The 47,885-nt window shown below is 69.5% G+C and carries 30 protein-coding genes; 17 read left to right on the top strand and 13 right to left on the bottom strand.

Going from position 1 to position 47,885, the window contains the following annotated elements:
- A partial coding sequence (locus NBY69_RS09650) for a hypothetical protein (RefSeq protein WP_250299885.1) occupies positions 1–304 on the top strand: 304 nt, incomplete at its 5' end.
- A 76-nt stretch (positions 305–380) separates the two neighbouring features.
- Here the strand turns inward: NBY69_RS09650 and NBY69_RS09645 are convergent.
- Together NBY69_RS09645 and NBY69_RS09640 are read right to left on the bottom strand one after the other, a co-directional pair.
- A complete protein-coding gene (locus tag NBY69_RS09645) occupies positions 381–1,088 on the bottom strand; it encodes a hypothetical protein (protein WP_250299883.1) in 708 nt (235 codons plus the stop codon).
- Positions 1,085–2,458: a putative T7SS-secreted protein gene (locus NBY69_RS09640; RefSeq protein WP_250299882.1), complete on the bottom strand. Its 1,374-nt coding sequence runs from the start codon at positions 2,456–2,458 to the stop codon at positions 1,085–1,087. Before NBY69_RS09640 ends, NBY69_RS09645 begins: the two co-directional genes overlap by 4 nt.
- 227 nt (positions 2,459–2,685) lie before the next feature.
- On the opposite strand from NBY69_RS09640, the gene NBY69_RS09635 reads away from it, so the two are divergent.
- The 3 genes from NBY69_RS09635 to NBY69_RS09625 all read left to right on the top strand — a co-directional run bounded on the left by NBY69_RS09635 (position 2,686) and on the right by NBY69_RS09625 (position 4,688).
- The gene (locus NBY69_RS09635) at positions 2,686–3,288 is read left to right on the top strand and encodes a hypothetical protein (protein WP_250299880.1); all 603 of its coding nucleotides are present in this window, start codon (positions 2,686–2,688) and stop codon (positions 3,286–3,288) included.
- Between the two features lie 299 nt (positions 3,289–3,587).
- On the top strand, positions 3,588–4,142 hold the full coding sequence (locus NBY69_RS09630; protein ID WP_250299878.1) for a peroxiredoxin: 555 nt from the start codon (positions 3,588–3,590) through the stop codon (positions 4,140–4,142).
- A 12-nt stretch (positions 4,143–4,154) separates the two neighbouring features.
- Positions 4,155–4,688, top strand: coding sequence for an alkyl hydroperoxide reductase (locus NBY69_RS09625; RefSeq protein WP_250299876.1), 534 nt, complete (start codon positions 4,155–4,157; stop codon positions 4,686–4,688).
- A gap of 56 nt (positions 4,689–4,744) precedes the next feature.
- Here NBY69_RS09625 and NBY69_RS09620 read toward each other — a convergent pair whose 3' ends face one another.
- The 5 genes from NBY69_RS09620 to NBY69_RS09600 all read right to left on the bottom strand — a co-directional run bounded on the left by NBY69_RS09620 (position 4,745) and on the right by NBY69_RS09600 (position 10,649).
- Positions 4,745–5,509, bottom strand: a complete 765-nt coding sequence (locus NBY69_RS09620; protein ID WP_250299875.1) for a hypothetical protein — start codon at positions 5,507–5,509, stop codon at positions 4,745–4,747.
- Complete coding sequence (locus tag NBY69_RS09615) at positions 5,506–6,870, bottom strand: AI-2E family transporter (protein WP_250299872.1); 1,365 nt, start codon at positions 6,868–6,870, stop codon at positions 5,506–5,508. Before NBY69_RS09615 ends, NBY69_RS09620 begins: the two co-directional genes overlap by 4 nt.
- 109 nt (positions 6,871–6,979) lie before the next feature.
- Positions 6,980–7,681, bottom strand: a complete 702-nt coding sequence (locus NBY69_RS09610) for a transglycosylase SLT domain-containing protein (protein WP_250299870.1) — start codon at positions 7,679–7,681, stop codon at positions 6,980–6,982.
- A 383-nt stretch (positions 7,682–8,064) separates the two neighbouring features.
- Entirely contained in the window at positions 8,065–9,387 is a 1,323-nt protein-coding gene (locus tag NBY69_RS09605; protein WP_284347915.1) for a PhoH family protein, read from the bottom strand.
- 500 nt (positions 9,388–9,887) lie between these two features.
- Entirely contained in the window at positions 9,888–10,649 is a 762-nt protein-coding gene (locus NBY69_RS09600; protein ID WP_250299868.1) for an isoprenyl transferase, read from the bottom strand.
- 108 nt (positions 10,650–10,757) lie between these two features.
- On the opposite strand from NBY69_RS09600, the gene mgrA reads away from it, so the two are divergent.
- Positions 10,758–11,795: an L-glyceraldehyde 3-phosphate reductase gene (gene mgrA, locus NBY69_RS09595; RefSeq protein ID WP_266641050.1), complete on the top strand. Its 1,038-nt coding sequence runs from the start codon at positions 10,758–10,760 to the stop codon at positions 11,793–11,795.
- Positions 11,796–11,918: 123 nt separating this feature from the next.
- Here the strand turns inward: mgrA and NBY69_RS09590 are convergent, their stop codons facing one another.
- From NBY69_RS09590 to leuA, 3 genes are all read right to left on the bottom strand, one after another.
- Entirely contained in the window at positions 11,919–12,641 is a 723-nt protein-coding gene (locus NBY69_RS09590) for an A24 family peptidase (protein WP_250299867.1), read from the bottom strand.
- 82 nt (positions 12,642–12,723) lie between these two features.
- Complete coding sequence (locus tag NBY69_RS09585) at positions 12,724–13,485, bottom strand: class I SAM-dependent methyltransferase (protein ID WP_250299865.1); 762 nt, start codon at positions 13,483–13,485, stop codon at positions 12,724–12,726.
- Positions 13,486–13,550: 65 nt separating this feature from the next.
- Positions 13,551–15,293: a 2-isopropylmalate synthase gene (gene leuA / locus NBY69_RS09580; protein WP_250299863.1), complete on the bottom strand. Its 1,743-nt coding sequence runs from the start codon at positions 15,291–15,293 to the stop codon at positions 13,551–13,553.
- Positions 15,294–15,462: 169 nt separating this feature from the next.
- On the opposite strand from leuA, the gene NBY69_RS09575 reads away from it, so the two are divergent.
- On the top strand, positions 15,463–16,161 hold the full coding sequence (locus tag NBY69_RS09575; protein WP_250299861.1) for a FadR/GntR family transcriptional regulator: 699 nt from the start codon (positions 15,463–15,465) through the stop codon (positions 16,159–16,161).
- Here NBY69_RS09575 and NBY69_RS09570 read toward each other — a convergent pair.
- Entirely contained in the window at positions 16,119–16,487 is a 369-nt protein-coding gene (locus NBY69_RS09570; protein WP_250299859.1) for an STAS domain-containing protein, read from the bottom strand. The genes NBY69_RS09575 and NBY69_RS09570 overlap by 43 nt on opposite strands.
- A 279-nt stretch (positions 16,488–16,766) precedes the next feature.
- Between NBY69_RS09570 and NBY69_RS09565 the strand changes: the two genes are divergently transcribed.
- Together NBY69_RS09565 and NBY69_RS09560 are read left to right on the top strand one after the other, a co-directional pair.
- Positions 16,767–20,072, top strand: a complete 3,306-nt coding sequence (locus NBY69_RS09565; RefSeq protein WP_250299857.1) for a right-handed parallel beta-helix repeat-containing protein — start codon at positions 16,767–16,769, stop codon at positions 20,070–20,072.
- Between the two features lie 46 nt (positions 20,073–20,118).
- Positions 20,119–21,306 (top strand): S8 family serine peptidase, encoded by a 1,188-nt coding sequence (locus tag NBY69_RS09560; RefSeq protein ID WP_250299855.1) that lies wholly within the window; start codon positions 20,119–20,121, stop codon positions 21,304–21,306.
- Between the two features lie 90 nt (positions 21,307–21,396).
- Here NBY69_RS09560 and NBY69_RS09555 read toward each other — a convergent pair whose 3' ends face one another.
- Together NBY69_RS09555 and eccCa are read right to left on the bottom strand one after the other, a co-directional pair.
- A complete protein-coding gene (locus NBY69_RS09555) occupies positions 21,397–22,128 on the bottom strand; it encodes a TetR-like C-terminal domain-containing protein (RefSeq protein ID WP_250299852.1) in 732 nt (243 codons plus the stop codon).
- Between the two features lie 259 nt (positions 22,129–22,387).
- The gene (gene eccCa / locus NBY69_RS09550) at positions 22,388–26,419 is read right to left on the bottom strand and encodes a type VII secretion protein EccCa (RefSeq protein WP_250299850.1); all 4,032 of its coding nucleotides are present in this window, start codon (positions 26,417–26,419) and stop codon (positions 22,388–22,390) included.
- A gap of 218 nt (positions 26,420–26,637) precedes the next feature.
- Here eccCa and eccD point away from each other — a divergent pair, with 218 nt between their 5' ends.
- From eccD to NBY69_RS09505, 9 genes are all read left to right on the top strand, one after another.
- The gene (eccD, locus tag NBY69_RS09545; protein WP_250299849.1) at positions 26,638–28,026 is read left to right on the top strand and encodes a type VII secretion integral membrane protein EccD; all 1,389 of its coding nucleotides are present in this window, start codon (positions 26,638–26,640) and stop codon (positions 28,024–28,026) included.
- Between the two features lie 56 nt (positions 28,027–28,082).
- Complete coding sequence (eccB, locus tag NBY69_RS09540) at positions 28,083–29,588, top strand: type VII secretion protein EccB (protein WP_250299846.1); 1,506 nt, start codon at positions 28,083–28,085, stop codon at positions 29,586–29,588.
- Positions 29,589–29,699: 111 nt separating this feature from the next.
- Positions 29,700–30,047: a hypothetical protein gene (locus NBY69_RS09535; RefSeq protein WP_250299844.1), complete on the top strand. Its 348-nt coding sequence runs from the start codon at positions 29,700–29,702 to the stop codon at positions 30,045–30,047.
- Positions 30,048–30,117: 70 nt separating this feature from the next.
- Positions 30,118–30,402, top strand: a complete 285-nt coding sequence (locus NBY69_RS09530) for a WXG100 family type VII secretion target (protein WP_250299842.1) — start codon at positions 30,118–30,120, stop codon at positions 30,400–30,402.
- Between the two features lie 2 nt (positions 30,403–30,404).
- Complete coding sequence (locus tag NBY69_RS09525; protein ID WP_250299840.1) at positions 30,405–30,833, top strand: hypothetical protein; 429 nt, start codon at positions 30,405–30,407, stop codon at positions 30,831–30,833.
- A 123-nt stretch (positions 30,834–30,956) separates the two neighbouring features.
- Positions 30,957–33,041, top strand: coding sequence for a hypothetical protein (locus NBY69_RS09520; protein WP_250299838.1), 2,085 nt, complete (start codon positions 30,957–30,959; stop codon positions 33,039–33,041).
- A complete protein-coding gene (locus NBY69_RS09515) occupies positions 33,041–33,547 on the top strand; it encodes a YbaB/EbfC family nucleoid-associated protein (RefSeq protein ID WP_250299836.1) in 507 nt (168 codons plus the stop codon). Before NBY69_RS09520 ends, NBY69_RS09515 begins: the two co-directional genes overlap by 1 nt.
- Positions 33,540–33,866: a hypothetical protein gene (locus tag NBY69_RS09510; protein ID WP_250299835.1), complete on the top strand. Its 327-nt coding sequence runs from the start codon at positions 33,540–33,542 to the stop codon at positions 33,864–33,866. Before NBY69_RS09515 ends, NBY69_RS09510 begins: the two co-directional genes overlap by 8 nt.
- A 13-nt stretch (positions 33,867–33,879) precedes the next feature.
- A partial coding sequence (locus NBY69_RS09505; RefSeq protein ID WP_250299833.1) for an EndoU domain-containing protein occupies positions 33,880–47,885 on the top strand: 14,006 nt, incomplete at its 3' end.

Raw genomic sequence — 47,885 nt, 5'->3', positions numbered from 1 at the left:
AGTGTCCTTCTTGAGGTTCTTTGGCGACCAAGTCAAGGAGATGGCCCACACCCTGGAGAACAGCGGCGGCCAGATGAAGAGTGCGTCCAGGGAAATGGCCCGCACAGACTCGACGCAATTAGGCCACGAGGGACTAGAATCCGCGTGCAATGATTTCGCGGGCTCATGGGACTACGGCTTCGGCCAACTGGCTAAGCTGACAAAGGGTGTGTCTAAGTTCGCGAACAAAGCTTCCGAGGAATTCACGAGGCTCGACCAGAAGCTGTACGACGAGCTCAAGAAGTCCCGCGAGGGCAAGGGGTAGAAAATAGTCGAGGCCCCTCATCTTCCAGTGAACGGCGAGACGAGGGAACTCTCCGAACTAGAGAAGAGCTCGTCTCCTACTCCGCCTCTGGGGAATCGAACGACAGAGTTCGGCCGATGTGTGCCAACCTCTCGCCGTAGGAGTCCAACAAAAAGACTGATGGCGTGGCAATCGTGACATAAACGATGTAATTCCTTGGCGCTGGGATAACAAGTTGCAGTGATGCCACCGGAAGCACCATCCCCGGCAAGGTCTCATCGCTGGTTGGCAGTTTGAGAGACCGCAAAGAGGTAGACATGACCCCCGGCCCAGAGGGCAGCTTGGCGGCGAGAAGCATGTCTTGTGGCCCCTGCGTACCTTTCCCCAACTCATAGTCGACTTCTTGCAGCGGAGCCCCGCCTTCACCGAAGAACTTCTGTTCCTTCGCCCGGTAGATACCTTCAGCAGTCATGAGCTGATCACTGTGATCGCTGGATCGCACGGACACCGCCAGCAGACCCATGGACAGCCGGCCTTCGTCACCCACCTCTTCAATGCCCAAGCACATCGCAGTGAGGATCACTGACTGTTCAGCCTCGCCTGAAAGCTGCGGCAGCTGGCCACGCAACTGCTGGCTGGCAGCATTTCGTTGCTCGTCGTCCGCTGCCGGCAATAGCTCCCTCATCACCTCATCCCACCCGTCGGATGCAGTGGGGTCAGGAAGGCAGGTGAACTCCTCCGGGATCTCATAGCGGAACGCATAAGGAATTCGGCGCGGTTGCATTTCTGCCACTTGCTGGATCATGCGACAGGCACCGCCTGAGTAGGCTGGATACCTTGGGCGAAGCTGTTTCCCGTGGCACTGAGTGTTGAGTTGGAGTCTGGTTGCGGCCCCATGAGCCCGGGGGCCTCAACTCTTTTCCCAGGCTGGTCCTGAAATACACCTAGGAACGGTCCAATGACTGGGATATCATTTCCCTTGAATTTCCCATCGGACCATCTGGTATCGGTCATATTCGAGCCGAATGCAAAAGCCGCTCCCGATACCGTGGCCGTAAAGTCAGTCGCCTCACCAACGGCGTTTTGCGCAAATCCCTTACTGTATTGCACCCACCCTCTGGCGGCCTGAGCGTATCCGCGCCCTGAGGCTTGGATGCCTGACTTGATCGTCTTCAGTCCGCCCTTGGCCATGAAGCCTTCACCTGCACGCAGCGCTCGACCACCGGACACGGCTTCACTACCGGCTTGCATTGCTTTGCTTCCGACCCTCGCCAGCTTGGCCCCGCCGAGGCTGGCGCCGCCAGCGACGACTCCCAGCGTGTCCCAAGCCAAGGTCTTCCATGTGACGTCCTTGCTTCCCAGCGCCATGGCGAGGCCATGCGCACCCAAGGCGCCCGCACCGACGAGGAAGCTCACCATTGCCAACCCAGCGATCTCTCCAACACCAGGAAGAAGGCAAATCAGGGCGACAACGGCAAGCACCATCGCGACATCCGCAAGGACGTCGCCTATGAGTGCCCAGAACTTTGGGTCGGTGAGCAGATCGGCGACGTTGTCCAATACCTCGCCGATGTCGTGAACGAGCCTGTCGAACCAACCAGGCTTGGGAGGCGCGTCATCCGCGGCCCCCTTGATCAATCGACTGGTGTCGTCGCCAGCAGACGAGTACTCCGCGTACAGGGCATGGGCCCGATTACGCACATCGTCCAAGTCAAAGCTGGCCGAGTCGTACGCCGACTGCTTGCCCTTCTTGTCTTTCTCGTGCTCCTCCTTCTCCTTGGCCGACATATGAGACACGTCAACCGGCATCTGGTCCAGTTCGCCCCTCGCTGAACTCGCCTTCTGGGCAGCTGTGGCACCCTCCTCCTCGAGCCTGCGAGCACGCGTCTGGAATCCACTCAGGCTGCTTTCCCAAGTCGACAGCGCCCTATGAGCAGTGCTCAACGAGTCAAGGGCCTTCTCAAGGTAGGGAGGAATATTTGCAACTGAGTCAGAGAACGCATCGGCGGACTTGCCAACCCAAATTGCGTCAGACGTACCCAGCTTGTTCAGATGGGTCTGAGCCTCGCCCCCATGATGAGTAACTTTGCCCACTACGGCCACCAGCAGACGTACAGTCTCCAGGTCTCCTGGTGCCGGGTCGAATCCCAGGTTCGGGTACTTCTCGGAACCCATTATCGAGCTCACTCCCCCCGCTCGCTGCCTGTGGGCGCTTCACGAACAAGTCCCCACCGCAGTAGTCCACTTCAATGCTTCCGCCGTCGCCCACTCCCCTCCCAGGCATCGCCGTGATGCACTGCCACATCGCCTGGGCGGTTGAGGTACGAGCTGCGGTGCAATCGCTACCTTCGCCATGAAACCATGGCGACAGCCGGGAGTTCAGGGAATGAAGGGAACTGATAATGATACTGCGGAAGTACTTCAGTGAGCTCCTCGAAGACGGCTCTCAGAACGTGCAGATGCACACGTTGATCAACCCCTGGCGCACCAAGTCCCAGTTGGCGGCCTACGCCTACATTGCCGAGCAGTACGGCTACCGCTACATGGGGCTGGCCCCCTACTCCTCGTCCGGACGAAGTTTCCCCATCTTCGGTTTCCGTCGCCTGCCCGACGCCGAGGAACGCGCCAGGCGCACGCAAGAGCAGTACCCGCACCCGCTTCCGAACGGCCCGTTCCCGGGAATGCTGGAGGGGGGCGACGGCCTCACTCCTCGCCCTGACGTCCGGCCGGAGGTGGACCTCTTGCACGCGAGGATCCAGGTGGACCTCCTCGGCGGAATCGGCAAGAAGCGCCTCTGGCGCCTGGCTCTCGCCGTACCCCTCGGCCTCTTCCTTGCCCTCCTGATCAGAGGGATTACTCCGACCTCGGCGCTGGTCGCAGGTTGCATCTCGCTGGCCTACATCCTCTACCTGTGCGCGGTACGAATTCCCATGCGCCGCAAGCTGGCCAAGTACCAGCGGATGCTTCAGGCGGCAGGCATCGCCTGGCCGCCAACCGATAGCTGACACCCTGCACCCACCGGACAGCGAGGCGACCGGCGAGCACCGATCATCGAAGTCTGCCCATCGACCCGACCAGGGCGCCCGCGTTCGCCCGCCGCCGCGGCCACTCCTGGCAACGGGGTCGTCCGCGCGCCTGCCTTACTGATCTTTCCCGGCTCTCGTCAACGCCACCCAATAAGCACATCCGATCAATCAGTGCGGCATGTGCTATTTCTGTGATCAATGGATGCTGTGTCACTCTGTAATCCGTCCAACCCTCAGGAACGCCCCAAAAGGGAATTCCTCCGCTGCAAGGAGAGTTCGTGCTCACTGTCGGTGACCAGTTTCCCCAGTTCGACCTGACTGCTTGTGTTTCGCTGGAGAGCGGCAAGGAGTTCGCGCAGATCGACCACAAGACCTACGAGGGCAAGTGGAAGATCGTCTTCGCGTGGCCGAAGGACTTCACCTTCGTGTGCCCGACCGAGATCGCCGCTTTCGGCAAGCTGAACGACGAGTTCGCCGACCGTGACGCCCAGGTCCTCGGCTTCTCCGGTGACTCCGAGTTCGTGCACCACGCCTGGCGCAAGGACCACCCGGACCTCACCGACCTGCCGTTCCCGATGCTGGCCGACTCGAAGCACGAGCTCATGCGTGACCTCGGCATCGAGGGTGCTGACGGCTTCGCGCAGCGCGCCGTCTTCATCGTCGACCAGAACAACGAGATCCAGTTCACGATGGTGACCGCCGGTTCCGTGGGCCGTAACCCCAAGGAGGTCCTGCGGGTCCTCGACGCCCTGCAGACCGACGAGCTGTGCCCCTGCAACTGGACCAAGGGCGAGAACACCCTGGACCCGGTCGCGCTCCTCTCGGGCGAGTGAGCTGATCTCCGGATGTCACTCGACGAACTGAAGTCCGCCGTACCGGACTACGCCAAGGACCTGAAGCTGAACCTCGGTTCGGTGATCGGCAACAGCGACCTGCCGAAGCAGCAGCTGTGGGGCACCGTCCTCGCCTGCGCCATCGCGTCGCGGTCGCCGAAGGTGCTGCGCGAGCTGGAGCCCGAGGCCAAGGCGAACCTCTCCCCCGAGGCGTACACGGCGGCCAGGTCCGCCGCGGCCGTCATGGCGATGAACAACGTCTTCTACCGGACCCGGCACCTGCTGTCGGACCCCGAGTACGGGACGCTCCGTGCGGGTCTGCGGATGAACGTGATCGGCAACCCGGGCGTGGAGAAGGTCGACTTCGAGCTCTGGTCGCTCGCCGTCTCCGCGATCAACGGCTGCGGCCAGTGCCTCGACTCGCACGAGCAGGTGCTCCGCAAGGCGGGCGTGGACCGCGAGACCATCCAGGAGGCCTTCAAGATCGCGGCCGTCCTGCAGGCGGTCGGCGTGACGCTCGACTCCGAGGCCGTGCTGGCCGAGTAGGCAGTACGTGTGTGTGGCGAGGGGCCCCGTCGGCAGCGTCCGGCGGGGCCCCTCGCTCATTCGGTCCGTCGGTGTTTGAGCCGGTCCATCAGGGCGCGCATGTCGGCGATCATCTGCGGCTGGAACGCTTCCATGTCGGGGGCCACCGGCTCGGCCAGCTTTGCCGGGTCGTCTTCCTGGTCGTAGTTGTAGGTGACGGACAGCATCAGGGTGAGCTCGACGGACCCGTCGCGCACCTCCAGCTTGGGCAGGGCGTCGGTCCCGTCGTCGAAGGTGGCCAGATACGCCTCGTCACCCAGCCCCGGCACCTCCTCCACCTTGCTGGGACCGGCATCCGCGAACCACTCCCGGCTCCGGCTCTGCGCCTCGAACTCGGGCGCGGGATCGACTTTCCGGTGCAGGGAGACGGTGACCTCGGCCTCGTAACTCACCCTCGGTGTGCCCCGTTTCCGCTGCGACCCGTCGCTCGCGGGGGTCAGGCGCACATGGCAGCTGGCCAGGTCGAGGGCGCGGTTCCGGCTCCCCCAGTGGGAGTCGTCCGACCGCTTGCCCAGTTCGCCGGAGAGTGCGGTGAGCCGCACGTCCTGGCAGAGGTCCAGGCCCATCGAGTAGCCGCGGGTGTCGGGCTGTTCGTCGTGCTGGAGGCGGTACGCGTACAGCGCCCCCGCCCACACCACCGAGGCCATCAGTACCCCGCCCAGCGCCCAGCGCCAGGGCCGGGGCGGACGCGGTTCCCGGGGCTCCCTCGCTGCGGAGCCCGTCAGGACGTCCGTGCCGGGGCTCGACCCGAAGTCCCCCACTATCTCCGGCTCGGATATCACGCCGGGTCCTCCAGCGCGGACCCCGTCCCGGCGTCCGGCCGTGGTTCGCTCTCCGGCCGGGGCGGGGCGGTCCCCGCCGGTGCGTGCGCCGTGGGCGCCGTTCCGATGGCCTGGTCCCTGCCGTACGCCCGGAGGTAGCCGACCACCGTGTTGGTGACCGCCACCAGTGGAACCGCCACCACCGCGCCGCCGATGCCGGCGATCATGCCGCCCGCCGCGACGGAGAGGACCACGGCCAGCGGGTGGACCCGGACCGCGCGGCCCAGGATGAGCGGCTGGAGCACGTGCCCCTCGATCTGCTGCACGGCGAGGACGACCACCAGCACCATCAGCCCGGTGAACACGCCCTGCGTCACCAGCGCGACGACCACCGCGAGAGCTCCGGACATCACCGCACCGACCAGCGGGATGAACGCGAAGAGGAAGATGAAGACGGCCAGCGGCACGGCCAGCGGGACATCCAGGAAGAAGAGCCCGAGGCCGATGAAGATCGCGTCGATCAGCGCGACTATCACCGTGCCGCGCACGTACGCGGTCAGTGTCCGCCAGGCGCGCGGCCCCGCGCCCGCGACTCCGGGACGGGCCTGGGCGGGGACGAGCTTCAGCGCCCACTGCCAGATGCGCGCCCCGTCGTACAGCAGGAAGAGCGTCGAGAACATCGCCAGGAGCATCCCGGTGAGTATCTCCATGATGACGGTGACGCCCTGGAGTCCGGCCGAGGTGATCTCGTTGGTGTTGTGGCCGATGCTGTCGCTCAGGCTCTTGGCGACTTCGTTGATCTGCTGTTCGGTCACGTGGAACGGGCTGTGCAGGAGCCAGCGTTTGAGCTCCTGGATGCCGTCCTGGACGCGGCTGGAGAGCGAGTCGAGGTTCTCCATCACCTGCCAGACCACGAACCAGCCGACCAGGCCCATGACGACGAACCCGAGGATCGCGGTCAGCGCGGTGGCGAGCCCGCGTGGCAGCCCGGCCCGGCGGAGCCTGGCAACGGTCGGCTGGAGCAGTGCGGTGACGAGCAGTGCGCCGACAAAGGCGAGGACCACGAGCTGGATGGCGCTGATGACCCGCATCAACACCCAGAGCGTGCCTGCCAGAACGAGCAGCCGCCAGCCGGCCTCCGCCGCGACGCGTACGCCCCACGGAACGGCGGCGACGGGGTCGGGCCGGGCCGCGACGGCCGGGGCGTAGTCCGGGGGCGGCGGGACCTGACCGGGGGCGGCGTGATGGTCCTCGGCTTCGCCTGCCTCCACGGCTCGCACCCCGTGGGGTTCGTCGGCCTCGGCCTTGCGCTCCTCCAACCGCTCGCCCAGGTGGGTCAGTTCGGACCCCACCCGCTCCAGCCAGTCCGGCAGCTTCGACATCCTGGTCCTCTCCCCCGCCCGCTTGCCTCCGGAGCCCGACCGTACACGCACGGAGCCCCTCACCGAAGGACGGCGAGGGGCTCCGTGAAGTTGAGCGTAGAAAACGCTTTTAATACCAGGTGTTTGCCTGCCAGAACGTCCAGGCGCCACACGGGCTGTGGTACCTGCCGTTCATGTAGTTCAGGCCCCACTTGAGCTGCGTGGCCGGGTTGGTCTGCCAGTCGGCTCCGGCGGACACCATCTTGGAGCCGGGCAGAGCCTGGACAAGACCGTAGGCCCCGGTGCTGGGGTTGACAGCCTTGTAGTTCCAGCCGGATTCGTGGGTCACGATGTTGCTGAAGCACTGGAACTGGTCGGCCGGCATCATCTGCCGCGCCATCGACTGGATCTGCGAGATCGAGTAGGAGCTCTGCGGCGCGAAGCTGCTCGCGTCACGCGTGGCGGAACGGCTGGCTGCCAGTTCCTTCGCCTTCTCGCGCTCCTTCTTGGCCTTCGCCACTGCCTCGTCGGCAGCGTCCTTCTTCGTCTTGGCGTCCTTGGCGGCCTGGATGCGGGCCGATTCCTCCGCGGACTTCTTGGCTGCCGCGTCGGCCTGCACCGCCTGGGTGTCTGCCTGCTGCGTCAGCGATGCGACCTGGGCCTGCTGGCCGTCAGGGATCTCCGCGAGGGTCGTCGTGTCCGCGGCGGAGGCGGCGTCGATGTTGTCGCCCGCGGGCATCGTGCTGCCCGATGCGACGCCGACAACTGCTCCTACGGTGGTGACCGCAGTGGCTGACGCCACCGCGAATCCCCGGACCGAAATCCGGCTCACACGGTTTCCTTCCAGCAGCGACCGCTCGTGACCTCGCGGACGCAATCGTGCCCCTGGCGCTGTCCTCCCCAACAACCGGTCACGGGAGGCACGGACCCGGTGGGCAACTCCCTTGCGGAAGTGCCGCGTGGTGCTCGGGCGGCATGCGGCGGCAAGTGTTGAGTTGTGTGGTGCTGCACCCCTGAGGGTGTACGTGTGCCGCATGCGGGGCCTGACGGAAGCAAGACTCTGCCCGACTCGGACGCCACAAGGCAAACGTCCACCGAGTGGGAAAGCTCACACCCCGTTTGGCGCACGAGAATCCTGGAGATTGCTGCGCAACGGAGAGCCGCCCGGCTAGGCTCCTGCGCCTTGCCGGGCGGCTCCAACTGGTCAATACCTGGCTAGAGCTGACCATCCTCCAGCATTTCGGTCACCAGTGCGGCGATCTGCGACCGCTCGGACCGGGTCAGGGTGACGTGCGCGAAGAGCGGATGTCCCTTCAGTTTCTCGACCACCGCGACCACTCCGTCGTACCGGCCGACCCTGAGGTTGTCGCGCTGGGCGACGTCATGGGTCAGCACGACCCGCGAGTTGGACCCGATACGGGACAACACGGTCAGCAGGACGTTCCGCTCCAGGGACTGGGCCTCGTCCACGATGACGAACGCGTCGTGCAGTGAGCGGCCCCGGATGTGAGTGAGCGGCAGGACTTCGAGCATGCCCCGGCCGACCACTTCCTCGATCACCTCCCGGCTGGTCACCGAGGAGAGCGTGTCGAAGACCGCCTGCGCCCAGGGCCCCATCTTCTCGGACTCGGAACCCGGCAGATAGCCGAGCTCCTGGCCGCCGACCGCGTACAACGGCCGGAAGACCATCACCTTCTGGTGCTGCCCGCGTTCCAGTACGGCCTCCAGGCCGGCGCAGAGCGCCAGCGCGGACTTGCCGGTGCCCGCCCTGCCTCCCATCGAGATGATGCCGATGTCCGGATCCAGCAGCAGATCGAGTGCGATGCGCTGCTCGGCGCTGCGGCCGTGCAGCCCGAAGGCCTCCCGGTCGCCCCGGACGAGCCGCACATTGCCCTCGGCCGTGATCCGGCCCAGTGCCTTGCCGCGCTCCGACTGGAGCACCAGTCCGGTGTGTACGGGCAGCTCCGCCGCCTCCGGCACGTACAGGGTGTCCTCGGTGAAGAGGAGATCCACCTGGTCGGGTGAGAGCGTCAGCTCGCTCATCCCCGTGTAGCCGGAGTCCGTGATCGCCAGTTCGGCGCGGTACTCCTCGGCGAGTAGCCCCACCGAGGACGCCTTGATGCGCAGCGGCAGGTCCTTGGAGACGACCGTGACGTCGAATCCCTCGGCCTGCAGATTGCGCGCGACCGCGAGGATCCGGGAGTCGTTGTCCCCCAGCCGGTATCCGGCCGGGAGCACGCTGGGATCGGAGTGGTTGAGTTCGACGCGCAGGGTCCCGCCCAGTTCGCCCATGGGGAGCGGGGCGTCGAGGCGTCCGTATCTCACCCGGAAGTCGTCGAGCAGGCGGAGTGCCTGCCGGGCGAAGTATCCGAGTTCCGGATGGTGCCTCTTGGCCTCCAGCTCCGTGACCACGACGATCGGGAGCACCACTTCGTGCTCGTCGAACCGGGTCATGGCGTTCGGATCGGCCAGCAGGACGCTGGTGTCGAGAACATAAGTGCGCCTGTCGGGCATGCGGCGCTTAGTGCTGGTCACCACGGAAGGACGTACCCCCTCTGAGAACGCGCTGAGGTCGGGGAGCGACGGCGTCGCGGGCTGCTGGGACCGGGGCGGGGCCTCCACCAGTACGGAGGCCGGGTCCCGGCCCTCCGCGTCGCCCGCGCTCACCGCACGGTCGTCCTGGTGCAAAGGGCCTCCCGGGCGAGCGGAACTGGGCCGCTCACTGAGATACGACATCCGTGGACCGGACGTCGACCTGCAAGGGGTATTCCCGCGAACGCACACCGTCATGCCAGGGGCGGCCGTCCGGCCGGTGGGTTCATCCGCCGGACACCGGGCAGCCGGGTGCCGGACGTCATGTGCCAGGCGTCATGTGCCGGGCGTCACGTGCCAGGCGTCACGTGCCGGACGTCACATGCCGGGCAACGCGGCCCGGTCCCGGCCTCGTCGGGAGACGGACCGGGGATACGGACACGAAGAGGGGCGGAAGAAGAGGCCGGAGGGAAGGGGCCTGGGAGAAGGGGCCGGGAGTGGGTTCGTCAGGCGCCGTAGCGCCGGTGGCGGGCCGCGTAGTCGCGCAGCGCCCGCAGGAAGTCCACCTTGCGGAAGGCGGGCCAGAAGACTTCGCAGAAGTAGTACTCGGAGTGGGCGCTCTGCCAGAGCATGAATCCGGACAGCCGCTGCTCGCCGCTCGTACGGATCACCAGGTCCGGGTCGGGCTGGCCGCGGGTGTAGAGGTGCTCGGAGATCCGCTCGACATCCACGATCTCCGCGAGTTCCTCGAAGGAGGTCCCCTTCTTCGCGTGCTCGTGGAGCAGCGAGCGGACCGCGTCGGCGATCTCCTGCCGGCCGCCGTAGCCGACGGCGACGTTGACCAGTATTCCGGTGGTGTTCGCGGTGGCCTCTTCGGCCTCCTTGAGAACTGTCTGGATTCCGCCCGGCAGCATGTCCGGCGTACCCACGTGATGGACCCGCCACCGGCCGTCCGCGGCCAGGTTCCGGACGGTGTCCTCGATGATGCCGAGGAGCGGGACGAGCTCCTCCTCGGGGCGGTCGAGATTGTCCGTGGAGAGCATCCAGAGGGTGACGACCTCGACGTCGGTCTCGGCGCACCAGCCGAGGAACTCGGAGATCTTGTCGGCGCCTGCGCGGTGGCCCTGAGCTGCGGTGCCGCCCGATGCCTTGGCCCAGCGGCGGTTGCCGTCCAGGATGACGCCGATGTGCTTGGGGACCTGGTCGTGGTCGAGGCGGCCTTCCACCCGACGTGCGTAGAGCCCGTACACCAGGTCGCGCAAGTTCACTGAGTTCAACCCTCCGTGCAATGGCAATCGCCCGAGTCGCCACAGTACTGCGCAGCGGTCACGGCGGCCCAACCCGGCCTGTCACAAGTACGTGATAGGGAAGGGCCTGTGACTGAATCTCTTCGTTATTTCGCCGCTGATGACCGGTACGACTCCATGGAGTACCGGCGCAGCGGTCGCAGTGGGCTGAAGCTCCCCGCTGTCTCTCTCGGCCTCTGGCACAACTTCGGTGACGACCGCACCCTCGACTCGCAGCGCGAGATCCTGCGCCGCGCGTTCGACCTCGGTATCACCCATTTCGACCTGGCGAACAACTACGGCCCGCCGGCCGGTTCCGCCGAGCTCAATTTCGGCAAGCTCTTCGCCCAGGATTTCGCACCGTACCGGGACGAGTTGGTCATTTCGACCAAGGCCGGTTACCTGATGCACCCCGGTCCGTACGGTGAGTGGGGATCGCGCAAGTACCTGCTGTCCTCGCTGGACGCCTCGCTCACGCGGATGGGTCTCGACCACGTCGACATCTTCTACTCCCACCGCTTCGACCCGGAGACTCCGCTGGAGGAGACGATGGGGGCACTGGCCTCCGCCGTGCAGCAGGGCAAGGCGCTCTACGTCGGTGTCTCCTCGTACAACAGCGAGCAGACCGCCGAGGCCGCTCGCATCCTCAAGGAGATGGGCGTCCCCGCCCTGATCCACCAGCCCTCGTACTCGATGATCAACCGCTGGACCGAGGACGACAACCTGCTCGACACGCTGGAGACGGCCGGAATGGGCTGCATCTCGTTCGTGCCGCTCGCCCAGGGGCTGCTCACCGGCAAGTACCTGAAGGGCATCCCGGAGGGCTCGCGGGCCACTCAGGGCAAGTCGCTCGACCCGGACCTGCTCTCGGACGAGGTGGTGCGCCGGCTCAACGGTCTCAACGAGATCGCCGGGCGCCGCGGGCAGTCCCTCGCCCAGCTGGCGCTCAACTGGGTGCTGCGTGACCCGCGCATGACCTCCGCGCTCATCGGCGCCTCCAGCGTGAAGCAGCTGGACGAGAACGTGGCGGCCCTGTCGGCGGCCCCGCTCAGCGCCGAGGAGCTCGCGGAGATCGACTCCTTCGCCGTGGACACCGCGGGCACCAACATCTGGGCCGGACGCGGCTGAGACCCGGGCCCGGAAACAGGGCACAAAAAAACGGGCCGGTCCGTGGGGGGGGATACGGACCGGCCCGAGGGGGGGTTTCCACCATAACCCTTCGTAAGTCGTGTTCGCTGCCACGGCGTGCCGTCATGACGCTCCGAATCCGCCCAGCAACAGACCGGTGAACGCCCCGGCCACCATGAAGGGGCCGAACGGCATCGAGGTCTTACGGCCCGCCCGCCCCCGCACCATCAGCGCGGCGCCGTAGAGCGCGCCGTAGAGGAACCCGGCGAAGGCGCCGAGCAGCAGCACTCCCCAGCCGTACCAGCCGAGGGCCACGCCGAGTCCGGCCGCGAGCTTCACATCACCGAAGCCCATCCCGTTCGGGTTGATGACGAAGAGCACGAAGTACCCGCCGCCCAGGGCGAGTCCGCCGAGCAGGGCCGCCGTCCAGGACCCCTTCGCGCCGGGCACCAGGGCCGCGGCGCCCAGCAGCGCGGCGGTCGCCGCGAGGATCGGCAGGGTGAGGACGTCGGGCAGCCGCTGCACCGCGCGGTCGACCATCCCCAGCAGGACGAGCGCGGGCGCGAGCAGCACCCAGACGGCCAGTTCGGGCACGGGCCCCGCCGCCGCGGCGAGCGCGGCGCAGCACAGGGCCGTGACGGTGGCGGTGACCGGGGTGCCGGGTCCGTACCATCCGTCACCGGCGCGGGCCGGGCCGAGCCAGCCCGCGATGGGCTGCCCGGAGGGGGTGGTGTCCTGCCACGGGGTCCCGGGCTCGACGGCCAGCCGGTAGGCGGGGCGGGGCAGCAGCACCCCCGCGGCGGCGCCGAAGCAGGCGGCGATGACGACGATCAGCACGGCGGACACCCGGCGAGTGTACGGACGCGGTGGGGTTTCGGTGAGGGCGGGCGGCCTGACAGGTCCTACCGGACGGGCTGCCGGACAGGTCCTACCGGGCGGGCTGCCGGGCCTCGATCAGGAACCGCGTGGTGTGCGCGACGAACGGCCCGTCCGCCTCGATCCGCTCATGGAGCGCCCTGAGCTGCGGCAGATACGCCTCGACGGTGAAGCCCGGCACCATCCAGATCACCTTGCGCAGGAAATAGACGACAGCCCCGATGTCGAAGAACTCGGTCCGCAGGGACTCCAGCCGCAGATCGACCACGTCGAGACCCGCCGCCTCCGCCTCGGCGCGCGCCTGCTGCGGATCGCGGCCCTTGCGTGCCTCGGGCTGCGGGCCGAGGAAGTACTCGACGAGCTCGAAGACGCTGGCCGGGCCGACTTCCTGGGAGAAGTACGTGCCGCCGGGGGCGAGTACCCGGGCGATCTCCGTCCAGTACGCCTTCACCGGGTGGCGGCTGACCACCAGGTCGAACGCCCCGTCGGCGAACGGCAGCGGCGGCTCCTCGGCATCGGCCACCACCACGGCCCCCAGCGGGTGGAGCAGCGCGGTGGCCCTGGCGACGTTCGGCGGCCAGGCCTCGGTGGCGACGGCCACCGGCGGCAGCTTCTCCACACCGGCCAGCACCTCGCCCCCGCCGGTCTGGATGTCGAGGGCGGCCGAGGCCCGGCCCATCCGCTCCCCCATCGCGCGGGCGTACCCCCAGGAGGGGCGCTGCTCGGTGGCGCGCCCCTCCAGCCAGGAGAAGTCCCAGCCGTCGACGGACACGGACGCGGCCTCGGCCACCAGCTCTTCGAAGGTCCTGGACATGGTCACCGAGTCTGGCAGGGCCGGGGGCGGCCCTGCCAGCGGGTTTCCCGGCGGGTCGCCCCGGGTCAGTGTCCGGGGGTCTCCGCCGCCCGGCCCGCCGCGGCGAGTACCGCCCGTACCGAGGCGGTCAGTACGGAGGTGTCCCGGCCCGCGCCCCAGTACGTCCGCCCGCCGATCCGGCACTCGGCGTACGCGACGGCCTGGCTGTCCGGTCCGGCGCCGGTGGCGTGTTCGGCGTAGTGCAGGATGTCGGTCCCGACGCCCGCCGAGGCGAGCGCCGCGGTGAAGGCGGAGAGCGGGCCGTTGCCGGTGCCCCGGTACGGCCGCCCGGCCAGGGTGCAGCTGAACTCGTGCTCGCCCTCGGCCACTTCGGCCGTACGCCAGTCGCCGAGTGGCAGTGGCCCGTCCTCGCCGGGTGCGATGTACGTCGTACGGAACAGCTCCCACAGTTGCTTGCCGGTGATCTCCTCGCCGCTGTCGTCGGTCGCCCGCTGGACCACGCCGGAGAAGTCGATCTGGAGGCGGCGCGGCAGATCGAGTCCGTATCCCGTCTGGAGCAGGTAGGCGATGCCGCCCTTGCCCGACTGGCTGTTGACCCGGATGACGGCCTCGTAGTCGCGGCCCACGTCGGCCGGGTCGATCGGCAGGTACGGCACGGTCCACAGCTCGCGCCCCGCCTGGTGGGCCATCCCCTTCTTGATGGCGTCCTGGTGCGTGCCGGAGAACGCGGTGTGGACGAGGTCGCCGCCGTACGGGTGCCGCGGGTGCACGGGCAGCCGGTTGCAGTACTCGACCGTGCGCCGGATCTCGTCGATGTCCGAGAAGTCGACCATCGGGTCGATGCCCTGGGCGTGCAGATTGAGCGCGAGGGTCACCAGGTCGACGTTGCCGGTGCGTTCGCCGTTGCCGAAGAGGCAGCCCTCGACGCGCTGCGCCCCGGCGAGTACGGCGAGTTCGGCGCAGGCGACGCCCGTACCGCGGTCGTTGTGCGGGTGGACGGAGAGGATGACCGAGTCGCGCCGGGCCAGGTGGCGGTGCATGTACTCGATCTGGTCGGCGTAGACGTTGGGGGTGGCGATCTCCACCGTGGCGGGCAGGTTGTGGATCACCGGCCGGTCCGGGGAGGCGTCCCACAGCTCGGTCAGCCCGTCGCAGATCTCCAGGACGAAGTCGGGCTCGGTGAGGTTGAAGACCTCCGGGGAGAACTCGAACCGTACGGAACCCGCGGCGGCGTCCGCCAGCCGGGCCATCTGCCCGGCCGACTCCCTTACGAGAGCGACCAGTTCGTCCCTGGTGCGCCTCAGGACGACCTCGCGCCAGGTGGGCGCGGTCGCGGTGTAGAGGTGGACGACGGTACGCGGCAGCCCCTCGACCGAGGCGAAGGTGCGCTCGATGAGGTCGGGGCGGGCGGCGGTGAAGACGACGACGGTGACGTCGTCGGGCACGGCGCCCGGCTCGGCCAGCTGCCGTACGAAGTCGAAGTCCGTCCGGCTGGCCGACGGGTAGCCGACCTCGATCTCCTTGAACCCCATGGCCACGAGCAGGTCGAACATCCGGCGCTTGCGGGCCGGGTCCATCGGTTCGGCGAGCGCCTGGTTCCCGTCGCGCAGATCGACCGGTACCCAGAGCGGGGCCTGCTCGAACTGCCGTGAGGGCCAGGTGCGTTCGGCTGCGGTCAGCGGGACGGAGACCCGCTCGTAGGCGGACCGGTAGCGCTGGGACGGCATGGAGCCGGCGCGCTGGGGATTCCATCCGGGAGCGCCGGCGGGGACCGGTCCGGACGGCGTGCGGATCGTCGGGAACTGCATGAGCGGACTTCTTTCTCGTCGGCCTTCGCAGACCGGCAGCACCGAGCCCCGCGGCGGGGTGCCGGTCGCGTCAGGCCCCGCCGCGGCGGCCGAGAAGGAGACCACGCAGCTTCATGCCGGGTACAGTAACCACGAATCAACTCCTCAGACAACCTGAGAGGTAGGGCCGGTGTCGTCACCTCCTCCCCTGGGCGCCCTCCGCGCCAGCCCGCTGGTCGAGCAGGCCGCCGAGCGCCTGCGTGCACAGATCACGGCGGGCAACTGGCCGGTGGGCACCAAGCTGCCCGGCGAAACCACCCTCGCCAAGGAGTTGGGCGTGGGCCGCTCCACCGTCCGGGAGGCGGTGCGCGCGCTGGCGGGCCAGGGGCTGCTCCGGCCCCGGCAGGGCGCCGGGGTCTTCGTCGTCGCCACCGAGGCCGCCGAGGACTGGCCGACGCGGCTGCGCCGGGCGGCGGTCACCGATGTCTACGAGGTACGGGCCATGGTCGAGGTCCAGGCCGCCCGGCTGGCGGCGGCCCGGCGCACCGACGCCGATCTGGCCGCGCTGGACACGGCCCTGGCCGGGCGCACGGCCGCAGCGGAGGCGGACGACGCGGCCTTCGTCGACGCGGACATCGCGCTGCACAGCGCGGTGGTCGCCGCCGCCCACAACCCGGTACTGACGGACCTCTACGAGCGGTTCGTCCCCGCACTGCGCGAAGGGCTCGTGGAGCTGGTGTCGCTGCTGGGCCTGCGCGACCACACGCCGGACCACGGCGCCGAACGGCACACCGCGCTGGTGGCGGCGGTCCGGGCGGGCGACGCGGACCTGGCGGCCGGCGTCCTTCAGGCGGAGATCTCGGCGACGGTGGCGCTGCTGCGGAAGTAACTGTCCAGACCGGTCACCCGCAGCATCCGCAGATGCAGCGGCCGGGTGCAGACCAGGTCGATGGACCCGCCGCGGTCCAGCGCCCGCCGCCTGGCCCGGCAGAGCAGTCCCAGTGCCGCGCAGTCGATGAAGGTCGCGGGGCGGAGGTCGGCGATCACCCGTGCGCCCCGGTGCGCGGTGGCGGCGTCGGTGTGCACCCTGATGCAGTCGGCCGAGACCAGATCGACCTCGCCCCGGAACTCCACCACGGTGAACGGCCCCACCGTGTAACTGCGGGCGCAGGGGCCGGGTTCGGGCAGCGCCCCCGACATGTCCATCACGTCCATGGCAGCTCCCCGGTCGTATCCGCGCCGACGATCGGTCGGCATCAACGGTCAGTCGGCAGGGGCCAGGGCGACGTCACACACCTTAGAAAGCGCTGTGGCGCAGAAACGTGCATGCTTGCCGGGATTCACCTGGCTGGGTGAACGGGCCCCGGGCGGGACGTCGCAGGTCCGACGCCCCGGGCCGGGAGCCGCCCCACCCCGTGCCTTGGCATGATGGTGCCCGGTCGGTCGGCCGTCGGCCCACCGGAGTACCGGAGTACCGAGCACGAGGGAGCCGCTGTGGCGCGCCATCTGATCGTCGTTGACCCGGCAGGGTCGGGCGACCACCGCACCATCGGCGAGGCGCTGAACGCGGCGCGCGGCGGCTCGGTGATCAGTGTCAGGGCCGGGCGGTACGACGAGAACCTCGTGGTGACGAAGCTGGTCACGGTCGTCGCCCACGAGCCGGGTTCGGCGGTCGAGATCGCCCCGCGCAGCGGCAGCGCGGTGCAGGTGCTCGCGGAGGCCGTCAAGCTCTCCGGGCTGCGGCTGGTGGCGGGCGGCGGCGGGGACGAGGACGAGCCGGTGGTGGACGTGCCGCGCGGTCAGGCCGCCCTGGAGGACTGCGAGGTGTACGGCAACTCCTGGACCGCGCTGCTCTCGCGCGACGAGGGGTCGCTCGCCATCCGGGACACCACCGTCAGCAATCCGGCGGGCGCCGGGATCGTGGACCTGTCGTCGCGGACGAGTGTCGTCGAGCACTGCGTGCTGGAGCGGCTGGGCAGTTCGGGGATCGTGGTCGGCGAGGACGCGTCCACCGAGGTGCGCGGCTGCACGGTGCGGGACGCCGGGGGCAACGGTGTGCTCGCCAACGGGCGGGCGCGCGGCAGCTTCACGGATGTCACGGTGGAGCGGACCGTGAAGCCCGGGATCGCCGTGGAGGAGAACGCCACGACGCGGTTCACCGACGTACGGGTCGAGGACTGTGTGATCGGCTTCCACATATCGACGGCCGCGCAGACCGTACTGGCCGACTGCTCGGCCACCGGCTGCACGACCCACGGCGTCACCCTCTCCGGCGGGACCGACCCCGAGCTGAACCGGATCCGGATCGACCGTCCGGGCGGCCACGGCATCGCGGTCACCGGGCGCTCCCGGGGCACGGTCGCCGACGCCCGGATCAGCGGGGCCCGTTCGGCCGGGCTGCTCGTGCAGGACGGGTCGTCGACGACCGTGCTCCGTACGGAGGTCACCGGGGGCGCGGCCGACGGCATCATCCTCACCGGGGGCTGCACCGCCCGCCTCGACCGGGTCACCGTGACCGGCGTCGTGGGGCACGGCATCGTCGTCGCGGAGGGCGCCGACCCGGTGCTGCGACGGGTCGAGGTGACGGACACCGGTGGCCACGGCATCGAGCTGCGCGGCAAGGCACACGGGAAGATCGAGGCGTCCACGGTGACCTCGGCGGGCGGCTGCGGGGTCCACGTCGACGGCGCCCGCCCGGCTCTGCAGGGCACGGCCGTACGGTCCTCCGCGCGGGCCGGGGTGTCGGTCGTGGCGGGCGGCGTCCTCACCCTGGTCGACTGCGAGGTCGACGGAACGGGCGGCGACGGGTTGGAAGTGGACGGCGCCGAGGCCGGGTTGACGGCGATACGGGTCCGGGTGCGGGGCGCCGGACGGCACGGGGCGAGTATCGGGGCGGAGGCGACGGCCGAGCTGACCGAGTGCATCCTGACCGCGGGCGGCGGGGACGGGCTGCGGACCGTGAGTCGGCTGCGGGTGCGCGCCGCGGGGTGCACGATCACCGGCAACAAGGGTGCGGGGGTGCGCCGTACACCCACCGAGGGCGAGCTGGTGCTCGACCGGCTGACCAGCGAGGAGAACGGCGAGCCCGATATCACGGGCGACGCCGACGCCCCGGACGGCGCTCCCGGCGACCCGCGCGGGCCACTCGCCCGGCTGGACGAACTGGTGGGGCTGCGGGCCGTCAAGGAGCAGGTCGCCACCCTGGTCAATCTCAACCGGCTGGCCCGGCGCCGCCGCGAGGCGGGCCTGCCGGTCCCGGCCACCGCACGCCACCTGGTGTTCGCGGGCCCGCCCGGCACCGGCAAGACCAGCGTCGCGCGGCTGTACGGGAGCATCCTCGCCGCCCTGGGCGTACTGCGCTCCGGGCATCTGGTGGAGGTGGCCCGCGCCGATCTGGTCGCGAAGGTGGTCGGCGGCACCGCCATGAAGACCACCGAGGTCTTCGAACAGGCCATGGGCGGCGTGCTGTTCATCGACGAGGCGTACGCGCTCACCCAGGGCGGCGGGTCCTCCGGCGCCGACTTCGGGCGGGAGGCGGTCGACACGCTGGTGAAGCTGATGGAGGACCACCGCGACGACGTCGTCGTGATCGCGGCGGGCTACTCGTCCGAGATGCACACCTTCCTGGCGTCCAACCCCGGGCTGGCCTCGCGCTTCAACCGTACCGTCGAGTTCGAGAACTACACGGTCCCCGAGCTGATCACCATCGTGCGCAAGCAGTGCGAGCAGAACCGCTACACGCTGGGTGAGGACACCGAGCGGGCGCTGGCCGTGCACTTCGGGCGGATGCACAAGGACGCGTCGTTCGGCAACGCGCGCGCCGCCCGCAAGGTCTTCGAGGAGCTGATCGACCGGCAGGCGCTGCGGCTCGCCGAGATGCCGGAGGTCTCCGAGGAGGACCTGACGACGCTGCTCCCCTCGGACGTCGGCGAGCAGGCGGCGGCAGCCATCGGCGCGGCCGAGAGCGAGCCCGCGGACACCACCCGGCTCGACGCGATCATGGCCGAACTGGGCGCACTGGTCGGCCTGGAGGACGCCAAGTCGCAGGTGCAGGACCTGGTCAACCTGCTGGCGACGGCCCGCAGGCGCCGGGCGGCCGGGCTGCCCGCTCCGTCGGTCGGCCACCACCTGGTCTTCGCGGGCCCGCCGGGCACCGGCAAGACGTCGGTGGCCCGGCTGTACGGCGAACTGCTCGGCGCCATGGGGGTGTTGCCCCGGGGGCAGCTGGTGGAGGTGGCACGGGCCGACCTGGTGGGCCGCTACGTCGGGCACACGGCGCAGCTCACCCAGGAGGTCTTCGCGCGGGCGCGGGGCGGGGTGCTGTTCGTCGACGAGGCGTACGCGCTGACCCCGGCGGGAGGTTCGGGTTCGGACTTCGGGCAGGAGGCGGTAGACACCCTGGTGAAGCTGATGGAGGACCACCGCGACGACACGGCGGTGGTGGTGGCGGGCTACGAACGGGAGATGGACCGTTTCCTCGCGTCGAACCCCGGTCTTGGCTCGCGCTTCTCGCGCCGGGTCACGTTCGAGTCGTACTCGGCGGAACATCTGGTGGAGATCGTCCGGCGGCAGTGCGAACGCGACGGGTACGACTGTGCCCCGGAGACGGTGGAGTTGCTCTCCCGGTACTTCGAAGAGGTGCCGCGGGACGAGAACTTCGGCAACGCGAGGTTCGCGCGGCGGGTGCTGGAGTCGATGATGACCCGGCAGGCGGGGCGCCTGAGCACGATGCCGGACGCGGGGCCGCGGGAGCTGCGGCTGCTGTTGCCGGAGGATCTGGTGGTCTCGTCGGTCCGGTGAAGTACGGGGCTGGGGCGGCGCTTCGACAGGTCATAGGATCATGACCATGCCGCCCCGCACCGCACTGCTCCCGGCCGCCGCCCTCGCCCTCCTCGTGAGCGTCTCGGCAGCCTCCCCGGCCGAGGCCGCGGACAGCCCGAGCCTCCCCTCCGTCAGCGCCGGTCCGCCTTCCGACGGCGGCTGCGTCAAGCCGTCCAAGAAGCACTCCGACCTCACCCCGTGGCCCCAGCGGCTCATCGCGCCCTCCCGGGCCTGGCCGTCGTCCCGGGGCGCCGGTGTCACCGTCGCCGTGGTCGACACCGGGGTCGACGAGGCACCGGCACTCGCCGGGCGGGTGAAGGCCGGGCCCGATGTCGTGTCGGGCGGAACCGCCGGGAAGGACTGCATCGGACACGGCACCTTCGTGGCGGGCGTCGTCGCGGCCGGGCAGAAGTCCGGTGTCGGGTTCGCCGGGGTCGCGCCCGACGCGCGGATCCTGGCGATCGGGGTGACCGGCAAGGACGGTTCGGCGACCGCCGACAAGGTGGCCGCCGGGATCCGGGCCGCGGTGTCCGGCGGGGCGCGGGTGGTGGACGTACCGATCGCGCTGAACCGCGGCAGTGCCTCGCTCACCTCGGCCGTACAGGAAGCGGTCCGGAAGAACGTGCTCGTGGTGGCCCCCGCGTACGGGATCACCGACTCGTCCGGGTCCCCGGCCCCGGCCGCCTACCCGGCGGCGCTGCCCGGCGTACTGGCTGTCGCCGGGCTCGCTCCCGGGGGGGGCCCCGACCAGAAGGCCGCGCCCGCGACGGCCCCCGACATCGCGGCCCCGGGCACCAGTCTCATGAGCATCGGGCCCGGCGGTACCGGGCACTTCAGCGGCAGCGGGGCGGACCTGGCGACCGGGTTCGTGGCCGGTACGGCCGCGCTGGTGGACGGCTACCGTCCCGGCCTGACCGTCCAGCAGCTCACGGACCGGCTGACGTCGACGGCGTACCCGAGCCCCGGGCTCCGCGCGCTGACGGGCGCCGGGACGGTCGACCCGGCGGGCGCGGTGACGGCCGTACTGCCCTCGTCGGCGCCCCGCCCCGCGAAGCCCGCGCCCGCCCCGCAGCTCGCGGCCAGTACCGGCGACAGCGCCCATGCGGGCGCCGTCGCGGTGGCCGGGGGCGCGGCGGGCATCGTCGCGCTGACGGCCTTCTTCGCGGTGGTGCTGCCGCGCGCCCGCCGCCGGGGCTGGCGCGCCGGGGTCTGACGGGAGCTCCCGGGACGACGGGACGGGGAGCCACGCCGGTGGCGGGGCGGGGAGCCATACCGGCGCTCCGTACCGCCACCGCTGTCGGGCTCACCCCCGCGGCAGCCCCATGAACACCCCCATGGACTCCGCGGTGTGGGCGAAGAACGCCTCCGGGTCGGCGGCGACACCGGCGATGTGCCCGTTGACCTCGAAGCCGACCATGCCGTGCAGTTGGGTCCAGGCAGTCAGCAAGCGGGCGATGGTCTGGTCCGGGAGGCCGCTGAGCAGACCCTCGGCGAGGGGTGCGATGTTGCGCCGCATGCCCTCCGACGGTTCCGGGTCGCCCGCGTAGGTGTCGAGCACCCCTGTCTCCTGGGCCTCCCGCAGCGTGCCCAGGAGCGCGAGGACGGTGCGGGCTCCGGCCACCATGGTCTCCGGGGGCGCGACGTATCCCGGCACCGGTGACCCCCAGATGAGGGTGTACTCGTCGGGGTGGTCCAGTGCCCACCGCCGTACCCCCAGGCAGATGGCCGTCCAGCGCCCGAGCAGCCCGACGCCCTCGGCCCTCGCCCGCTCGGCCCCGGCCTCGGCGGCATCACTCATCGCGTTGTAGGCGCCCAGGACCAGATCGCTCAGCAGGTCCCACTCGCCGGGGAACTCCTCGTGCGCGAGGCCCTGTTCGACGCCCGCTTCCTGGGCCAGCCCGTCGAGACCGAGAGCGACCCGGCGCCGCTCGGGCAGCCGGCCCAGCGCGGCCCGGCGCAGCGCGCCCCTCGCGTCCTCTCCGATCGGGGATCCGGCCGATCCGGCTGCCGTGTCCGGTCCTTCGGTGACGCCCATCCGGCGCATCCTCTCTTCGCGGTGTCCGCGTGTTCGTTCTTCGGTTTCCCGGCCGGTCGTGCGCCGGGGACGTGCCAGGGCGCCCGCCGCCGTACGAACCGGCGGCGGGCGCACCTGGCAACAGGAGATCACGCCCCGCTGACACGGCGCTGACATCACACGGGATCGCGCACCTCTCCGGGCGCCGGATCCGTACGCAGCGGAGTCCGGATCCCAAGTCGGCTTCCTGCTGCGCCTGTTGCTCCGCCCACGTCCCTGCCTACTGCTCGGCGGGCCCCGTCGCTTCCTCCGCCTCCTCGCCGCGCAGCGCCGTCTGCACCTGCACCGTGTTGCGGCGCGTGATGTACAGACCGCGTCCGGGCGGGAGCAGACGGGGCTTCGTACCGGTGACGATCTGCCCCTCGGCGGGCGGGCAGGACAGCTGTACGACCGGGGTGTTGGCCTCGACGAGCCGGCGCAGCAGCTGATCCGACATCATCGAGCGGGACGCGCCGTTGGCGCTGCGGGCCACGATCAGGTGCAGTCCCACCTCGGCGCCCTGGGCGAGATACGGCAGCAGCGGCGCGAACGGGTCGGGACCGCCGCTCCCGATCAGTTCGTAGTCGTCCACGACCACGAACAGCCTCGGCCCCTTCCACCAGTCGCGCAGCTTCAGCCGCTCCGGTGCGATGTCCGGTCCCGGCACCCGGTCCGCCATGGCGCGGGCCGAACCGGAGACCATCTCCTGGAGCTGGGCCGGGCCGACGGCGTACCCGAGGCGGTAGGGCTCGGGTACGGCCCCGGCCAGGCGGCGCCGGTAGTCGGTGACCATGACCCGGGCCTCGGCGGGCCCGTACCGCTTGGTGACGGCTTCGCAGACCAGCGCGAGCAGGTTGGTCTTGCCCGACTCCGCGTCGCCGACCACGACCAGGTGCGGGTTCTCCTCGAAGTCGTGGTGGAAGATGTCCAGTTGGACGTCCCGGATACCGATGGGGACGCGCAGGTCGCCGTCCGGCTCGGGCAGTTCGGACGCGGGCAACGTGAGCGGCAGCATCCGGACGGGGGGCGCCTTGGGCCCGTCCCACCCGGCGGCCGTCTCGCGGACCAGCGCGTCGACGCCGTCCGAGAGGGTGTCGACGGAGGAGTCCCCGTCGATACGGGGCAGCGCGGTCAGGAAGTGCAGTTGCTCGTCGGTGAGCCCCCGGCCGGGGACCTTCGGCACGGTCGCCGCGGCCCGCATGTTGATCGCGGAGTCGACGGGGTCACCGAGCCGCAGCTCGAAGCGCGTGCCGAGCTGGTCGCGCAGGGCGCTCCCGATCTCGCCCCAGCGGGTCGCGGCGATGATGAGGTGGACTCCGAAGTTGAGCCCGCGGGACGCGATGAGGGTGAAGGTCGGCACCAGGTCCATGAAGTCCTGGCGGATCGTGTTCCAGCCGTCGACGACGAGGAACACGTCGCCGTACGGGTCGTCGGCGAACTCACCGGCCGCGCGCTTGCGCCGGTAGTCGGCCATGGAGCCGAAACCGTGATCGGCGAACTGCCGCTCGCGGCGGGCGATCAGCCCGGTGATCTCGGCGACGGTGCGCAGCAGCCGCTCCGGGTCGAGGCGGCCGGTGACGCCACCGACGTGCGGGAGTCCGGAGAGCGCGGAGAGCCCGCCGCCACCCAGGTCCAGGCAGTAGAACTGCACCTCGCGCGGGGTGTGGGTGCGGGCGATGGCGGTGATGAGCGTACGGACGAGAGTGGTCTTGCCGCTCTGCGGGCCGCCGCCGATGCCGACGTGCCCGCCCGCACCGGAGAGATCGGCGATCAGCTCGTCGCGGCGCTGGTCGAACGGCCGGTCCACGATGCCGACCGGCACGGTGAGCCGGCGCGCGGCGGGTGAGCCGGGCGGGGGCAGCAGCAGGTCGAGCGTGGGCGGTTCGGTGAGCGGGGGCAGCCACACCTGGTGGGCGTGCGGGCCCGACTCCTCCAGCCGCTCGACGGCGATGGTGAGCAGGCTGGCGGACGCTTCCTCGGCCGCGGCCGTCTCGGCTTCCGCTCCCGCCAGCTCACTTGCGCTCTGCGGGAGTTGGCGGGGCGGCACCCAGCCCGCCTGGAACGGCACCACCTGTCCGGCGACGACCGCCTGGCGTACCGCGGGGCGGATGACCCGGTACGGCCCGGAGACGAATGCGGCCTTGAACCGGGTGAGCGTGCCGACGTCGTTCTTCAGCAGGCCGCTGCCCGGCTGGGGCGGCAGCTCGTACGCGTCCGGGACACCGAGCACACCGCGGCTCTCCATCGCGGAGAACGTCCGCAGCCCCACCCGGTAGGAGAGATGGGACTCCAGCTGGTGGATGCGGCCCTCGTCGAGCCGCTGCGAGGCGAGCAGCAGATGCACGCCGAGGGATCGGCCGAGCCGTCCGATCATGACGAACAGGTCGAGGAAGTCCCGGTGGGCGGCGAGGAGTTCACTGAACTCGTCGACGACGACGAAGAGCGTGGGCAGCGGCGCGAGGTCGGCGCCGCCTTCGCGGGCCTTCTCGTACTCCATGAGCGAGGCGTAGTTGCCCGCCTTGCGCAGGAGCTCCTGGCGGCGCATGAGTTCGCCGTGCAGGGCGTCGCGCATACGGTCCACGAGCGCCGTCTCGTCGGCGAGGTTGGTGATGACCGCGGAGGTGTGCGGCAGCCTGTCGAGGCCGAGGAAGGTCGCACCGCCCTTGAAGTCGACGAGTACGAAGTTGAGCGTCTCGGACGAGTGGGTGAGTGCGAGGCCGAGCACCAGGGTGCGCAGCAGTTCCGACTTGCCCGATCCGGTGGCGCCGATGAGCATGCCGTGCGGGCCCATCCCGCCCTGCGCCGACTCCTTGATGTCCAGGGCGACCTGGCTGCCGTCTGCGGCGAGTCCGATGGGGACGCGCAGCCGGTCGCCGGGGGCGCGCCGTTCGTGCAGCCGGGTGAGGTCCGCGGAGTGCAGGTCGTGGATGCCGAGCAGACCGGTCAGCTCCATGTCCTCCTGGAGCGGCTGCTCGGAGCGGGCGGTGGCGCCCAGCCGGAAGGGGGCCACGGCCGAGGCCAGGGCGCGGGCGGCGCGCGGGCCGAGGGTCTCGGGCCGGCCCACGGAGGTCTCGACGGTCTTGCCGTCCGCGTCGGTGGTGACCATCGAGAGGTCGCCGGGGGTGACACGGAAGCGGAGTGAGCCGCGTTCGGGGGCGTCGTCGAGGACCCCGCGTACGTCGAGGACCAGGGCATTGCGGTAGCCGGCCCCGGCTATGCGCGCCCCCGCGGGGACCGCGGCGGTGTCCAGGACGATGACCGTGTACGGCTCGTCGCGGCTCGGCTCGGCGCCCGGCTCGAAGGGCGGGCGCCCGCCGAACTCCTCACCCAGCAGCGGTTCCAGTTCGGAGACGGCTTCGGCGACGAGGCGGGCGCTGCCCACGCCGTCGGTGTCGGACGTGTGCTGGGCGTGCGGCAGCCACTTCACCCACTCCCAGCCGGGGAGCGCACCGCCGTCGGCGACGACCACGACGGCGAGATCCTCCGGGGCGTGCAGGACGGCGAGCTGGCAGACCATGGCGCGGACGGCGCCGCGGGCGGTCTCCAGGTTCCGCTCGGCAGCCGCGGCGTGGTCGGTGCCGGGGGGCCCGGTCTCCTCCCCGTCCTTGCTGCCGGACAGCAGGATCACCCGGGCGAAGGAGCGCATCCGGACCGCGATCGGCTGGCCCGGTACCGTCGAGTACGCCCGGATGAAGCGGCGCAGCGCGTGGGCGCAGAGCGGTTCGAGGTCCTCGACGGGCTTGGTGGACAGCGGGTTGAGGGTGAGCGCGAGCTGACGGGTGCCGGTGGCGACCCGGATCTCGGCGAAGTCCTCATGGGTGGTGCGGCGTTCCCAGAGCCGTCCGCCGCGCGCCAGTGAGACGAGCGAGCCCGGCTCGGGGTGGTGCCAGGCATCGGCGCGCCGCTGCTCGTCGATGGCCTTGCGGATACGGCGGCGGCTGGTGGCGAGGTAGCGCAGGTAGTCGCGCCGCTCACCGCGCAGCCGTCGCTTGCGGTCACCGGCCGCGCGGATGAACTGGCTGATCAGCATGCCCACTGCGGACAGCAGCATCATCCCGATCGCGACCCACATCAGGATGCCGCTGCTCTCGCCGGGCCTGATGAAGATCAGTACCATGCCGAGCGAGCTCAACGCCATGGGCAGATAGGTGATGACGCCGCTCATGGCGCTCTGGGACTCGGGCAGTGCGGGTGGTTCCTGGAGGGTCAGCTCGCCCTGCGGCAGCTGAGGGCCCGGCCGGCGCGGCGGGCGCCGGAACGTGACGGTGCTCAAGAGGGCTGGGCCTTCCTGGTCCAAGGAGACTGGGTTGAATTGCCCGTGGGTTAACAGACGGATACGAAACGGTTGCCCGTTGTGCCGCGCGGCAATTCCATCAACCACCCGGCATTGTCGGCCAAGTGGTTGATCCGAAGATCGGTTCGAACTCACGATAGTGTTCGCCCCGTTCCCGGGTCGACCCGCACCCCCGGACGGGAGAGAATCGAAACGCCGTGAGCGACACCACCGTCGGATTGTGCCGAATAGCTGTAAGAGCGCCTGAAAATTCCTATGAGTTGGGCATCCCGGTCGACGTACCGCTGGCCGATCTCATCCCCGTTCTCGTCGAGTACGCCGGCGGGGAGCTGCACGAGCAGGGCGCCGCCCATGGCGGCTGGACCCTCCAGCGGCTCGGCGCCGCACCCCTCGACGAGGAGGGGACCCCGCAGTCGCTGGAGTTGCGCGACGGCGAGACGCTGTACCTGCGCGCGCGTCATGAGACGCTGCCCGAGGTCGACTTCGACGATCTGGTCGACGGCATCGGCGATACGCTGCGGGCCCGGCCCGACACCTGGCGCCCCGAGCTGACCAGACGGCTGCTGATCGGGTTCGCCGTGGCCGGGCTGACCGCGGCCCTGTTCACCGTCGCGCTGCCCGGTCCTGCCCACTGGCGGATCGCTGCCGCCGCCGTGCTCGCCGTACTGCTGCTCGCCGGGGCCACGGCCGCGTCACGCGCCGTCGGGGACGCGGGGGCGGGCGCCGCCCTCGGGCTGATGGCCGTGCCGCATCTGGCCCTGGCCGGGGCGTTGTTGCCCACCGCCGGGCACGGCGAGTCCGTGTTCGGGCCCCGGCTGCTGGCGGGCGGCGCGGCAGCGGCCGGCGCCGCGGTCCTCGCGCTGGCCGCGGTCGGCGCGTTCGCCCCGCTGTTCCTCGGGGTCTTCACCGTCGCCCTGTTCGCATCGGTCGGCGGCATCGTCTGCGCGGGCGGTGTGCCGCTGTCGCACACGGCCGGATATCTCGCGGTGGGCGCGGTCGCCGCCGGGAGTTTCGTACCGGGGCTGGCCTTCCGGCTGGCGGGGCTGCGACTGCCACCGCTGCCGTCCAGCGCCGAGGAACTCCAGGAGGGCATCGAGCCCTTCGAGGCCGAGCGGGTCCGGGTGCGCGCCCGGCTGGCCGACGCGTACGCCACCGGCTGCACCGCCGCGCTCGGACTGGTCCTGGCCGGCTGCATCACGGCCCTGCTCACCGGGCCCGACTCCGACGGCTGGCCCGCGCCGGTGCTCGCCATGGCGCTCGGACTGCTGCTGCTCCTGCACACCCGGACCGTCGGCGGTGCCTGGCAGCGCCTGGTCATGGCGGTGCCCGGGGCGTACGCCCTGACACTCGCGGCCTGCACGGACGCGGTCGGAACCGGCATGCCGGGACGGCTGGAGGTCACCGGCATGCTGACGGCCGCAGCCGCGGTCACGGTGATCGCCGCCTGGACCGTGCCCGGCCGCAGGCTGGTGCCGTACTGGGGGCGCGCGGCCGACATGCTGCACAGCCTGACGGCACTGGTGCTGCTGCCGCTCGCGCTGCTGCTGGCCGGGGTGTTCGGCACGCTGCGCGGCATCTGGGGCTGACACCCCACCGGCGTTGAGATCCGTGAATCCCGTAGTGAGCCCAGTGAGGAACGTGCATGCAGTCCAGGCGTGACCAGGTCCAGGCCCATATGTTCGTCATGGGCCGGCTCTCCTCCGGCATGCAGCGCGCCGAGCCGGACGCACCCGACACCCCGACCGCCCGTACCTGGCGCGGCATCATCTGGGGCCTGCTGATCGCCTGCCTCGCCGCGCTGGTCACGACCTTGTACGGGCTGATCTCGCCCGGCGGGGCCACCTCCTGGCGCACCGACGGTGCGCTCGTGGTGGTCAAGGAGTCCGGGGCCCGGTACGTCTACATCGGCGGCACCCTGCACCCCGTGCTGAACGAGGCGTCGGCGCGGCTGCTGGCCGGGGACAAGCTGTCCGTCCAGCAGGTCGCCTCGGCCTCCCTCGGGGACACCCCGCGCGGCACACCGCTCGGCATCGTGGGCGCACCGGACGGGCTGCCGAAGGGCGCGCTCGACCGGGGCACCTGGTCGGTGTGCGCGGGCCGCAAGGACACCGGAACCGGCGGTACCAGCACGGTCACCTCGGTGGTGATCGGCGCCGAACCGGGCGGCGAAGGGCTGGGTGCGAAGGACGGCGTACTGGTGTCGTCACCCAGCGGAGGCGTCCAACTGCTCTGGCAGGGACGGCGGTTCGCGGTCGACACCAAACACGGTGGGGCTGCGGCGCTCGGCTGGGCAGGGACCACCGCCCCGTACCCGGTCGGCGATGCCTTCCTCACCTCGCTGGTGGCCGGGCCCGACCTGGCGGCTCCCGACGTGCCGGGCCGGGGCGGGGCCGGTCCCCAGCTGTCGGGGGCGGCGAGCCGGATCGGCCAGCTCTTCACCGCCGACGGCGGCCAGCGCTACCTGCTACGCAAGGACGGGCTCGTACCGCTGACCGACACCCTGCACCGGCTGCTGCTCGGCGACCCGCGCACCCAGGCGCAGGCGTACGGCGGCGGCGCGGTGAACGAACGCACGGTGGGGGCGGCCGACCTGGCCGCCCATCAGGTCCCGGCGTCGGCCGCCGCGGCGCTCGCCGCGGACCTGCCCGCCAAGGCACCGCATCCGGTGTCGGCCACCGCAGGTCAGGACGTGTGCGCGCGGGTCGCCTCCAGCGGCTCCGGGCACACCACGACGGTGGCGCTGGTCGCCGCCACGCAGGTGCCGGGCGGGGCGCCGGACGCCGAACCGGGGGTACGGGCCGGGTGCCTGGCCGCCGACCGGGTCTGGGTCCGACCGGGCTCGGGCGCCCTGGTGACGGCCCACTCCACGGCCGGGACGGGCTCCACCCGCTACCTGGTCACCGACGCGGGCGCCGCCTACCCGGTGCCCGACGACGACGCTCTCAAGCAGCTCGGCTACTCGGCGAGCGATGCCGTACGGCTGCCCGCACCGCTGCTCGATCTGCTGCCGACCGGGCCGAATCTCGACCCGCAGGCACTGGCGCAGGGCGGCATCGTGCGGGCCGACCTATCCGCCACGGAGGGCGCCGGGAGCAAAAGCGTTGCGGGCGCTCCGAAACAATCGAATGAACGATGCATCAATAATTGACGCCAAAGCTCAAGCGAAGATCAAATTCTGATCCAGCAGGGTCAGTTGAGCACTTCTGATGAGTATCGTGGCGACACATGTCCGAATCCTGACCGGAATGAGGCAACCACCATGGTTGACAGCGCGCCTGGACTGTTCAATCGGCAGCAAACAGACATCGACAAGGCCCGCACGGCCCTGGAGAACCACGTGGCCACCATGGCCCGCGCGGGCGCGACCGTGTCGGCGATCCACGACGACGTGCGGATGTCGTACGTCGCCGACTCGTCCAGCATCTTCAGCAGCAAGCTCCAGCAGTGGATGCAGTCGTACAACGACATCAAGGGCAAGGTCGACGCCCTGCACTCCTCGCTGATGGCGGCCGACACCATCCACAACTCCAGCGAGATGGACGCCTCCCAGTACGCGAGCGCGTGGGACGGCGGCGGCAGCGGCTACTACCAGGCCCTGTCCGGCTGATCCTCGGCCGACCCGCCTGCCAGCTCTGCCTCTTCACCCCCTCCCACACCTCCTGAAAGGACGACCGGACATGGCGGACGTCACACTCGAAGTCCAGCGCGCCAACGCGGCCATCGACGACATGGTCAAGGCCAACACGGACATGGTGAACGCGCTCACCGAACTGCTCAGCCAGCTCGGCCCCCTGAAGGCGTCCTTCTCCGGTCAGACCGCGACCGTGTACACGGACTTCCAGAACCAGGCCAACACCGCCATCGAGACGATGAACGCCCAGTTCGGCACAGGTCAGCAGGCCCTGAAGGAAATGGTCGACGGCCAGGTCGCGGGTGACAAGCGCGGCTCAGGGATGTTCTGACCATGGCCAAGGACGAGAACGACGACGGGGACACCGGCACCTTCAAGGTGACCGAGGGCTGGCTCAAGGGTGAGGCCCGCACCAGGGTCCTCGGACTCCAGGGCTGGCTCCAGTCGGGCCCCGACTACGCGACGCTGGGCGAATACGCAACCGAGTCGGGCGTCCACAAGGGACTCCTCGCGGGCTCGGGCACCCTGGGCCCCGACGCGACTCTGCACAAGGTGTTCACTCAGCTCTGTTCAAGTCTCAAGACGCAGCTGGACGTTCTCGGGGACGGTTTCACCACCATGTCGATCGACATGGCGACCGTCGACACCATTCTCCAGAACAGCGAGGACGACGCCGCCCTGACGGCGGATCAGATGAACCTGGAGCTGGCGAACGCCCTCAAGGAGTTCGGCGGCACTCCCACCGCTCCTCCCAGCCCGTAACTCCGGTACGCGGCACCGGCACCGTCCGACATCGGCATCGGGCGGTGCCGGACCGCCCGGCGCCTCCACCGCTCAACCTCCGCACTGCGCAACCGTCTGCATCACACCCGTAAGGAACCCGCCATGGCCACCCCCACGAATCCGGAGGACTCGTTCCCCGACCGGAAGTGGGAGGACGGACTCGCGTTCGTCGCCCCCAAAGACGGCGATCTGGCCAAGGTGACCAACCGCGCGGATGTGACCAAGGATCCGTGGTTCAAGAGCGATCACCGGGCCGTCTCGGCTGCCGATGGCGACGTCGGCACCCCCTCAGGCTATGACTACGGCTGGTCGCAGGGCTGGACAGCAAGTGGCGGAAAGAGCTACACGTACCAGATCGGGTTCAGCCTGACGCCCGAAGTCGGAGACAACGGCTCGGACACCCCTCTGTCCAAGTTCATCCACGAACCCTGGGCCATCATCGGGCCGCCGTTGAACACCCTGATCGGCAACTCCACGACCAGTGTGGGCAGTTTCGACGACGGTGCGATGATGCTGCGCAACGTTCTCAACCACATGGATTTCGTGGAGAACGACATCAAGGCGTGGGTGAAAGACATCAACGTGCCGGACTCCGAGATGCAGGGCACGGCGGCCGGGGCCTTCAAGCGGGTCCTCGTGGCCGTGCAGCAGCAGGTGGCGTACCTCCATCAGGAGGTGGTGAACCGCGGGGACATCCCGACTCTCATCGACAGTGCGCGTGTCAAGCTCCACGATGCGATGTTCGCACTGGTCACCGCGGCCGACACCTTCCGCAACGCCCCGGGCGGCTGGCCCGGCACCCATGTCCACGACACGTTCTTCAACGCCATGGCCGGCGCGACTCTCACGTTCAGCTCGGACAGGGGTTCCGTCACTCTCGACGTACCAGGACTCGGAAATCCGACCACGCCGGAATTCTGGTCCACGCTGGAGCAGAAGTCGAAGGACGCCTGGTTGAAGCAGGTGGCGGACGTGCTGGACACTGTCGCCAAGCCGCAGTTGGGCTACGTGCAAACCGCCTATCAGGCCGCAATCGACGTGATCCCGCCGAGCGCCCTCACCAAGCCGCCGTACCGCGATCCCAACGCACCGAAGCCACCCGGCGACAAAAAACCCCCCGGCGACGGCACCGGCGACAAAAAACCCCCCGGCGACGGCACCGGCGACAAGAAGCCCCCCGGCGACGACACCGGCGACAAGAAGCCCCCCGGCGACGACACCAACACCGGTGACAAGCCGCCGGGGTCGGGCATCACCGGGCCGCCGAAGACCGAATCCAACGTCCCGCCCCCGCCGCCGCAGTCGAAGACGACCGGTCCCCCGCAGACCAACGAGGGTGGTGGCGGCGGCAACACGCTGCTCGACAAGAACAACCAGCCGATCAAGGACTCGAAGGGCAACACCCCCGACATCCCGCCCGGGTCGCACATAGACCCCAAAACAAACCAGATCATCGGGCCGGACGGCAAGCCGGTGCTGGGCGCCGACAAGAAGCCCCTCATGGCTCCGGCGAACTCCCACATCGGCCCCGGCCCGTCGATCGGGAACAGCAGCAGCAACAGCAAGACCAGCCAGCAGCAGCTGAAGGAACAGCAGGAGCTGGCTGAGAAGCAGATCAAGCAGCAGAAGGCCAACCAGCAGCAGCAGCTGAAGGACCAGCAGGAACTGCAGGAGAAGCAGCTCAAGCAGCAGCAGCTCAACCAGCAGCAGCAGTTGAAGCAGCGGAAGGCGCAGGAGGCCCAGGAGGTCGAGCAGGAGAAGGCCTACCAGAAGGCCCTCTCCGGGATTCGCGGTGACGCCCGTACCGAGAGCAGCGGCAACGGGTACGGGAACAAGACCGGAGGCGGCGGCAGGAACAAACTGAACCTGGAGGAGCTGCCGCCCCGGGGCAACGAGCGGCTCCCCAACGGCCGGAGCATCGGCGACCCCAAGACCTCGGTCTCGGAGCGCGTCCGGACCCGCACCTCGGCCAACGAGCCCAATCTGGCCGCGGAGGAGTCCGCGGTCAGGCAGTCCTCCGCGATGAACCGCACGTCGTCCAACGGCCAGCCGATGATGCCTCCCATGGGTGGCGGAGGCGGCGGCGGGGGCGGCGGCGAGCGGGACCGTGAGCGCCGCACCTGGCTGGCAGAGGACGAAGAGACCTGGGGCACCTCCCAGGCAGCAGCACCGGGAGTGATCGGCTGATGGGTAACGGATTCCAGGAACAGCTCGACGAGATGATGGGAAAGCTCGCGGAACACCGCGATTCCCTCCTCGCGACCCAGCGGGAGCTGGCCAAGTACACGGTCACCGTGCAGTCGAAGGACCGGATGCTGACGGTCGTCGCGGGCGCCCAGGGCGACGTGCGGGAGATCAAGTTCCATACGAACGCGTACCGCGACATGGCGCCCGCCGAACTGGGCGCGGCGCTGGTCGAGGTCATCGGGCAGGCCAGGGAGCAGGCCGGGCAGAAGGTCCGCGAGACCATGATGCCGTTCCAGGGAGCGGGCGCCGCCATGCGCAAGTCGATGACGGGCGGCAGCGAATTCGACGACCTGATGGGCCCGTTGCGGGAGATGTGGCCGGGCCCCGAGGGGCCGGGCGGCACACCGGGCGCCGGACGGAAGGGCACAGGCAAGGCGTCCGGCGGCACACCGGGCACCGGGCGGAACGGCACGGGCAAGGGGAAGGGCGGTACCTCGGATGGCTGAGAAGATCACCACCATCGACCAGCTCAAGCAGCAGTTCGCCCAGTACCCGCAGATCGGGGAGCTGATCAAGCAGATCGGCGACTACCTGGCCCAGATCGACAAGATCAATATCGATGGCGGCGGCCAGGACGACGAGATCGCCAAGCAGTACCACGAGACCATCGACCCCGGTATGAAGCACCTGCACGACCTGCTGACCCTGCTCAAGACCCTGGTCGAACAGGTCGGGTACTCGGGATCCGACGTGATGGCCCTGTTCGACCGGGTCGAGGACGAAGCCAAGTCACTCGCGACCAGTTGGTCGAACGACTCCAAGTGATGAGAACCCACGGATGCTGACGCCCTCCCCCGCGATCGAGTGGATCATGCATGCCCTCACGGGCATGAAGTGGCCACAGGCCAACGAGGACGAGCTCCGCAACGCAGCGGATCTCTACGACTCCGTGGGCAACGACTACAAGCAGCTCGACGACCAGCTCGTACAGCTGCTCCAGAGCATCCGGCAGAACTTCGAGGGCGACGCGGCCACCGCGTTCCTCAATCTGGGCCAGGTCATCGCGGGCGGCAAGGACTCGTTCCTCGATGCGGCGGCGGAGCAGTCCCAGCAAATGGCGAAGACCGCCCGGGACACCGCGACCCAGGCCGAGTACACGAAATGGATGATGCTCGCCCAGCTCATCGAGCTGCTGGCCGAGTTCATGTACGCCATGGCGTTCTCGTGGGTGCCCGGCTTCGGTGAGGCACTGCTGGAGGGGCTGAGCTGGCGCACGCTCTTCACCCGGGTGTTCCTCAAGATGCTGATCAAGGAGCTGCTCAAGAGGATCGCCCAGCACGTCGCCCTCGGGGTCGGCATGGGCATCGCGATGGACCGCATCATCCAGATGGTCCAGATCGGCCAGGGCAACCGGGACAAGTTCGACAACAAGCTGCTGCTGGACGCGATCAAGTTCGGCGCGATCCAGGGCCTGGTCACCGGGCCGCTCAGCCTGCTCGCCCCGGGGATCGGCAAGTGGCTGGGCAACAAGCTCGGCAAGGGTCTGTCGAAGCTCCTCACCACGGAGCTGAAGACGCTCTTCAAGACCCTGGAGAAGGTCGGGGGCAAGGGCGGAGCCAATGACCTGGCCAAGAACGTGGCCAAGCTGCTGAGCAATCACGACCTCAGCCTCACCAAGGGCTTCACCAAGCTCGGTGGGAAGGAGGGCGCCAAGGCCACGACCGAGAACTTCATCAAGAACATGGGCAAGGAGTTCGCCAAGTCCCCCATCAACGGGTTCACGAAGGAGGAGTCCCGTCAGATCGGCAAGACCTGGGCCAAGACCGTCACCGAGCACTGGTCGGGCCCGACCAAGGGCGCGGCGGAAGCACTCAGCAAGGAACTCACCAGGGAACTGGGCAGCACGCTCGACAAGAACGCCCTGAAGGTGCTCGCCCATGACATGCCCCAGACCCTGATGCACATGGGTTTCCAGGGCAACAAGCGCTTCCGGCTGGGCATGGTCGGCAGTGGGCTGCTCGTGGAGTCCATAGGCCAGAACCTCGGTGAGGGTTTCTACAACCTGATCTACCAGGACGGCTTCTCCACGTCGTGGGACACCTTCGTCGCGGGCATGCTGACCGGCGGACTGAGTCACGGCGGCCACGTCTATCTCGTCCACCCCGTCGTGCATGCCATGTCCCACCACTTCGACACCTCGGGGCTCGGCGGCGGGTTCGACAAGGGCCTGGACAAGAACTTCGACCTGGACCTGCCCACGGGCCTGGACAAGAACGTAGCCGGGGACCTCGACGAACACCTCGATCATCTCGATGTGGAAGATGATCCCGATTACTTCAACATGAGCGACAGCGACACGGATTCGCTGTACAGCGACACCAGCACCGTCCACACGTCCCACGACCAGGTGACGCCGGTGAAGCCGGTGGCGACGACCTCCTCGGACTCGACGGTCCCTACGGTCAACCACACGAACGACGTTCAGCACACGAACACTTCGGACTCTTCGAACTCTCAGAACCACTCCGAGAACCCGGTGGCACCGGTCGCTCCCGTCCCGCAGGGCGCACCGAACACCTCCGTGCCCCCGGCCAACACGGCACCGACCACCTCGCCGAACCTGTCGTCCACCCACGCGTCGTCGCCCAACACCCCCCATGCGGCTTCCTCGCCCCGCCGTCCGAACCAGTCCCCCCTTCTGCCGAACAATGGCGAGGGCAGCAGCAACAACATCGAGCTGAAGCCCCTGCGTCGCCCGACTACGACAGAAACCACTTCCACTTCCACCGACTTCGACGCGTCGCTCACGCCGAACAACGAGTCGGTCACGGCCCCGAAGCCGACGGCGAACAACGTCACGGAGACGGTTGATGCCAACGCGACGGTTCCGGAGACGCCGCCCCCGCCGAAGCAGTTGCCCCACGACAACGTCGTCTCCACCGAGCACCGGGACAACTCGGGACTCGACACGGATCAGCTGCGGAACGACCAGTCCGACCAGAACTCCGCACAACAGCAACAGCAACAGCAGCAGTCCGGCCAGCACACCGATCAGCAGAACAACCAGCAGCCCAACCAGAACACCGACCAGCAGAACAACAACCAACAGAACAACAGCCAGGCCAACGACCAGATCACCGAGCAGACCAACCAGCAGACCAACGAAGAGAACCCGGGCGGCGACCCCGAGTACGACGACACCCTGACGCCCCCCGAGAACAACCCCAGAGACACCGCCGAGGGCTCCCCCCGTCCTCCCCTCTGGCAGCACGACGTCATCCAGTACGTCAGGAACCCCGAAACTCCCCGTCCCCCGACGACTCCGCTCCCCACCGGCTCCGCCGCAGGCCACAGCAGCACCAAGCTGCTTCAGCCGCGCCAGGGCGCGAGCATCGGCAGCAAGCTCCACACGATGCTCAACACCAGGCTCGGCCGCGAGCGCGCCGACGCCGCCCTGGCCAAGCAGATCGATGACGCGCTGGCCCGGAACCCGAGCTCGTTCCTCGGCGAGGGCCGCCGCTTCGTGGCCAAGCACAGCGTCCCCAACTCCCTCAAGGCGAGCCTCACCAAGGCGAAGCGGACCGTGGTGACCGTCACGGCCGTTCCGTACGCCGACGTGTGGACCCACCATCCGGACTCCGAGGCCCGCGACCCGCACAAGCTGGACACGTCCCAGCAGTTCCAGCAGCAGACCGGCACGAACACCGGCACCTCCCGGGGCACCAACCTTCAGGTCAAGCTCAACACGGGGGCACTGCCGTCGACGACCCGTGTGGTGGTGGAGGTCGGCGCGAACGCCGCCCACAACCAGAAGCATGTCGTGGGCACCCATGACCAGCGTTCGTACCAGCGGGAGACGCGTACGACGGGTGGCAGTGAGTTCTTCCGGCAGGACGTCTACTACCGGGTCGAGTTCCACAGGGAGGGCGTGGGATCCTTCGGCACCGGCGTCAAGAACGGGATGACGACCCGGGTCTCCAAGGGTTCCGCCGTGCCGAAGGCGACGGAGCTGCGCGTCCCGAAGCACTTCACCCCGCAGCCCGATGCGCACCTCGGCTCACCGAGCACCGAGGGCTTCGGGCCGGTCAAGTCGCTCTTCGATTGGGCCGTCCAGAGGATCGACGCCAAGCCGGGCACGCGCGAACACCAGCAGCTCAGCGACTACTTCTCCACGGAGCACTTCCACGGCATGGCCGACGAGCTGGCCCGCGGTCCGCTGCCGCCGCTCGACGTGCGCAAGAGCAACGGCACGTCCGCGGGCCGCTTCGAGGTGGGCAAGGCGGTGTCCGGCCAGCACCATCTGATCGAGGTCGTGGACGACGCCGAGCTGCGCATCACGGATCAGATCACCGTGAAGAACGAGGTCCTGGTCCAGGACAACCGGCGTTACGTGGTGACCTTCTTCGGCGGCTCGCGGTTCGCCATCCCGACCGATCATGCGCCGAACCTCTTCATGCAGCTCGGGCTCACCCTGCAATACAGCCACGACTCCAGCGAGGTCTCGCTCCAGGGCGGGAACGTGGGACGCAAGATCACCGGACGGGTGAAGGGCAGCCCGACGGCCCTCTACCTCCAGGAGATGAAGGTCCCCGTCACCATCGACGGCCATGAGACGACCCTCGACACCTGGAGCCTCGTACGGCTGCCGGTACGCGAGGCGCGCGAGCGGGCGGGCTGGGACCCCGACATCCGTACCCGCCCCGAGGGCAGCGAGCCGCCGCTGCCCGCGAGCTGGCGCAACGGCGACTACGACCTGACACACACCAGGGCCACCGACCTCGTCATCGGCAACCGCCACTCCGACGATCCGGCGTCCCCGCACGTACTCGTCGACCAGGTGCTGGACTGGATCGGCCGGACGCACGGCGACTCGGTGCTGGTCGCCCCCCGCCCGGGTACGGACCGGGCCAACCTGCGCGGGCAGTGGAACAAGTTCACCCAGTACATCAGCGGTGAGCGGAGTCGGGCCGAGCAGAACACCCGGATCATCATGGCCAAGTTCGACGAGCGGAACCTCGCGGCCACGCTCAACGAACTGGCCCACGACGGGCTGTCGGTCAAGCTGTTCGGCCGCTCGCTCACCAAGCAGCGCTTCTTCGACCTGAACCTGAAGGTCGATCTCGCCCCGCCGGTCTACCGCGGCACCGACCGTAACGAGATGACCCGTCAGGCCATCAACGCCGGTGAACGCGTGGGTAATTCACACAGCACCACGCACAGCTACGGGGCCCAGGTGGCCGCCACCCTGGAGTTGCGCTCCGGGGCGACGCTCCCGAACGGTACGCCGGAGCACATCGGCGTGCTGGGGGTCAAGGGCGGCGCGAACCGCCAGCACACCCGGAGCACCGGCAGCATGGGGACGGCCGGCCGCGAGGACGTGACGGCCACTCCGGCGGGGGTGCACTCCTACCGGGCGACCGGCACGTTGAAGGCCACGCTGGTGGGCGTGGACCAGTGGCACTCGCCGTACCGGGCCGTGACGCTCGGCCGGGCCAACCGCACGCTCCACGGGCCGGCCACCGTGGGCGGCCACGGCGCCACACTCGGGGACTTCAGTGTGATGCTCCACCTGTCGGAGCAGCACGCGCCCAAGGTCGACCCGCACGCGGAGGGCGCGTTCAACCCGTACGCGACCGACCGGGAGACCACCTCCCGGGAGCTGCGGCCGGACGAGACCGAGGATCTGTGGGCGCCGTCGGAGTGGCAGCGCGGTGACTCGCTCAAGAACATCCCGGTGATGACCCTCTTCGTGCCGACGGACACGCACATCCAGTCGGCGGGCCCGCTGGTCGCGAACCGGGCCACCCGCGGCGAGTGGACGCTGACCACTCCGGGGACCAGCCAGCACGAGCGGATGAAGAACGCCTTCAGCTCGATGTCGCTGACCTCCGACGCCGACCAGGTGTTCTCCCCGACGGGCAAGCAGCTCAACGACGTACGCGCCCCCGGTTTCCTGTACGGCGCGACGGGCGACATCCGGCTCGTCGGACGGCGTGGGGAGCCGACCGCCGTGGGCGGCCCCGTCGATCTCAAGCCGGAGCAGAACCGGAGTCTGGACCTGGCGATCTCGGGGGGAGACGGCAAGGGCTGGGTGCTGTCGATCGACCTGAACGCGGGGCACTTCCCGGCGCAGCAGACGAATCCGCCCACCACGACGCGGTACGGCGTGGGCTACACCCCGTTCCAGCGCTCCACCATGACCTCGAAGGGCGCCGGCCGGACCACCGGACGGTCCGTCAATGTGGTGCCGGAGAACGGCTATTGGGTCCCGGTCACCACGGACGCGGAATACCGCTTCGAGATGAGCAGCGACAAGCTCGGTGTCTTCACCCCGTTCCGCTCGGCGCTGCCCGCATGGACCGGGCAGCTGGTGAACAAGGCGAACGCCTGGCGCGGGCTGGTCACCGAGCAGGCGGCGCACGCGCTGGGTCTGTTCCGGACCGGTGTCGACACGGTGCCCAGCCTCGCCACCGGAGCGGGCACCTGGTCGCACCCCTCATGGTTCAAGCAGAGCCCGCTCGGGGTCTTCCCGGTGTCGGCGCCGAACGGGACCGATGCGGGGCGGGCGCAGTTCAACCAGACGCTGCGCAATCTGCGGTTCACCCGCAACAGCCTGGAGTCCATCAGGACCCTGCTGTCCGAACGGCACGGGCAGGCCCTGGTCGAGGCCGGCATTCCGCAGCAGTACCGGGGCCGCGCTCCCTGGCGCGGTTTCAGCGACAGCCTCCCCTTCGGGGGCAAGAACTACCGGGTCACGGTGCAGCAGGTCCCCGGCACCCGGACGGTCAAGGACTTCGGCTTCGGCGATGTGGAGAACGGCCACTCCGTCGCCACCAGCAACAGCGCGTCCCGGGGCGTCAACCGCTCCAAGGGTGTCTCCGCGAACATCACCGAACGCATCACCGGGCCGAACGGTTCGACGGGCGGTCCACTGCTGAACGCCGGTGACTCGCAGGGTCAGAGCGCCTCCGAGAGCACCTCGCAGTCGGACACGGTGTCGCAGACCACGGTGCTCCCCGGCCCGGTCGCCACCGTCTCCACCTCGTACGACGTCGTGGTCACGATCGTGGACAACAAGGGCAACACCGTACTGACCCACACCTGGGAGGCGGGCAGTGCGGACAGCCAGGAGCCGCTGGCCCTGCTCAGGCCGGGCGGGGAGCGCGCGGGCGATGTGTACACGGTGCCGCCCGTCTCCGTGGACGTGCTGCCGTCGAGGAACGTGACTCCGGGGAATGTCGGTCGCCTCGTCACCGACCACGTGGCCGGCGCCAAACGCCCCGAAGCACTGGTCCCCGGCAACGGGGTGCACTTCACGCGGGTGCTCGGCTCGGAGAATGTCGAGGCGCTGGCCCACATCACCCTGGCGAAGGCCCAGACCCCGCACCTCAACGGCGGTCACGCGGGCAAGGGTCCGGAGACCCAGGGGGTGCTCACCGGTGACCAGCTGGTCCAGGCCCGTGCCAAGGCCGCGAACGTCAAGCTGCTGGCGCCCGGCAAGGGCGGCGGCGACACCCTGACGTCCGGCACCAACGAGCTGTCCCTGACCGGTTCGCTCATCGACGGTTCGGCGCTCGGCGAGAACGGCTACCAGCCGCTCGGCCTGGTCGACGACGCCCTCATCGGCGGCTCCACCGGATCCCTCCAACTCCACCCGTCCTTCGACCTGTCGGGGGCCAAGCTGCTGGCGACGGCCGACGTACGGATGGAGTACGCCACCGGCACGAGCGAGAGTCACGACGTCGGTGAGGGCGACTCCGGCAGCAAGAACCGCGGGCTGGGCGGTGACGCCATCGGGGCCGACTCGCACAAGACGACGTACCAGATCACCCCGGTCATCGCGCCGGGCGTCAACGCGTCGGAGGAGTACAAGTTCAACGAGGCGACCGCCGCCAAGATCAATATGAAGCCGGACACCGGGCGGGCCTTCCTCTTCTCCGTACCCACGAAGTGGCTGGCCGTCGCCGGGGTGCACCGCCACTTCAAGGACAGCTCGGTCGGCCAGGCGATGATCCGCGGGCTGAACTGGGAGGGCTTCGACCCGCCGGGTGTCCAGGCCGGTACGGCGGACACCGAGGTGCTCGCCTGGATCCGCGAGGACGTGGCCCGCGACCTGGGACTCATCACCGACACGAACTTCCCCGAGAAGCTGTCCGGGCAGTGGGACGACGTGACCAAGGGGTGGAAGACGTGGAAGGCGAACCACGACGCGTACTGGAGCGCGTACCGCCCCCTGACCGACCTGGCGTTCGTGGTGACGGACGCGAAGCACCGGCTGGAGGTGGCGACCACCCCTGAGGCCCGACAGGCGGCGCAGCAGGCACTGGACGCGGCGCAGTCCGCACTGGACGAGGCACGGCAGACGGCCGAGCCGAAGCTGGAGGCGCTGGAGCAGAAGCTGAAGCTCGCGGGCGAGCACTACCACGCCCTGCGGTCGGCCGCCGATGCCCTCAACGACTGGCACCGGCTGCCGGAGAACGAACGCACGGGCACCGAGGCGCCCGAGGCGCTGGCGTACGACCCCACCGTGGAGCACGCCCACGGCGTGGAGAAGCCCGAACCCCCCGCTGCTTCGTACACGGAGTTCACCGACGACGAGGGTGAACTCCTCGGCGTGGAGGACGTTTCCTCCGGCAAGGTCCACCCGGTCGGCCCGGTCTTCCACGACGGCAACGGCTTCTTCCACTCCCTGGCCGAGCACCTGGTCCGGATCGATCCGGACCTGCTGGCGCAGCAGGGCATCGTCCTCCCGGAGAACCGTGACCTCACCGGTGTGGCGAACGACCTGCGTGCGCTGTTCGGGCAGACCCTCCGCGACGGCGGGGACAACCCGCTGGCGGACTACATCCACCCGGACCTCACCGACACGTTCGAGCGCGACGAGGTCCGCCTGGCCGGGCTGGAGAACCTGCTGGACACGACGACGCCACAGGGCAAGGAGTACACGGAGGGCAAGTGGATTCCGCACTCGGCGGGCGCCCCCACCGTGAACCACCGTGCGGTACTGACCCCGGAGCAGCGGACCGCGCTCGCCGCGTCGCAGACTCAACGGCCGCCCAACGAGAAGTCCGCGGCCAAGGACAGCGCAGGTGACCTGTACCCGCCGCTGGCCGCCCAGCTGTTCGGGGTGCCGGTGACGGTGCTGGTGGACGGCAGGCGCCATACGTTCATGCCCGACGGGAGCGAGGCGACGGGCCACGAGGGTGCCGATGGCGTCGAGCTGCTGCTGAAGGACGGCCACTACCGGCACGTCGATCAGACCGGGAACCTGAAGCCTCCGCAGGAAACGCCGTCCGACAACGAGTCCGACAACAACTCCCTCTCCGAGCACGAATCGGTCTCGGACCACGACTCGGTCTCGGACGACGGGTCCGACGTCGAGCCCGTGCCGGGCACGCCCCGCCCGGTACTCAAGGTGCCGGACGACGGCTACTCACACCTCACTTCGCTGCTGGTCAGCGCCCCCTCGGCGGTCGGGCCGAAGCTCCCCCACCTCGGCCAGAGGCTGCGTTCCCTGGTCGACTCCCCGGACGAGCTGCGCGTCATCGCCTCGGCCGCGTCCGACGTCGAGCACCACCAGGACCTGCACACGCTGGTGCTCGGCATGAAGGAGGCCGTGCACGCCCATGTGGTGGAGCTGGGCGCCCGCGGGCTCGCCATGCGGATGCCCCACCTCGTCCCGCAGTTCGCCCAGGGCAACCGACGCGCCATGTACCGGGCCGTGAACCTCATGTTCAAGGAGGTGAAGACGGCCGTCGCCGCGTGGGAACACAGCGGGGACTCCCCCTGGTCCCAGAGCTTCCTGCCGCTGCTGGCCGATACCTTCGGGGTGGACCTCACCGTGCACACCCTGCCGTCCGGCGGTAACCCCGGCGGGTCGGACCGGTTCCAGCCCCCGCCCGGGGGTGGTGCTCCTCTCTCCGTACACCTTCAGCAGAACGGCTCGCACTTCGACGGGACGACGGAGCCGACCGCACGACCGCGGACCGAATCGTTCCGTGTCCCGAGCGCCTCGCCGAACGCCCCGCTCCACACGCGGCACACCGGCCCGCTGGAGGCCCCGGCACCCGTTCCCCTGCACAAGCCTGCCGCCACGCCCACGCTCACCGCCGACTACTCCGTCGTCGAAATCCCCCCGCACCACTCGGCCACGGCCCCCCAACCGGTCGCCGACGTCAGTTCGCTGGGCACGGCCGAGATCCTGTCGCCCAGTGACCGGACCATGGACGAGGGCGGGGCCGCCGCGTCCGTCTGGGAGCGCGGGTTCGCCGTGGAGCGCACCCTGCTCAGCGACGGCAGTGTGCGCTCCGACGTCACGGTGCGCATCCATCTGGACGTGCAGCCGGGTGCCAACGCGAACCACGTAGCGAACGCCAAAGCAATGGCGAAGCGCGGCATCGACAAGTACTACAACGACCCGAAGCACCGTCTCCCCAACGGTGATCTGCTCCAGGTGAAGCTGGAGTTCGTCTTCGATCCCGCAGACGCGCACCGCAAGGTGAAGCTGCACCCGGACCCGGACGGCACGGGCCGCGACAACAGCGCCACCTGGTACGTCTCGGAGGGCGGGGCGGGCTCGATCGACAAGTCGTACGTCATCGCGCACGAGACCGGCCACCTCCTCGGCTTCCAGGACCAGTACCGCGAGGCCAAGCAGGACAATCCGTTCCGGCCGGTGTACGACGACCACTCGCTGATGTCCGGATACGGCATCGACGACGCGGGACTCGTGCAGTTCGACATGGACCACATGACGTCCGACCACACCCTCTCGCCGTCACTGCGGATCATGCCGCGGGATCTGCTGCTGCTCTCCACGGCGGTCGACGCCGCCTGGTCGCACACTCCGGGCGTGGGCGCGGGCCCGCACGACAAGGCCAGGGCGCACATCCCGCTCGACGTACGGGAACGGGTGCTGCGCGGCAACGTCAGCACCGGCGCCGACGGTCTGCTCGCCCCGCGCGGCCCCTCCGGGCGCTTCCGCCCCGAAGCCACCGGACCGCTGAACCCGAACGGCACCTACCGGGCGGGCAAGCGCCCCGACGGCACGGACCAGACGATGTTCCCGGACCACTGGAGCCCCGACGAGGTCCTCCACGCCACCCGCCAGGTCTACCTCGACCACGTCCGCAAGAACACCCTGATCCCCGACAGCGAACGCTCCGGACGCCAGAACTTCGACGGTGTCTACCAGGGCGTACGCATCAAGGGCACCGCCGACACCACCGGCACCATCATCGACTTCGCCCCCCACCCCGACCAGAACGGTCTGCTGCCGCCCACCCACCTCGAACCGCCACCGCCCCGCGAGCTCACCGACGAACCCGCGTTCAGCGACGCCTCCATGCGCTTCATGCTGCGCGGCGACGTCCCGACGCTGACCGGGGTGCAGTACGCGCAAAGCGAGGACCGGCGCGAGCTGGCCCAGACGGACCGCGGCATCATCTTCGAGAAGCTGACGGACCCCGATTTCAACGGCGTGCGCCGGGCCGAGGTGTGGTTCCGGAACCCGCCGACGGGACCCGGGCCGAAGACTCTGAAGGTCGGCGACGGCGACTCGCCCGACGGGGTCGGCCAGGACGGCTGGGGCACCAATCCGCGGATGCTGTTCCCCGAGGAGTGGGCCCCCGGTGATCTGCGCGAGGCCGTACGGGACGCACACAACAACGCCCTGGCCAACGGCCTCTTCGAGGTGCTGCCCGACGGCGGCTACCTGTGGGAGGGCTCGGCGGGCGGCGTCCGGATGCAGGGCGTCGTGAAGGAAGGCACTCACCGCTGGTTCCGTCCGACCCGCTTCCAGCCGCACCCGGAGTGGGACGCGCACGACATCGCGGCGACCACCTCCGAGACCCCGATGACCTACACCAGGGCCTCCGGCGGACTCGCCGAATTCCGTTCCTCGCACGTCGTGTTCACCAACGGCGACCGCGGGCTGAACCTCACCCGGGTCGTCCGGTATTCGAGGGAAATGGACCCGGGAGCCCTCGCCGAGCTGCGCGAGAAGCTGTCCGACGTACAGGACCACATCGACGACACCTACAACACCGGGGAAGAGAGCAAGGAGAACGGCCGGCTCCCCAAGACCCGGTTCACCGTGGAGCTCCGGCCGACGAGCAGGAACAACCCGTCGGAGGACGGCGCCGACATCGGAACGCTGTCCCTGCACAGCTCCGAAGACGCCGCGGCCCGGTTGCTGGGCTTCGACGTGGATCCGGACGCGGGCCGCCAGGACCTCGTACGCCAGGTCCTCGAACACCGCCGACCGACGCCCCAGTCCACCCACGCCTGGAATCCCCCGAACCAGCAGCAGGGCGGGACACCGAACCCGCTGCTCACGTCGGACGTCGAGGCCGCGCTGCGCCGCAACACGCACGCCGGGCTCTTCGACGAACCCGGTGTACTGGAACTCCTGGCCGCCCGCCGCTCCCAGGACCACGCCCCGCACGTCACCAAGGAATCGACCGAAGCAGCGCTCGCCGCCCTCACCGAGGACGAATTCGCGCCCGGCTACACCCGGACCCCGGACGACCAGCTCCCGGACGGCTGGACCCCGGACCGACTGCGACTCGCCGCACTGCGGGCCGCCCGCAGCAGCGCACCGCGTACCCCCGACCTCCACCAGCCGGGCACCCTCACCCTCGTCACCACGCCCGAACCGGGCATGCAGCTCACGACCCGCATCGACAGCACCTCGCTGCTCGTCCTCGGCGCCGAGATCGTCAGGCTGCCGCAGCCGACAGCCCCGGCCGGACACACCCAAACCCCGGCCCCCCAGCCGGGCAACCACGCCCCGGTCGACCTGAACAGCAACGTCACCCCGGTCAACCCGGTCCATCTGGCCGCCATATCAGGGGCGTTGGGCCTGCACCCCACATATCTGCGCAGCGTCCTGCCCGTACTCCACCAGTCCGCCACGCCGAGCGAGGCTCTGCACACCCTGCAGACGCTGGCGACGCGGCTCGACGCGGGACCGCAGCTGGGCGAGTTCGTCCGGCGGATGTCGGAACTCGGGGTCTCCGCCGACGACTGGTGGGACCTGTCGACCTTCCAGCACAGCCAGGGCGACAGCATGCGCAGCCTGCTGGGCCCGGACCTGCAGCAGAGCCGGCAGCGCATCGACGAGTGGCAGCGCACCGAGGTGGTGGACACCGACGCAGTCACCGACGCCACCGCACACGAGCTGGGCGTGCATCCGCTCGCCCTCACCCGGATCGCCGACGCCCTTCGGCTGTACTCCCCTTCGGACATCACCCGGCTGAACATGGACGCCGACTTCTGGCAGCGTCCCGCCACCCCCGAGGAACTGGCGCTGGAGTACCTGGCCGGGCACCGCACGGAGATCGAGGAGCTCCGCGCCGAGATCGACCGGGAGCGGTTCGACGAGATCGCCGACGACCTCCTCGGCGAGAACCGGGACGAGGCCGATCTCGACTACCACGGCTTCCTGCACTGGAGCAGGATGTCCCTCGAAGGTCTGCGGCACTTCACCGCAGCCGAGCTGGACTTCCTGATCGGCAACTGGTCGGCGGTCAGGGACATCGTGCCGCCACCGCCCAACTTCGATCTCGCTGACCACCGGAGCGAGCTGTACGAGGTGGAACACCTGCGCAACCTGGCCGAGTTCGCGGTCGTCAGGGCGAACCGGGCCCAGGACCCGGTGGCGCTCAACAGCGCGCAGGAACGCCTGGCCCAGCTGGACCCCTACGTCACGGACCACCGCGCCGCAATGCAGCAGCGGCTCGCCCAGCTGTGGTCCGAGAACCCCATGACCCCCGCCACTCCGGGGGCGCAGACCCCTCTCTCCCACCCGGCCACGCCGACGCACACGGTCTTCGACGAGGACATCGTGATGGGCGAGGACGCCCCGGTGGACCCGGACGGGGACATCGTGATGACCCCGAGCCCGCACCGGCCCCACTCGTCCCCGCATCTCCCCACCCCGCACGGGACCACTGCACCCGTCCACGCCCCGACACCCGGCGTCGACTACTCCGTCGTCGAGATCCCCCCGCACCGCTCCGCCTCGGTCCCCCGCCCCGAAGAAAAGTCGCTGGGCACGGCCGAGATCGAGCGGCCCAGTATGCGGACCGTGGTGAAGGGCGGGGCCGCCGCGTCCGTCTGGGAGCGCGGGTTCGCCGTCGAACGCACCAAGCTGAGCGACGGCAGTGTGCGCTCCGACATCACGGTCCGTATCCACCTGGACCTCCAGCCCGGTGCCAACGAGAAGCACGTCGCGAACGCCAAGGCCATGGCGAAGCGCGGCATCGACAAGTACTACAACGACCCGAAGCACCGTCTCCCCAACGGTGATCTCCTGCACGTGGAGCTGGAGTTCGTCGGCAACGCCGCGCAGGCACACCGCAAGGTGGCACTGCATCCGGACCCGGACGGCACGGGGCGCGACGACAGCGCCACCTGGTACGTCTCGGAGGGCGGGGCAGGCTCGGCCGACAAGTCACACGTCATCGCGCACGAGACCGGCCATCTCCTCGGCTTCCAGGACCAGTACCGCGAGGCCAGGACAGGCCGTCCGCTCCGGCCGGTGCACGACGACCACTCGCTGATGTCCGGATACGGCACCGACGACGCGGGACTCATCCAGTTCAGCATGGACCACGGGATCTACACCGCCCACGCCCTCTCGCCGACGCTGCGGATCGTGCCGCGGGACCTGCTGCTGCTCTCCACCGCGGTCGACACCGCCTGGTCGCACGCCGACGGCGTGGGCGCGGGACCGCTCGACAAGGCCAGGGCGCACATCCCGCTCGACGTACGGGACCGAGTCCTGCGCGGCAACGCCACCACCGGCGCCACCGGCCTGCTCGCCCCACGCGGCCCCTCCGG

The sequence above is a fragment of the Streptomyces sp. A 4/2 genome, from assembly GCF_940670765.1.
GTDB lineage: Bacteria > Actinomycetota > Actinomycetes > Streptomycetales > Streptomycetaceae > Streptomyces.
Note: the sequence above shows the minus strand (reverse complement) of the source record. Positions and strands in the feature narration are given on the sequence as shown.

What these genes read in the sequence shown, in the direction of transcription:
- NBY69_RS09645 (WP_250299883.1), bottom strand. Translation starts at nt 1,088, where the DNA reads ATGATCCAGCAAGTGGCAGAAATGCAACCGCGCCGAATTCCTTATGCG.
- NBY69_RS09640 (WP_250299882.1), bottom strand. Translation starts at nt 2,458, where the DNA reads ATGGGTTCCGAGAAGTACCCGAACCTGGGATTCGACCCGGCACCAGGA.
- NBY69_RS09635 (WP_250299880.1), top strand. Translation starts at nt 2,686, where the DNA reads ATGATACTGCGGAAGTACTTCAGTGAGCTCCTCGAAGACGGCTCTCAG.
- NBY69_RS09625 (WP_250299876.1), top strand. Translation starts at nt 4,155, where the DNA reads ATGTCACTCGACGAACTGAAGTCCGCCGTACCGGACTACGCCAAGGAC.
- NBY69_RS09615 (WP_250299872.1), bottom strand. Translation starts at nt 6,870, where the DNA reads ATGTCGAAGCTGCCGGACTGGCTGGAGCGGGTGGGGTCCGAACTGACC.
- NBY69_RS09585 (WP_250299865.1), bottom strand. Translation starts at nt 13,485, where the DNA reads ATGTCCAGGACCTTCGAAGAGCTGGTGGCCGAGGCCGCGTCCGTGTCC.
- leuA (WP_250299863.1), bottom strand. Translation starts at nt 15,293, where the DNA reads ATGCAGTTCCCGACGATCCGCACGCCGTCCGGACCGGTCCCCGCCGGC.
- NBY69_RS09570 (WP_250299859.1), bottom strand. Translation starts at nt 16,487, where the DNA reads ATGGACGTGATGGACATGTCGGGGGCGCTGCCCGAACCCGGCCCCTGC.
- NBY69_RS09560 (WP_250299855.1), top strand. Translation starts at nt 20,119, where the DNA reads ATGCCGCCCCGCACCGCACTGCTCCCGGCCGCCGCCCTCGCCCTCCTC.
- NBY69_RS09555 (WP_250299852.1), bottom strand. Translation starts at nt 22,128, where the DNA reads ATGGGCGTCACCGAAGGACCGGACACGGCAGCCGGATCGGCCGGATCC.
- eccB (WP_250299846.1), top strand. Translation starts at nt 28,083, where the DNA reads ATGCAGTCCAGGCGTGACCAGGTCCAGGCCCATATGTTCGTCATGGGC.
- NBY69_RS09535 (WP_250299844.1), top strand. Translation starts at nt 29,700, where the DNA reads ATGGTTGACAGCGCGCCTGGACTGTTCAATCGGCAGCAAACAGACATC.
- NBY69_RS09530 (WP_250299842.1), top strand. Translation starts at nt 30,118, where the DNA reads ATGGCGGACGTCACACTCGAAGTCCAGCGCGCCAACGCGGCCATCGAC.
- NBY69_RS09525 (WP_250299840.1), top strand. Translation starts at nt 30,405, where the DNA reads ATGGCCAAGGACGAGAACGACGACGGGGACACCGGCACCTTCAAGGTG.
- NBY69_RS09520 (WP_250299838.1), top strand. Translation starts at nt 30,957, where the DNA reads ATGGCCACCCCCACGAATCCGGAGGACTCGTTCCCCGACCGGAAGTGG.
- NBY69_RS09515 (WP_250299836.1), top strand. Translation starts at nt 33,041, where the DNA reads ATGGGTAACGGATTCCAGGAACAGCTCGACGAGATGATGGGAAAGCTC.
- NBY69_RS09510 (WP_250299835.1), top strand. Translation starts at nt 33,540, where the DNA reads ATGGCTGAGAAGATCACCACCATCGACCAGCTCAAGCAGCAGTTCGCC.